This window comes from Streptomyces sp. NPDC058773 (genome assembly GCF_042746015.1).
In the GTDB taxonomy this organism is placed as follows: Bacteria; Actinomycetota; Actinomycetes; order Streptomycetales; family Streptomycetaceae; genus Streptomyces.
The window spans coordinates 55,869-110,325 of record NZ_JBHYPE010000026.1 but is presented as its reverse complement, the minus strand read 5'-3'; the positions used below and the strand labels follow the sequence as shown (position 1 = coordinate 110,325).

Annotated in this window: 55 protein-coding genes and 1 pseudogene (1 of these 56 running past the window's edge); 31 read left to right on the top strand and 25 right to left on the bottom strand. The window is 71.0% G+C overall.

Going from position 1 to position 54,457, the window contains the following annotated elements; all coding sequences use genetic code 11:
- The first annotated feature begins 138 nt into the window (after positions 1–138).
- The 6 genes and pseudogenes from mmpB to ACFW5B_RS22515 all read left to right on the top strand — a co-directional run.
- Positions 139–267: a morphogenic membrane protein MmpB gene (gene mmpB / locus ACFW5B_RS22540; RefSeq protein WP_386442331.1), complete on the top strand. Its 129-nt coding sequence runs from the start codon at positions 139–141 to the stop codon at positions 265–267.
- A 164-nt stretch (positions 268–431) separates the two neighbouring features.
- Positions 432–1,916, top strand: a complete 1,485-nt coding sequence (locus tag ACFW5B_RS22535; protein ID WP_386442328.1) for a peptidoglycan D,D-transpeptidase FtsI family protein — start codon at positions 432–434, stop codon at positions 1,914–1,916.
- A 44-nt stretch (positions 1,917–1,960) separates the two neighbouring features.
- On the top strand, positions 1,961–2,572 hold the full coding sequence (locus tag ACFW5B_RS22530; RefSeq protein ID WP_386442325.1) for a nucleoside triphosphate pyrophosphatase: 612 nt from the start codon (positions 1,961–1,963) through the stop codon (positions 2,570–2,572).
- Positions 2,573–2,650: 78 nt separating this feature from the next.
- A complete protein-coding gene (locus tag ACFW5B_RS22525) occupies positions 2,651–3,481 on the top strand; it encodes an MOSC domain-containing protein (RefSeq protein WP_386442322.1) in 831 nt (276 codons plus the stop codon).
- Between the two features lie 51 nt (positions 3,482–3,532).
- Positions 3,533–4,096: a DJ-1/PfpI family protein gene (locus ACFW5B_RS22520; protein ID WP_386442319.1), complete on the top strand. Its 564-nt coding sequence runs from the start codon at positions 3,533–3,535 to the stop codon at positions 4,094–4,096.
- A gap of 155 nt (positions 4,097–4,251) precedes the next feature.
- Positions 4,252–4,641, top strand: a pseudogene (locus ACFW5B_RS22515) (transposase); the annotation flags it as partial.
- 318 nt (positions 4,642–4,959) lie between these two features.
- Here ACFW5B_RS22515 and ACFW5B_RS22510 read toward each other — a convergent pair.
- Positions 4,960–5,409, bottom strand: a complete 450-nt coding sequence (locus ACFW5B_RS22510; protein ID WP_386442316.1) for a hypothetical protein — start codon at positions 5,407–5,409, stop codon at positions 4,960–4,962.
- 499 nt (positions 5,410–5,908) lie between these two features.
- Here ACFW5B_RS22510 and ACFW5B_RS22505 point away from each other — a divergent pair, with 499 nt between their 5' ends.
- Complete coding sequence (locus ACFW5B_RS22505; RefSeq protein WP_386442313.1) at positions 5,909–7,678, top strand: acetyl/propionyl/methylcrotonyl-CoA carboxylase subunit alpha; 1,770 nt, start codon at positions 5,909–5,911, stop codon at positions 7,676–7,678.
- 77 nt (positions 7,679–7,755) lie between these two features.
- On the opposite strand, the gene ACFW5B_RS22500 is transcribed toward ACFW5B_RS22505, so the two are convergent.
- Positions 7,756–8,940, bottom strand: coding sequence for an alpha/beta hydrolase (locus ACFW5B_RS22500; RefSeq protein ID WP_386442310.1), 1,185 nt, complete (start codon positions 8,938–8,940; stop codon positions 7,756–7,758).
- Positions 8,941–9,368: 428 nt separating this feature from the next.
- On the opposite strand from ACFW5B_RS22500, the gene ACFW5B_RS22495 reads away from it, so the two are divergent.
- A complete protein-coding gene (locus ACFW5B_RS22495; protein WP_386442348.1) occupies positions 9,369–9,923 on the top strand; it encodes a TetR/AcrR family transcriptional regulator in 555 nt (184 codons plus the stop codon).
- Between the two features lie 49 nt (positions 9,924–9,972).
- Here the strand turns inward: ACFW5B_RS22495 and ACFW5B_RS22490 are convergent, their stop codons facing one another.
- Positions 9,973–10,917, bottom strand: a complete 945-nt coding sequence (locus ACFW5B_RS22490) for a DeoR/GlpR family DNA-binding transcription regulator (RefSeq protein ID WP_386442345.1) — start codon at positions 10,915–10,917, stop codon at positions 9,973–9,975.
- A 326-nt stretch (positions 10,918–11,243) separates the two neighbouring features.
- On the bottom strand, positions 11,244–12,689 hold the full coding sequence (locus ACFW5B_RS22485; protein ID WP_386442307.1) for an NAD(P)H-quinone dehydrogenase: 1,446 nt from the start codon (positions 12,687–12,689) through the stop codon (positions 11,244–11,246).
- A 163-nt stretch (positions 12,690–12,852) separates the two neighbouring features.
- Here ACFW5B_RS22485 and ACFW5B_RS22480 point away from each other — a divergent pair, with 163 nt between their 5' ends.
- From ACFW5B_RS22480 to ACFW5B_RS22470, 3 genes are all read left to right on the top strand, one after another.
- Complete coding sequence (locus ACFW5B_RS22480) at positions 12,853–13,290, top strand: gamma-glutamylcyclotransferase (protein ID WP_362604353.1); 438 nt, start codon at positions 12,853–12,855, stop codon at positions 13,288–13,290.
- A 147-nt stretch (positions 13,291–13,437) separates the two neighbouring features.
- The gene (locus ACFW5B_RS22475; RefSeq protein WP_386442303.1) at positions 13,438–14,259 is read left to right on the top strand and encodes a purine-nucleoside phosphorylase; all 822 of its coding nucleotides are present in this window, start codon (positions 13,438–13,440) and stop codon (positions 14,257–14,259) included.
- Between the two features lie 281 nt (positions 14,260–14,540).
- Entirely contained in the window at positions 14,541–16,217 is a 1,677-nt protein-coding gene (locus ACFW5B_RS22470; protein WP_386442300.1) for a phospho-sugar mutase, read from the top strand.
- Between the two features lie 58 nt (positions 16,218–16,275).
- Here ACFW5B_RS22470 and ACFW5B_RS22465 read toward each other — a convergent pair whose 3' ends face one another.
- Positions 16,276–16,899, bottom strand: a complete 624-nt coding sequence (locus tag ACFW5B_RS22465; protein ID WP_386442297.1) for a PH domain-containing protein — start codon at positions 16,897–16,899, stop codon at positions 16,276–16,278.
- Positions 16,900–17,113: 214 nt separating this feature from the next.
- Between ACFW5B_RS22465 and deoC the strand changes: the two genes are divergently transcribed.
- From deoC to ACFW5B_RS22440, 5 genes are all read left to right on the top strand, one after another.
- Positions 17,114–18,109: a deoxyribose-phosphate aldolase gene (gene deoC / locus ACFW5B_RS22460; RefSeq protein ID WP_386442343.1), complete on the top strand. Its 996-nt coding sequence runs from the start codon at positions 17,114–17,116 to the stop codon at positions 18,107–18,109.
- 7 nt (positions 18,110–18,116) lie between these two features.
- Complete coding sequence (locus tag ACFW5B_RS22455) at positions 18,117–19,547, top strand: aldehyde dehydrogenase family protein (RefSeq protein ID WP_386442294.1); 1,431 nt, start codon at positions 18,117–18,119, stop codon at positions 19,545–19,547.
- Positions 19,540–20,433 carry an aldehyde dehydrogenase family protein gene (locus ACFW5B_RS22450; protein WP_386442290.1) on the top strand — a complete coding sequence of 298 codons (894 nt, stop codon included), beginning with the start codon at positions 19,540–19,542 and terminating at the stop codon, positions 20,431–20,433. Before ACFW5B_RS22455 ends, ACFW5B_RS22450 begins: the two co-directional genes overlap by 8 nt.
- A gap of 163 nt (positions 20,434–20,596) precedes the next feature.
- Positions 20,597–21,268 carry a hypothetical protein gene (locus ACFW5B_RS22445; RefSeq protein WP_386442287.1) on the top strand — a complete coding sequence of 224 codons (672 nt, stop codon included), beginning with the start codon at positions 20,597–20,599 and terminating at the stop codon, positions 21,266–21,268.
- Positions 21,269–21,401: 133 nt separating this feature from the next.
- Positions 21,402–21,623 (top strand): hypothetical protein, encoded by a 222-nt coding sequence (locus ACFW5B_RS22440; protein WP_386442285.1) that lies wholly within the window; start codon positions 21,402–21,404, stop codon positions 21,621–21,623.
- Between the two features lie 77 nt (positions 21,624–21,700).
- On the opposite strand, the gene ACFW5B_RS22435 is transcribed toward ACFW5B_RS22440, so the two are convergent.
- Entirely contained in the window at positions 21,701–22,102 is a 402-nt protein-coding gene (locus ACFW5B_RS22435) for a hypothetical protein (protein WP_386442282.1), read from the bottom strand.
- 168 nt (positions 22,103–22,270) lie between these two features.
- Between ACFW5B_RS22435 and ACFW5B_RS22430 the strand changes: the two genes are divergently transcribed.
- The gene (locus tag ACFW5B_RS22430) at positions 22,271–22,918 is read left to right on the top strand and encodes a uridine kinase (protein WP_386442279.1); all 648 of its coding nucleotides are present in this window, start codon (positions 22,271–22,273) and stop codon (positions 22,916–22,918) included.
- A gap of 300 nt (positions 22,919–23,218) precedes the next feature.
- On the opposite strand, the gene ACFW5B_RS22425 is transcribed toward ACFW5B_RS22430, so the two are convergent.
- Positions 23,219–24,016, bottom strand: a complete 798-nt coding sequence (locus tag ACFW5B_RS22425) for a SigE family RNA polymerase sigma factor (protein ID WP_386442276.1) — start codon at positions 24,014–24,016, stop codon at positions 23,219–23,221.
- A gap of 226 nt (positions 24,017–24,242) precedes the next feature.
- Here ACFW5B_RS22425 and afsQ1 point away from each other — a divergent pair, with 226 nt between their 5' ends.
- The 5 genes from afsQ1 to ACFW5B_RS22400 all read left to right on the top strand — a co-directional run bounded on the left by afsQ1 (position 24,243) and on the right by ACFW5B_RS22400 (position 28,194).
- A complete protein-coding gene (gene afsQ1 / locus ACFW5B_RS22420; protein ID WP_026169550.1) occupies positions 24,243–24,920 on the top strand; it encodes a two-component system response regulator AfsQ1 in 678 nt (225 codons plus the stop codon).
- Entirely contained in the window at positions 24,917–26,701 is a 1,785-nt protein-coding gene (locus ACFW5B_RS22415) for an ATP-binding protein (RefSeq protein ID WP_386442273.1), read from the top strand. The genes afsQ1 and ACFW5B_RS22415 overlap by 4 nt, the downstream gene beginning before the upstream one ends.
- Positions 26,698–27,324 (top strand): hypothetical protein, encoded by a 627-nt coding sequence (locus ACFW5B_RS22410; protein WP_386442270.1) that lies wholly within the window; start codon positions 26,698–26,700, stop codon positions 27,322–27,324. The genes ACFW5B_RS22415 and ACFW5B_RS22410 overlap by 4 nt, the downstream gene beginning before the upstream one ends.
- A 66-nt stretch (positions 27,325–27,390) precedes the next feature.
- Positions 27,391–27,945 carry a VanZ family protein gene (locus ACFW5B_RS22405; RefSeq protein WP_386442267.1) on the top strand — a complete coding sequence of 185 codons (555 nt, stop codon included), beginning with the start codon at positions 27,391–27,393 and terminating at the stop codon, positions 27,943–27,945.
- A 45-nt stretch (positions 27,946–27,990) separates the two neighbouring features.
- Positions 27,991–28,194, top strand: coding sequence for a PspC domain-containing protein (locus tag ACFW5B_RS22400; RefSeq protein ID WP_386442264.1), 204 nt, complete (start codon positions 27,991–27,993; stop codon positions 28,192–28,194).
- A gap of 134 nt (positions 28,195–28,328) precedes the next feature.
- Here the strand turns inward: ACFW5B_RS22400 and ACFW5B_RS22395 are convergent, their stop codons facing one another.
- Together ACFW5B_RS22395 and ACFW5B_RS22390 are read right to left on the bottom strand one after the other, a co-directional pair.
- Positions 28,329–28,607, bottom strand: a complete 279-nt coding sequence (locus tag ACFW5B_RS22395; protein ID WP_386442261.1) for a hypothetical protein — start codon at positions 28,605–28,607, stop codon at positions 28,329–28,331.
- A gap of 142 nt (positions 28,608–28,749) precedes the next feature.
- Positions 28,750–29,910, bottom strand: coding sequence for an adenosine deaminase (locus ACFW5B_RS22390; protein ID WP_386442258.1), 1,161 nt, complete (start codon positions 29,908–29,910; stop codon positions 28,750–28,752).
- A 103-nt stretch (positions 29,911–30,013) separates the two neighbouring features.
- Here ACFW5B_RS22390 and ACFW5B_RS22385 point away from each other — a divergent pair, with 103 nt between their 5' ends.
- Positions 30,014–30,829: an alpha/beta hydrolase gene (locus ACFW5B_RS22385; protein WP_386442255.1), complete on the top strand. Its 816-nt coding sequence runs from the start codon at positions 30,014–30,016 to the stop codon at positions 30,827–30,829.
- A 194-nt stretch (positions 30,830–31,023) separates the two neighbouring features.
- Here the strand turns inward: ACFW5B_RS22385 and ACFW5B_RS22380 are convergent, their stop codons facing one another.
- Complete coding sequence (locus ACFW5B_RS22380) at positions 31,024–32,007, bottom strand: LysR substrate-binding domain-containing protein (RefSeq protein ID WP_386442252.1); 984 nt, start codon at positions 32,005–32,007, stop codon at positions 31,024–31,026.
- Positions 32,008–32,102: 95 nt separating this feature from the next.
- Between ACFW5B_RS22380 and ACFW5B_RS22375 the strand changes: the two genes are divergently transcribed.
- Positions 32,103–33,419 carry an MFS transporter gene (locus ACFW5B_RS22375; protein WP_386442249.1) on the top strand — a complete coding sequence of 439 codons (1,317 nt, stop codon included), beginning with the start codon at positions 32,103–32,105 and terminating at the stop codon, positions 33,417–33,419.
- Between the two features lie 134 nt (positions 33,420–33,553).
- Here the strand turns inward: ACFW5B_RS22375 and ACFW5B_RS22370 are convergent, their stop codons facing one another.
- Positions 33,554–34,345, bottom strand: a complete 792-nt coding sequence (locus ACFW5B_RS22370; protein ID WP_386442246.1) for an SDR family NAD(P)-dependent oxidoreductase — start codon at positions 34,343–34,345, stop codon at positions 33,554–33,556.
- A gap of 187 nt (positions 34,346–34,532) precedes the next feature.
- On the opposite strand from ACFW5B_RS22370, the gene ACFW5B_RS22365 reads away from it, so the two are divergent.
- Positions 34,533–35,099 (top strand): TetR/AcrR family transcriptional regulator, encoded by a 567-nt coding sequence (locus tag ACFW5B_RS22365; protein WP_386442243.1) that lies wholly within the window; start codon positions 34,533–34,535, stop codon positions 35,097–35,099.
- Positions 35,100–35,398: 299 nt separating this feature from the next.
- Here ACFW5B_RS22365 and ACFW5B_RS22360 read toward each other — a convergent pair whose 3' ends face one another.
- The 3 genes from ACFW5B_RS22360 to ACFW5B_RS22350 all read right to left on the bottom strand — a co-directional run bounded on the left by ACFW5B_RS22360 (position 35,399) and on the right by ACFW5B_RS22350 (position 37,592).
- On the bottom strand, positions 35,399–36,676 hold the full coding sequence (locus ACFW5B_RS22360; RefSeq protein ID WP_386442240.1) for a thymidine phosphorylase: 1,278 nt from the start codon (positions 36,674–36,676) through the stop codon (positions 35,399–35,401).
- Positions 36,677–36,894: 218 nt separating this feature from the next.
- Entirely contained in the window at positions 36,895–37,275 is a 381-nt protein-coding gene (locus tag ACFW5B_RS22355; RefSeq protein WP_386442237.1) for a hypothetical protein, read from the bottom strand.
- Complete coding sequence (locus ACFW5B_RS22350; protein ID WP_386442234.1) at positions 37,272–37,592, bottom strand: hypothetical protein; 321 nt, start codon at positions 37,590–37,592, stop codon at positions 37,272–37,274. The genes ACFW5B_RS22355 and ACFW5B_RS22350 overlap by 4 nt, the downstream gene beginning before the upstream one ends.
- 264 nt (positions 37,593–37,856) lie before the next feature.
- Here ACFW5B_RS22350 and ACFW5B_RS22345 point away from each other — a divergent pair, with 264 nt between their 5' ends.
- Together ACFW5B_RS22345 and ACFW5B_RS22340 are read left to right on the top strand one after the other, a co-directional pair.
- Entirely contained in the window at positions 37,857–39,137 is a 1,281-nt protein-coding gene (locus ACFW5B_RS22345) for a hypothetical protein (RefSeq protein WP_386442231.1), read from the top strand.
- On the top strand, positions 39,134–39,688 hold the full coding sequence (locus ACFW5B_RS22340) for a GNAT family N-acetyltransferase (protein WP_386442228.1): 555 nt from the start codon (positions 39,134–39,136) through the stop codon (positions 39,686–39,688). Before ACFW5B_RS22345 ends, ACFW5B_RS22340 begins: the two co-directional genes overlap by 4 nt.
- A gap of 57 nt (positions 39,689–39,745) precedes the next feature.
- Here the strand turns inward: ACFW5B_RS22340 and cutA are convergent, their stop codons facing one another.
- Positions 39,746–39,967 (bottom strand): divalent cation tolerance protein CutA, encoded by a 222-nt coding sequence (gene cutA / locus ACFW5B_RS22335; protein ID WP_386442225.1) that lies wholly within the window; start codon positions 39,965–39,967, stop codon positions 39,746–39,748.
- Positions 39,968–40,289: 322 nt separating this feature from the next.
- Between cutA and ACFW5B_RS22330 the strand changes: the two genes are divergently transcribed.
- The 3 genes from ACFW5B_RS22330 to ACFW5B_RS22320 all read left to right on the top strand — a co-directional run bounded on the left by ACFW5B_RS22330 (position 40,290) and on the right by ACFW5B_RS22320 (position 42,024).
- On the top strand, positions 40,290–40,379 hold the full coding sequence (locus ACFW5B_RS22330; protein WP_217366279.1) for a tryptorubin family RiPP precursor: 90 nt from the start codon (positions 40,290–40,292) through the stop codon (positions 40,377–40,379).
- A 77-nt stretch (positions 40,380–40,456) separates the two neighbouring features.
- The gene (locus tag ACFW5B_RS22325; RefSeq protein WP_386442220.1) at positions 40,457–41,515 is read left to right on the top strand and encodes a cytochrome P450; all 1,059 of its coding nucleotides are present in this window, start codon (positions 40,457–40,459) and stop codon (positions 41,513–41,515) included.
- Between the two features lie 65 nt (positions 41,516–41,580).
- The gene (locus tag ACFW5B_RS22320; RefSeq protein ID WP_386442217.1) at positions 41,581–42,024 is read left to right on the top strand and encodes a GNAT family N-acetyltransferase; all 444 of its coding nucleotides are present in this window, start codon (positions 41,581–41,583) and stop codon (positions 42,022–42,024) included.
- Between the two features lie 60 nt (positions 42,025–42,084).
- Here the strand turns inward: ACFW5B_RS22320 and ACFW5B_RS22315 are convergent, their stop codons facing one another.
- From ACFW5B_RS22315 to ACFW5B_RS22270, 10 genes are all read right to left on the bottom strand, one after another.
- The gene (locus ACFW5B_RS22315) at positions 42,085–42,504 is read right to left on the bottom strand and encodes a cytidine deaminase (protein ID WP_386442214.1); all 420 of its coding nucleotides are present in this window, start codon (positions 42,502–42,504) and stop codon (positions 42,085–42,087) included.
- Positions 42,501–43,781, bottom strand: coding sequence for an ABC transporter permease (locus ACFW5B_RS22310; protein WP_386442211.1), 1,281 nt, complete (start codon positions 43,779–43,781; stop codon positions 42,501–42,503). The genes ACFW5B_RS22315 and ACFW5B_RS22310 overlap by 4 nt, the downstream gene beginning before the upstream one ends.
- Complete coding sequence (locus ACFW5B_RS22305; RefSeq protein ID WP_386442340.1) at positions 43,778–44,920, bottom strand: ABC transporter permease; 1,143 nt, start codon at positions 44,918–44,920, stop codon at positions 43,778–43,780. The genes ACFW5B_RS22310 and ACFW5B_RS22305 overlap by 4 nt, the downstream gene beginning before the upstream one ends.
- Before the next feature lie 23 nt (positions 44,921–44,943).
- On the bottom strand, positions 44,944–46,500 hold the full coding sequence (locus ACFW5B_RS22300; protein WP_386442208.1) for an ABC transporter ATP-binding protein: 1,557 nt from the start codon (positions 46,498–46,500) through the stop codon (positions 44,944–44,946).
- 220 nt (positions 46,501–46,720) lie between these two features.
- Positions 46,721–47,752: a BMP family protein gene (locus ACFW5B_RS22295; RefSeq protein ID WP_386442205.1), complete on the bottom strand. Its 1,032-nt coding sequence runs from the start codon at positions 47,750–47,752 to the stop codon at positions 46,721–46,723.
- A 249-nt stretch (positions 47,753–48,001) separates the two neighbouring features.
- Positions 48,002–49,261: an amidohydrolase gene (locus ACFW5B_RS22290; protein ID WP_386442337.1), complete on the bottom strand. Its 1,260-nt coding sequence runs from the start codon at positions 49,259–49,261 to the stop codon at positions 48,002–48,004.
- A 151-nt stretch (positions 49,262–49,412) separates the two neighbouring features.
- Entirely contained in the window at positions 49,413–50,615 is a 1,203-nt protein-coding gene (locus ACFW5B_RS22285) for a hypothetical protein (RefSeq protein WP_386442202.1), read from the bottom strand.
- A gap of 28 nt (positions 50,616–50,643) precedes the next feature.
- Positions 50,644–51,570, bottom strand: a complete 927-nt coding sequence (locus tag ACFW5B_RS22280; protein WP_386442199.1) for an N-acetylneuraminate synthase family protein — start codon at positions 51,568–51,570, stop codon at positions 50,644–50,646.
- A 53-nt stretch (positions 51,571–51,623) separates the two neighbouring features.
- Entirely contained in the window at positions 51,624–52,841 is a 1,218-nt protein-coding gene (locus ACFW5B_RS22275) for a cytidylyltransferase domain-containing protein (protein ID WP_386442196.1), read from the bottom strand.
- A 32-nt stretch (positions 52,842–52,873) separates the two neighbouring features.
- Positions 52,874–54,214 carry a DUF6716 putative glycosyltransferase gene (locus tag ACFW5B_RS22270; protein WP_386442193.1) on the bottom strand — a complete coding sequence of 447 codons (1,341 nt, stop codon included), beginning with the start codon at positions 54,212–54,214 and terminating at the stop codon, positions 52,874–52,876.
- Between the two features lie 187 nt (positions 54,215–54,401).
- Between ACFW5B_RS22270 and ACFW5B_RS22265 the strand changes: the two genes are divergently transcribed.
- Positions 54,402–54,457: the start of a glycosyltransferase family 2 protein gene (locus ACFW5B_RS22265; RefSeq protein ID WP_386442190.1), read on the top strand. The gene runs 922 nt beyond the window's last position; only the first 56 of its 978 coding nucleotides appear in the window; it begins with the start codon at positions 54,402–54,404; its stop codon lies off the right edge, out of view.

The following is a 54,457-nucleotide window of genomic DNA, read 5'->3' as shown; positions in this document are numbered from 1 at the left end:
GGGCCTATTTCGCGTTGGCCCCGGGGGGGCCGGCGGCGCGGCGGGGTGTGTTGTGGGCCCTCTTATTGTGCCTTTTCGGGGTGGCGCCTGAGTACGCGTACTCAGGCGCCACGGGCGTGCCGGGCACAGGATCGATACATGCTGTGGTCAGATCCGCCCGATGAGCCTCCTGAGGAGCTGCGCGAAGTTCAGGACAAGCTCCGTCGGCTGGGCGTCGTGCTGGCCGTGGCCGCGGTCGTGCTGATGGTCCTGCTCGCGGGGCGATAGCCGTCCCCGCAGGCACGAAGATCATCGTTCCCGCATAAGGGGAGGCGACTCTCACAGTTCTCTTCCGCAACCACCTCCCCCGAAATTGCTTCTTCCTCCCTTGAGAGCGCAATTCGGGCGCCCGGCTGCCGTCCGGGCGGCAGCCGGACGGGAGTGGGAGAGCGATGAACAGGCCGCTGAGACATATAGCCGTGTTCTGCGGGGTGCTGGTGCTGGCCCTGCTGGCGCGCGCGACCTGGGTCCAGTTCGTCCAGGGCGAGAAGCTCGCCAACGACCCGAACAACCGCCGCGTCAAGATCGAGGCGTTCTCCTACCCGCGCGGCAACATCATCGTCGGCGGCAAGCCGGTCACCGGCTCGGTGGCGACCTCCGGCGACTTCAAGTACAAGCGGACGTACAAGGACGGCCCGATGTACGCGCCGGTCACCGGCTTCGCCTCCCAGGCCCAGGGGACGTCCTTCCTGGAGGGCATCTACAACAAGGTGCTCAGCGGCAAGGACGACCGGCTCGCCCTCAAGAACGCCAAAGACATCCTGACCGGCGAGAAGCCGCGCGGCGGCGATGTGATCACCACCATCGACCCCAAGGCGCAGAAGGCCGCGTACAAGGGCCTGACCGACCTGAACGCCAAGGGCGCGGTGGTCGCGCTCGACCCGCGCGACGGCCGGGTCCTGGCGCTCGCCTCCACCCCCTCCTACGACCCGTCGGTCTTCACCGGTATCTCCAACGCCGAGGGCAAGAAGTTCAAGGAGCTGGACGCCGACAAGTCCAAGCCGCTGAGCAACCGGGCGCTGCGCGAGACCTACGCCCCCGGCTCCACCTTCAAGATCCTCACCGCGGCGGCGGCCCTGGAGCACGGCGTGGTCTCCGACATCAACGCGCCGTCGGGCGCGCCCGCCCCCTACCAGCTGCCGCAGAGCACCACGAAGGTCGGGAACGACGTCGCGGGCGCGCCCTGTGACAAGGCCTCGCTGAAGACCGGTATGCAGTGGTCGTGCAACAACGTCTTCCTCGACGCCGCGCTGAAGGTCGGCAAGGACAAGATGCGCGAGACCGCCCAGAAGTTCGGCTTCAACGAGAATGTCTACGACGAGGACCTCGGGGACCTGCTGGCCACCAAGAGCCTCTACCCGGACAAGCTCGACAAGCCGCAGACCGCGCTGACGGGTATGGGCCAGGGCAGCCTGACCAGCACGCCGATGCAGATGGCGATGGTGGCCGCCGGCCTCGCCAATGACGGCAAGGTGATGATGCCGCACCTCGTCGACGAGGTGCGCGGCTCCGACCTGTCGACCATCGAGAAGGCCGAGCCGAAGATGATGTCCCAGGCCGTCTCCGCCGACACCGCGAAGAAGGTGCAGGAGATGATGGAGTACACCGTCAACGAGGGCACCGCCGACAAGGCCGCGATCGACGGGGTGACCGTCGGCGGCAAGACCGGTACCGCCCAGCACGGCGCGAACGTCAACGACGAGCGCCCCTACGCCTGGTTCGTCTCCTACGCCAAGCAGAGTGACGGCAGCTCCCCGGTCGCGGTCGCCGTCTTCGTCGACCCCAAGGACATGTCCATTCCCCGGGAGGAGATCGCCGGCGGCAAGCTGGGCGGGCCGATCGCGAAGTCGGTCATGGAGGCGGTGCTGAAGAAGTAAGCCGGGCGGCGCCCCGGTCACCGGGGCTCCGTACGATGGCGGGCATGACCCAAGAGTCCCGCCCCCGCCGTCTCGTCCTCGCCTCCCAGTCCCCGGCCCGGCTGGGCCTGCTGCGCCAGGCCGGACTGGCCCCCGAGGTCATCGTCAGCGGCGTCGACGAGGAGTCGCTCACCGCCGCGACGCCCGGTGAGCTGGCCCGGGTGCTCGCCGAGGCGAAGGCCGAGGTGGTCGCCGCCCGCCCGGAGGCCGCCGGTGCCCTGGTCGTCGGCTGTGACTCGGTCCTGGAGCTGGACGGGCAGGCGCTCGGCAAGCCCGCCGACGCCGAGGACGCCACCGCCCGCTGGAAGTCCATGCGCGGCCGCTCCGGCATCCTGCAGACCGGCCACTGCGTCATCGACACCGCGACCGGCCGCCGGGTGGCCGACACCGCCGCGACCACGGTCCGCTTCGGCGAGCCGACCGACGCCGAGATCGCCGCCTACGTCGAGAGCGGCGAACCGCTCTTCGTCGCGGGCGCCTTCACTCTCGACGGCCGCTCCGCCCCCTTCATCGAAGGCATCGACGGCGACCCCGGCAATGTCATCGGCCTCTCCCTGCCGCTGCTGCGCCGGCTGCTCGCCGACCTGGACGTCGCGATCACCGACCTGTGGACCTGAGCGGCGCCCGCGCGCCAGGGTGTGACCACTCGCGGTAAAGCCCGGAACGGGCGGGCGTGCGGCGCTTAGGCTGCCCGCATGGCATTAGTCGTCGAGCTGATCAGCTACCCCATCAAGGGCTGTGCCGGCGTCCCGGCGGACGCGACGGAAGTCACCCCGGCCGGCCTCGCCCATGACCGCAGCTTCCTGGTCGTCGGTCCCGGCGGCGTCTTCCGCAGCCAGCGCGCCGACCCCCGGCTGGCACTGATCCGGCCGGAGGTCGGCGCCGACGGAACCCACCTCACCCTGCACGCGCCGGGCCGGGACCCACTCCACCTGGACATCGACTTCGGCACGGGCTCGGACGCCCGCTCCGACGTCGAGATGTTCGGGACGCCGTACCGCGCGGTCGACCAGGGCGACCGCGTGGCCGGGTGGCTGTCCGAGGTGCTGGGCGCGGAGAGCCGGCTGGTGCGGGTGCCGCCGGAGCACGACCGGGTGACCGACGGACTCACCCCCGGCACCTCCGGCTTCGCCGACAGCAGCGCCCTGCACATCCTCTCCCGGGCCAGCTTCGACGACCTCAACCGCCGGATCACCGCGGCCGGCCGCCGCCCGGTCCCGCTGGACCGCTTCCGGCCCAACCTCGTGGTGGACGGCTGGGACGCCCCGCAGACCGAGGACCGGGTGCGGCGGGTCACGGTCGGCGGCGCCGAGCTGGGGTTCACCAAACTCGCCATCCGCTGCGCGGTCACCCTCGTCGACCAGCGCACGGGGGACAAGGCGGGCCCCGAACCGCTGCGCACGCTCGCCGCGTACCGGCGGGTGCCGGAGGGCGGGGTGGCGTTCGGCGCGAAGTTCTCGGTGGTGGTCCCCGGAAAGGTGTCGGTGGGCGACGCATTCGAGGTCACCGAGTGGGGAACCGATTGACCCGAAACGAGTCGATCGCCCCGGTCGACACCGTCATGAGGAGTCCGCACCATGCCGAAGATCCTGATCGTCGCCGGTGACGCCACCGAGGACCTGGAGTTCTTCTACCCCTACCAGCGGCTGCTGGAGGAGGGGTACGAACCCGTGATCGCGGCCCCCTCCCGCAAGAAGCTCCAGTTCGTCGTCCATGACTTCGTCGACAACTTCGACACCTACGTGGAGCGCGAGGGCCACTCCTGGCCGTCCGACCTCGCGCTCTCCGAGGTCGACCCGGCCGAGTTCGCGGCGCTGGTGCTCCCCGGCGGCCGGGCCCCCGAATACCTCCGCAACGACGCCGGCTTCCGACGCGTCGTCACCCACTTCTTCGACGCCGACAAACCCGTCGCCCACATCTGCCACGCGGCCCTCTCCCTGGCGCCCCTGGGCGTCCTCAAGGGCCGCCGCACCTCCGCCTACCCGGCCTGCGCACCGGACGTCGAACTGGGCGGCGGCACCTTCGTCGACGGCCCCGCGGTAGTGGACGGCAAGATCGTCTCAGCCCGCGCCTGGCCCGACCACCCGGACTGGATGCGCGCGTTCGTGGAGGTGCTGCGGGAGCACGCGCCGGTGAAGTAGCGGCGGGGGCGGGGGCATGTCGGCATCTGACGGTGGCCGTTCCGGTCACCGTCAGACCGGCAACTGCCGAAGCCCGCCTCGACCAAGGTCGGGATGCCATCGGGCCCGGAAACGAACCGCGTTGGGCCCATCAGGGGTGTTCAGGGGCCCACCGAGACCAGCACACGTCGCCCTGCGCCGCCTCGCGTGAGACCGTCAAACGCTCCGACCTGGCCGGACAGGCCGGCTACGGCTACTGCCGCGGCCACTCCCGCTTCTTCTGGGGACTGCGGCTCCACCTGGTCACCACCGCCGAAGGCATGCCCGTCACCTGGTGCCCGGCCAACCCCCAGCTCGGCGAACGGGAGGTGATGACCGCGCTGCCGGAACGCGACCACCACCTCATCGGAGCCGGTCAGGTGGTCCTGGCCGACAAGGGCTTCGCGGGCAAGGGGCTCGAAGCCTTCCTCACCGAGCGACTCGGCGTTCACCTGGTGCGGCCGGACCGCAAGGACGAGCCGGTCAGACACGGGAAGACCACCCGTGTCCGCCAGTGGATCGAGGCAGCGGCACGCCGATCAGGACCGTACGGTCGCCGTCCGCGCTCCGCCCGATGAGCCGCCGTTCCGGTACGGGTATCCCGGACGCTTCGTCATCCAGCTCCCCCAGCACCGTGCAGGGGCCGATCGCGCTCCCGCGCGCCCGGCCCGCCGCACCCGCAACCGATGCAGGCATGCGCACCATCCCCCGTCGTACGACCTCGCGCGACGAGCCTGCCCGGGCGTGTCGCGGGGCCCTCGGGGGCGTCGATCCGCCCCGGGGAAAGGGGAGTTCGGGCCTGGCGGGAGAGTGCCCGCCCCCGGCGAGGGACGGGGTGCGCGGGGTCAGGCGGAGGTGGGGGCCACCGGCGGTGCGCCGTTCGGGGGGTTTTCCGCGTTTCCGTGCGCGTCGCCCGTAAGGCCCTCGCCGTACGCCATCAGCGTCAGCACCAGCAGCCCGAGCACCACCATCATCGCGAGGAAGGCGACCCAGCCGACCAGGCCGACCGCGAAGGCGCCCAGGAGGCCGTGCACCACCGCGCAGCTGATGAGGGCGATCCGGGCGAAGCCGCCGGGGGCGCGGTCACGCAGGGCGCCGCGGAGCAGGACGCCGGCGCAGAACAGCAGAAAGAGGCCGAAGAGGATGCCGCCTATCCAGGAGCCGGCGGACATCGCACGCGGCTGCAGACCGGCCAGCGACATCTGCTGCCGGTCGACGACGATGCTCAGAATCCAGTTGAGCAGCACGATCCCGAACGCCTCCAGGATCAGCACCACCGCCGCTGTCACGGCCACCGGCCGTCGCGCCACTCTCACCCCGTCCACCCACTTCCGCCGTTCGCCCCAGCCCGATGCGCCATGTGGGCGCCTGTTGCCGCCGTTACCCCGGTTACCACGAGTACAGAAGACAGCGGGCACGCTACTAATGGGTAATGGCTTGGGCAAGGGTTGTGCACGAGCGGGTGCGGGACGACTGTGGATCACGGGACCGGCGGCGCGCCGACGGACGGAGTCGACCGCAAAGATTCCTTCGCCCATTCGTAGGGACTCCACAAAGAATTGACGATCCGCTGGAGGCCCGAAGTTCGAGACCTAGGCCACACCGGGCCCCGATCCGGAGCCCGGAAATCCGGGCCTACCCTGGGATACCAGGGGAATCAGGTTCCTCACTGGCGCCCCGAGCACACTCCGTGTGGGCAAGCTCACCCCAGGGAACGGGTCGGCACGCGGTGTCGCCAGTCCCTAAAATCGCGGCATCCAATAGATGCGGCGAAGCGCCAAGGAAGGACCCATCGTGCGCAAGGTGCTCATCGCCAACCGTGGCGAAATCGCTGTTCGCGTTGCCCGTGCATGCCGGGACGCGGGGATCGGCAGCGTAGCGGTCTACGCCGACCCCGACCGGGACGCCCTGCACGTACGCGCGGCAGACGAGGCGTACGCCTTGGGCGGTGACACTCCTGCCACCAGTTACCTGGACATCGCCAAGGTCCTGGCGGCCGCCGCCGATTCGGGCGCGGACGCCATCCACCCCGGGTACGGCTTCCTGTCGGAGAACGCGGAGTTCGCGCAGGCCGTCCTGGACGCCGGGCTGACCTGGATCGGCCCGCCCCCGCAGGCCATCCGCGACCTCGGTGACAAGGTCGCCGCGCGGCACATCGCCCAGCGCGCCGGTGCGCCGCTGGTCGCCGGTACGCCCGACCCGGTCTCCGGTTCGGAGGAGGTCGTGGCCTTCGCCAAGGAGCACGGCCTGCCCATCGCGATCAAGGCCGCCTTCGGTGGCGGCGGCCGCGGTCTGAAGGTGGCCCGGACCCTCGAAGAGGTGCCGGAGCTGTATGACTCCGCGGTGCGTGAGGCGGTCGCCGCCTTCGGTCGCGGCGAGTGCTTCGTCGAGCGCTACCTGGACCGCCCGCGGCACGTGGAGACCCAGTGCCTGGCCGACAAGCACGGCAACGTGGTCGTGGTCTCGACCCGTGACTGCTCGCTGCAGCGCCGCCACCAGAAGCTGGTGGAGGAGGCCCCGGCGCCGTTCCTGACGGCCGAACAGAACGCCGAGCTGTACCGCGCGTCCAAGGCCATCCTCAAGGAGGCCGGCTACGAGGGCGCGGGCACCTGCGAGTTCCTCGTCGGCCAGGACGGCACGATCTCCTTCCTGGAGGTCAACACCCGTCTGCAGGTCGAGCACCCGGTCACCGAAGAGGTCACCGGCCTCGACCTGGTCCGTGAGATGTTCCGGATCGCCGACGGCGAGAAGCTCGGCTACGACGACCCGGAGGTCCGCGGCCACTCCTTCGAGTTCCGGATCAACGGTGAGGACCCGGGCCGCAACTTCCTCCCGGCGCCCGGCACGGTCACCAGGTTCGACGCGCCGTCGGGCCCCGGTGTCCGTCTGGACGCGGGTGTGGAGTCCGGCAGCGTCATCGGCCCGGCCTGGGACTCCCTGCTGGCCAAGCTGATCGTCACCGGCGCCACCCGTCAGCAGGCCCTGCAGCGTGCCGCCCGCGCCCTGAACGAGTTCCGGGTGGAGGGCATGGCCACCGCCATCCCGTTCCACCGCACGGTCGTCCAGGACCCGGCGTTCGCTCCCGAACTCACCGGCTCCGCCGACCCGTTCACGGTCCACACCCGCTGGATCGAGACCGAGTTCGTCAACGAGATCCCCCCGTTCGCCGCCCCCGGCGCGGACGAGGCGGAGGCCGACAGCCGCGAGACGGTGGTCGTCGAGGTCGGCGGCAAGCGCCTGGAGGTCTCGCTGCCGTCCTCGCTGGGCATGCCGCTGGCGCGGGCCGCGGTCGCCGGCGGTGCCAAGCCGAAGCGCAAGGCCGCCAAGAAGTCCGGCGGCGCCGCCTCCGGCGATGCGCTCGCCTCCCCGATGCAGGGCACCATCGTCAAGGTCGCCGTCGAGGAGGGCCAGCAGGTCACCGAGGGCGAGCTGGTCGTCGTCCTGGAGGCCATGAAGATGGAGCAGCCGCTCAACGCGCACCGCTCCGGCACCATCAAGGGCCTGACCGCCGAGGTCGGCGCGGCGCTCACCTCCGGCGCGGTGATCTGCGAGATCAAGGACTGACCCGAGGCCGTCCGACCAGACGGACGAGGGGCTCCCGGCTTCACCGCCGGGAGCCCCTCGCGTCGTTTCCACCGCCGCTACGAGTTCCCCACCACGTCCTCCGGGAAGCTCAGCGACCGGCCCATCCACTCCAGGGCGGCGGGCAGTTCGCGCCGCCAGGTGGCGAAGTTGTGGCTGCCGTGGTCGAGGACGACGGATTCCGCCTTCATCGGCGGTTTGACGGCGGCGAGGAAGGCCTTGGCCGCCGGGTAGTTCTTCTCGCCGGTGCGGCTGGTGCCCACCAGGACGTCGACCCGGGGCGCGGGCAGATGCCGCAGACGCCACATCAGATCGTGCTCCTGGCGGCGGCGCACGCCATCCCGCCCCTCCCCGAAGAGGTTCCCGGTCGTGGCGTCATTGCTGGCCCGGTAATCGGGCGAGAGGGCGGCCGCGGCGGTGTACGTACGGTCGTGCCGCATGGCGAGCTGAAGGGCGCAGCTGCCGCCCGAGGAGTAGCCCAGCAGGCCCCAGCCACCGGGGTCGTGGCCGACGCGGTAGTGCGACCGGAGCGCGTCCGGCACATCGCGGGCGAAGAACGTCTCGGCCTGCGGGCCGCCCGGCACATCGACGCACTGGGTGTCGCGGGGCGGGGCGATGGTGGGCCGCAGCATCACGATGACGGTCGGCTGCAGCTGTCCGGTCCGCATCATTCGCCCCGCGGTCTCCGGCAGCCGCAGATGCTGGCCGAGCAGGAAGATCCCGCCGGGGTAGCCGCTGAGCGCGACGATGACGGGGAACCGCTGCCGGGCGTACTGGGGCTGGAAGTACTGCGGCGGCAGATAGACGTACGCCGGGTTCACGGCCCGGGTCCGCTTCCCGACGATCCGTACGGTCTCCACCTTGCCGGCCTGCGCCGGCGCCCCCTTCGGCAGCCCGTGCACCTTGTCCAGGCCCTCCGGCCCCGAGGTCTGTACGAGCCCCTTCGACGGGTCACCGACGGGCCCGGCCGCCCCCTGGCCGCCCCATTTGCCGACCGCGGCCGGTGCGTCGTCGTACAGCCCGAGCAGCTCGTGCCAGGACGCGTAGAACTGGAAGTTGGTGTTCACCACGAGGCCGAGCGCCGCGACGATGGCCAGCTGGGTCACGGCGATCGAGCCGAGCCTCCCCAACAGCGCCCGCGGACCGCGCCCGGCGAACCGCGGCCACAGCCAGAGCGTGAGGCCCACACAGACCACGGCGACCGCGACCATGGCGTACAACAGCGATCGGCTGGTCAGTCCCATGACGTCTTCCCCAGATGTCCCGCGCCGCGCCCGCTCCCCCGGCGGTCCACGCGTCGTCCTCCCCGGCCCCCGGAAGCTCCCGGAAGACCTCATTGCGCCTGGTTTGATGGGCCGTGGAGGCGGGGCGTTGCGGGGCGGGCGAGGTGTTCGGCCGCGCGACGGCCGGGGGTTGCCGGGACTTCATCCGGGGTCTGCCGGGCGGCCATCGGGCGGACGTGCCGGACCGGTTTCGAGCTATTCGGAGGATCCATCCGGTAATGGCATGTCCACAGCCCCGGGCGGCCGCCGAGGACGCGATGGCATCCTGGACCCACCGGCCCACCCGGCCGGGGCGAGGGAGGACGGCGATGGCGACCGAGACGGCTGGGCAGCCGCAGACGACGGAGCCGGTGGTGACCGCACCGGCGCGGGGGCAGGACGTACGCCCGATGCGGGCCGATGCCCGGCGCAATTACGAGCGGCTGCTGACCGAGGCCCGTACGGCCTTCACCGAGCGCGGCACGGACACCTCGCTGGAGGACATCGCCCGGCGCGCCGGCGTCGGGATCGGCACCCTCTACCGGCACTTCCCCAACCGCACGGCCCTGATGGGCGCGGTCTTCCAGGGCGAGGTGGATGCCCTGCTGACCCAGGCCAGGGAGCTGGCGGACGCCCCGCAGCCGTGCGCCGCCCTGGTCGAGTGGCTGCGCGCGATCATCACCCACGCCACCACCTACCGCGGGCTGTCGCGGGCACTGATGACGGCATCGGCGGACGACAGCTCGGGGATGGCGCGGTGCAGCGTGCCGATGCGGGAGGCCGGCGAGGCGCTGCTGACCCGCGCCCGGCAGGCCGGGGCGGTGCGGCCGGACGTGAACATCGGCGATCTGATGCAGCTGACCAACGGCATCGCGCTGGCCGCCGAGGAATCCCCGGACGACCCGCAGCTCGCCGACCGGCTGCTGAGGCTCACGCTGCGCGGGCTGAAGGGGGAGAACCGCTGACGGACCGCCGGGACGGCGCGCCCCTGTGGCGCGCCCCCGACTGCGGCGTTCAGCGGCGCCGTGGTGCCAGGTCGGCGACCCGGCCGGCCTCGCTCAGGGAGGGGGCCGAGCGGAGCTGTGATCCACCGGCCCCGGTGCCCGGCGGATGACTGCGCCGCTGGCCCGGGAGCGGGACGTCCCGCCGGGGCCCTCGGCGGTCCCCCGGGCCGGGGTCCATCCCCGGCTGCCCTGGCCCGTGGCCCACGCCCGAGCCGTTCGCGACGGCGATCTGGACGCCCTGATCGGCCAGCGCCTGCAGCTCCGTGGCGGCGCGGTCGTCATGACCCGGCGGCTCGTCCGTGACCAGCCGTGTGATCACGTCCGTCGGCACGGTCTGGAACATCGTGTCGGAGCCGAGCTTGGTGTGGTCGGCGAGCACCACCACCTCCCCCGCCGCCTGCACCAGCGCCCGGTCGACGCTGGCGGAGAGCATGTTGGAGGTGGACAGCCCGCGCTCGGCGGTCAGACCGCTGCCCGACAGGAAGGCGCGGGACACCCGCAGCCCCTGGAGGGACTGCTCGGCACCGCTGCCGACCAGCGCGTAGTTGGAGCCGCGCAGGGTGCCGCCGGTCATCACGACCTCGACGCGGTTGGCATGGGCCAACGCCTGGGCGACCAGGAGGGAGTTGGTGACGACGGTCAGACCGGGGACGCGGGCGAGCCGGCGGGCCAGCTCCTGCGTGGTCGTTCCCGCGCCGACGACGATGGCCTCGCCCTCTTCGACGAAGCCGGCCGCGAGATCGGCGATGGCCGTCTTCTCCGCGGTCGCTAGATGGGACTTCTGTGGGAATCCTGATTCGCGGGTGAAGCCTCCCGGCAGGACCGCACCGCCGTGCCGGCGGTCGAGCAGTCCTTCTGCCTCCAGCGCCCGCACGTCCCGCCGTACGGTCACTTCGGAGGTCTGGACGACGCGGGCGAGCTCCCGGAGCGATACGGCTCCGTTGGCGCGCACCATTTCAAGGATCAATTGGCGACGTTCTGCAGCGAACACGAAACTGACAGTAACGCCAACGACCGTCTGTTTTCAGCAGGTTGCACCAATTAACGGAAGTTGTTCACACCGCGGAGCGTGACGTGGTATGCGGTGTGCATATGTCGTGCGGATGTCGAACTGCCGGGCGGGACGATCCGCTTGACCCCTGGTCAGTCGCCCTGACGGGGCCCGCGGCGGCGGGCCCCCGGAACGGGCCGGTCCCCGGCCGGTGCAGGCACGTTTCATCCCCAGTGCGCACGGGGGGCACAAACATGTGAATCGGCCGCCGCCGTCCCGCCCGGGACCGGTTATTCGTTCCCGGCCTTGCGCGTGTGCAGCTGGCGGGCGACCTCGGCGATCGAGCCGGACAGCGACGGGTAGACCGTGAAGGCGCTGGCGATCTGCTCGACGGTCAGATTGTTGTCGACCGCGATCGAGATGGGGTGGATCAGCTCACTGGCGCGCGGGGAGACGACCACACCGCCGACGACGATGCCGGTGCCGGGGCGGCAGAACAGCTTCACGAAGCCGTCGCGGATGCCCTGCATCTTGGCGCGCGGGTTGCGCAGCAGCGGGAGCTTGACGACCCGGGCGTCGATCTTGCCGCTGTCGACATCGGCCTGGGAGTAACCGACGGTGGCGATCTCCGGGTCGGTGAAGACGTTCGCGGAGACCGTCTTGAGGTTCAGCGGGGTGACCGCGTCACCGAGGAAGTGGTACATCGCGATCCGGCCCTGCATCGCGGCGACGGACGCCAGCGCGAAGACGCCGGTGCAGTCACCGGCCGCGTACACGCCCTGGGCGCTGGTGCGGGAGACCTTGTCGGTCCAGACGTGGCCGGACTCCTTGAGCTTGACGCCGGCCGCTTCCAGGCCCATGTCCTCGGTGTTGGGGATGGAGCCGACCGCCATCAGGCAGTGCGTACCGGAGATCGTGCGGCCGTCGGACAGCGTGACCTCGACGCGGTCGCCGACCCGCTTGGCGGACTGGGCCCGCGAGCGCGCCATGACGTTCATGCCGCGGCGGCGGAAGACGTCCTCCAGGACGGCGGCGGCGTCCGGGTCCTCGCCCGGCAGCACCCGGTCGCGGGAGGAGACGAGGGTGACGCGGGAGCCGAGCGCCTGGTAGGCACCGGCGAACTCGGCGCCGGTGACACCGGAACCGACCACGATCAGTTCTTCGGGCAGCTCGTCGAGGTCGTAGACCTGGGTCCAGTTCAGGATGCGCTCGCCGTCGGGGAGCGCGTCCGGGATCTCGCGGGGGTGCGCGCCGGTGGCGATCAGCACCGCGTCCGCGATCAGACCCTCCTTGGTGCCGTCGGCGGCGGTGACCGTGACCTTGCGGGAGCCGTCCGGCGCCTGGCCCGGCTCCAGCCGCCCGCGGCCGCGCATGACCCGGCCACCGGCGCGGGTCACGGACGCGGTGATGTCATGCGACTGGGCCAGCGCGAGGCGCTTGACGCGCCGGTTGACCTTGCCGAGGTCGACGCCGACGACCCGGGCCGGCCGGTCCACGTACGGCGTGTCGTCCTCGACGATGATGCCCAGCTCCTCGTACGAGGAGTCGAAGGTCGTCATCACCTCGGCGGTGGCGATCAGAGTCTTCGACGGCACGCAGTCGGTCAGCACCGACGCCCCGCCCAGACCGTCGCAGTCGACGACGGTCACCTCCGCGCCGAGAGAAGCCGCCACCAGGGCCGCTTCGTAGCCGCCGGGTCCACCACCGATGATCACGATCCGAGTCACGTACTCCATTGTCCCGCACGCCCGTACGTCGCTCTCGCCCGGGGGCGCACTCCGTCCCCGACGGGCACCAGGGGCACGCGCCACCAGGACCGGGGGCCACGCGCCACCGGGTCTCCCGTCCGGGGCTCCGGTACCACGAGCCCGGCGGGCAACCTCCCGTACCCTCGGAACCATGTCGCTCTACGCCGCGTACGCCGGCAACCTCGACGCGCGGCTGATGTCCCGCCGCGCACCGCACTCGCCGCTGCGCGGCACCGGCTGGCTCAACGGCTGGCGGCTCACCTTCGGCGGCGAGCAGATGGGCTGGGAAGGCGCGCTGGCGACGGTCGTCGAGTCCCCCCGCTCCCAGCTCTTCGTCGCGCTCTACGACATCGCGCCCATGGACGAGGAGTCCATGGACCGCTGGGAGGGCGTCGGCATGGACATCTACCGCCGGATGCGGGTGCGGGTACACACCCTCGACGGCGACGAGGCGGCATGGATCTATGTCCTCAACGGCTATGAGGGCGGTCTGCCGTCGGCCCGCTATCTGGGCGAGATCGCGGACGCCGCGGAGTCGGCGGGCGCGCCGCACGACTATGTGATGGAGCTGCGCAAGCGGCCCTGCTGACGTGCCGCACCGGCGGGCACGCCGCCGGTGCGGGTGCCGCGACGCGCCCGGGACACCTGCTTTTGGCAGATGCCACAACCATCCGGTCCGCATACGGTGAGCAGCGACATCTACGCGCGTAGGGCATGAGCGGTTACCCTCGTCCGCGTGAACGCATCTGTTACTCCGGACATCGCGCGCGACCCCCAGGGTGCCGCCGCCGACGCCGCCGCCCGTCTGCGCGAGCTGACCGGCGCCGAGACCCATGACGTCGCCCTGGTGATGGGCTCGGGCTGGGCGCCGGCCGCCGAGGCCCTGGGCGCGCCCGAGCACGAATTCCCGATCACCGAGCTGCCCGGCTTCCCGCCGCCGGCCGTCGCCGGGCACGGCGGCAAGATCCGCTCGTACCAGGTCGGTGCGAAGCGGGCGCTGGTCTTCCTGGGCCGCACCCACTACTACGAGGGCCGCGGGGTCGCCGCGGTCGCGCACGGCGTCCGCACCGCCGTCGCGGCCGGCTGCAAGACCGTGGTCCTCACCAACGGGTGCGGCGGTCTGCGCGACGGCATGCGCCCCGGCCAGCCGGTCCTCATCAGCGACCACCTCAACCTGACCGCGACCTCCCCGATCGCCGGCGCGAACTTCGTCGACCTGACGGACCTGTACTCGCCGCGGCTGCGCGCGCTGTGCAAGGAGGTCGACGCGAGCCTGGAGGAGGGCGTCTACGCCCAGCTCCCCGGCCCGCACTACGAGACCCCGGCCGAGATCCGGATGCTCCGGACCCTGGGCGCCGACCTGGTCGGCATGTCCACGGTCCTGGAGGCCATCGCGGCGCGCGAGGCCGGCGCCGAGGTGCTCGGGCTGTCGCTGGTGACGAACCTCGCCGCCGGCATGACGGGCGAGCCGCTCAACCACGAGGAGGTGCTCCAGGCCGGCCGCGACTCCGCGACCCGGATGGGCAGCCTGCTCGCCCAGGTGCTCGGCAAGCTCTGAGGCACCACGGCGCCGCACCTCGGCGACGACGGCCGACGGCCACGGCGGGTGCATCCCACCCGCCGGGCCACGCCGCCGTCACCGCCGTACCGGTCCGCCGCCCGCCCGCCGGTCCACCCCACCGCGCGGCGCATCCCTCCCCCGCGCGCTGCCATCCAGTGGCATTGGCCGGTTCTGCGGCTCCCCGTACCCGCATACCGGGTATGCGTGACGAGCCGAGAGGGCCCCTTCCCAGCTGTCCTCAGCGCGCCCCCACCCGTATCCACCGTCAGGAGCATCACGTGGCTACCGATCCCGCGGAGCTGATCAACCGGGCCCAGGCATGGCTGGCCGAGGACCCCGACCCGGAGACCCGGGACGAGCTGTCCAAGCTCATCGAAGCCGAGGAGACCGACGAGCTGGCCGACCGCTTCGCCGGCACCCTCCAGTTCGGCACCGCCGGGCTGCGCGGTGAGCTGGGCGCGGGCCCGATGCGGATGAACCGCTCCGTGGTCATCCGGGCCGCGGCCGGCCTCGCCGCGTACCTCAAGGCCCAGGGCGACGGCTCGGGCCTGGTGGTCATCGGTTACGACGCGCGCCACAAGAGCGCCGACTTCGCCCGGGACACGGCGGCCGTGATGGTCGGCGCGGGCCTGCGCGCCGCGGTGCTGCCGCGCCCGCTGCCCACCCCCGTCCTGGCCTTCGCGATAAGGCACCTGGGCGCGGTGGCCGGAGTCGAGGTCACCGCCAGCCACAACCCGCCCCGCGACAACGGCTACAAGGTCTACCTGGGCGACGGCTCCCAGATCGTGCCGCCCGCGGACGGTGAGATCGCCGCCGAGATCGCCGCGGTCCGCTCGCCGGCCGACGTCCCGCGCCCGGAGAACGGCTGGGAGACCCTCGACGACGCGGTGCTGACCGCCTATCTGGCGCGTACGGACGCCGTGCTGACGCCCGGCTCCCCCCGGGACACCGCGGTCGTCTACACGCCCATGCACGGCGTCGGCCGGGACACCCTGGTCGCCGCCTTCGGCCGGGCCGGGTTCCCCGCCCCGGTGGTCGTCGCCGAACAGGCCGAGCCGGACCCGGACTTCCCGACGGTCGCCTTCCCCAACCCGGAGGAGCCGGGCGCGATGGACCTCGCGTTCGCCACCGCCCGGAAGACCGCGGGCGTCGACATCGTGATCGCCAACGACCCCGACGCGGACCGCTGTGCCGTCGCCGTGCCCGCCCCGGGCACGCCGGAGGGCTGGCGGATGCTGCGCGGCGACGAGGTCGGCGCGCTGCTCGCCGCCCACCTGGTGCGCAAGCGGGCGGCCGGCACCTTCGCCACGACCATCGTCTCCTCCCAGCTGATGTCCCGTATCGCGGCCGCCGCCGCGCTGCCGTACGAGGAGACGCTGACCGGCTTCAAGTGGCTGGCCCGGGTGGACGGTCTGCGGTACGCCTTCGAGGAGGCGCTCGGCTACTGCGTCGACCCGGAGGGCGTCCGCGACAAGGACGGCATCACCGCCGCCCTGCTGATCACCGAACTGGCCGCGGAACTCAAGCAGTCCGGCCGCACCCTCACCGACCTGCTCGACGACCTCGCGCTGGAACACGGCCTGCACGCCACCGATCAGCTCTCGGTCCGGGTCGAGGACCTGTCGCTGATCGCCGACGCGATGGGCCGGCTGCGCGCACAGCCGCCGGCCGCGCTGGCGGGGCTGAGCGTGACCCGCGCCGACGATCTGAACCGGGGCACCGGGACGCTGCCGCCGACCGACGGGCTGCGCTACTACCTGTCCGGTTCGCCGGAGGCCGGCATCGAGGCGGCCCGGGTGGTGGTCCGCCCCAGCGGCACCGAGCCCAAGCTCAAGTGCTACCTGGAGGTCGTGGTCCCGGTGGCCTCGGCCGATGCCCTGCCCGAGGCCCGGACGAAGGCGGCGACGGCGCTGGCGTCGATCAAGCGGGACCTGGCGGAGGCAGCGGGGATCTGACGGGGCTTTCGGGGCGGCGGGGCCTTTCGGGGGGCCGCACGCCCCACTCCCGCGACGCCTACAACGCCAGCATCACAGCCAGCCCCACCGCCCCCACCGCGAGCGGCGCGATGATCGCGTACGACCAGCGCACCACCGGCTCACCCCGGGCGCTCTCGCGGTGGGCGGCGCGCTCCTTGATCTCGCGCAGCTCGTCGAGGGTCTGGTCGGCCATGGCGCGCGGCACCGGCCCGGCGTCGGCGTTCTGCCCGAAGCGGGGCCGCGGCGCGGCGCCCCGCGCCGCCTGCCGGCTGACCTTCTTGCGCTGCCGCAGCGAGACCGGGACGGCCCACATCTGGTACTTGCCGCCGCTGGTGAGCACCTCGGTGGAGAACGTCGCCCGCAGGTCCTCCACCGCGCCCCACGGCAGCGTGACCGTACGGAAAGGATTGCGCACCGTCAGCCGGTCCTCACCCGCCCTGACCAGCGGCCGCAGGGTGAAGGCGACCACCAGGGGCACCCCGAGGAGCAGCGCGAACAGCGCCGTGACCCTGGTCTGCGTGGTCCCGCGCAGCAGCGCGTCCCCGCCGAGCCAGAGTCCGAGCAGGAGGAGCAGTACGCCGCCGACGAGGGCCGCGGGCGAGCGGTAGCTGCGCTCCGCGTACTGCTGCTGGGGCGGGGTGGTCCGGTCCTGGCTCGTCATGGGGCCGATTCTGCCCGACCGTCCGGATGCCGGACATTGCGTTACGGCATCATTCGGGCGCGGACCGTGGGCGGGCCCGCGCCCCGTATTGCGGCCTCATCCGGCGCCGCCACCGGGCACGTTGCCGGATTCCGGCCCCGCGCGTCCGGCCGGATTCGGACCGTCGAAGGGGATGACATGGCGCTACGCGCGTAGATATGCTCCCCTCGTGACCATGCCCATCACTGTTCCCGCATACGGCAAGGAAGCCGCGGGGCGTCTGGCGTCAATGGCGGACGTGACCGCCGACGACGGTGCGCTGCGCCGCTTCCTCCACGGCCTCCCGGGCGTTGACGCGGTCGGCCTCGAGGCCCGCGCCGCCACCCTCGGCACCCGCTCGATCAAGACGACGGCGAAGGCGTACGCCATCGATCTCGGCATCTCGATGATCGACCTGACGACCCTCGAAGGCGCGGACACCCCGGGCAAGGTCCGGGCGCTGTGCGCCAAGGGCATCCACCCGGACCCCACCGACCGCACCAGCCCCCAGGTCGCGGCGATCTGCGTCTACCCGGACATGGTCGCGACGGCCAAGGAGGCGCTCGGCGACTCCGGTATCCACGTGGCCTCCGTCGCCACCGCCTTCCCCGCGGGCCGCGCCGCGCTGCCGGTCAAGCTGGCCGACACCCGGGACGCGGTCGCGGCCGGCGCCGACGAGATCGACATGGTGATCGACCGCGGCGCCTTCCTCTCCGGCCGCTACATGGACGTCTTCGAGGAGATCAAGGCCGTCAAGGAGGCGTGTGCCCGGCCCGACGGCAGCGCCGCCCACCTCAAGGTCATCTTCGAGACCGGTGAACTCCAGACGTACGACAACGTCCGCCGGGTCTCCTGGCTCGCGATGCTCGCGGGCGCCGACTTCATCAAGACCTCGACCGGCAAGGTCGCGGTGAACGCCACCCCACCGGTCACCCTGCTGATGCTGGAGGCGGTGCGCGACCTCCACGCCGCCACCGGCGTCCAGGTCGGCGTGAAGCCGGCCGGCGGCATCCGTACCACCAAGGACGCGATCAAGTACCTGGTGATGGTCAACGAGACGCTCGGCGAGCCCTGGCTGACCGCCGACTGGTTCCGCTTCGGCGCCTCCAGCCTCCTGAACGACCTGCTGATGCAGCGCCAGAAGCTCAGCACCGGCCGCTACTCCGGCCCCGACTACGTCACGGTGGACTGAGGCACCCATGACCTTCGATTACGCACCCGCCCCCGAGTCCCGCGCGGTCGTCGACATCGCGCCGTCCTACGGGCTGTTCGTCGACGGCGAGTTCGCCCCGGCCTCCGACGGCAAGGTCTTCAAGACCGTCTCGCCGTCCTCGGAGGAGGTCCTCTCCGAGGTCGCGCAGGCCACCGGCGACGACGTCGACCGCGCGGTGAAGGCCGCCCGCAAGGCCTTCGAGAAGTGGTCCGCGCTGCCCGGCGCCGAGCGCGCCAAGTACCTCTTCCGGATCGCCCGGATCATCCAGGAGCGCTCGCGCGAGCTGGCCGTCCTGGAGACGCTGGACAACGGCAAGCCGATCCGGGAGTCGCGGGACGCCGATCTGCCGCTGGTCGCCGCGCACTTCTTCTACTACGCGGGCTGGGCCGACAAGCTCGACCACGCGGGCTACGGCCCGAACCCGCGCCCCCTCGGCGTCGCGGGCCAGGTCATCCCGTGGAACTTCCCGCTCCTGATGCTGGCGTGGAAGATCGCCCCGGCGCTGGCCACCGGCAACACCGTCGTGCTGAAGCCCGCCGAGACCACTCCGCTGTCCGCCCTCTTCTTCGCGGACATCTGCCGCCAGGCGGGCCTGCCCCGGGGCGTCGTCAACATCCTCACCGGTGACGGCTCCACCGGCGCCGCGCTGGTCGCCCACCCCGACGTCAACAAGGTCGCCTTCACCGGCTCCACCGAGGTCGGCAAGGCCATCGCCCGTACGGTCGCCGGCACCGACAAGAAGCTGACCCTGGAGCTGGGCGGCAAGGCCGCGAACATCGTCTTCGACGACGCGCCGGTCGACCAGGCCGTCGAGGGCATCGTCAACGGCATCTTCTTCAACCAGGGCCACGTCTGCTGCGCGGGCTCCCGCCTGCTGGTCCAGGAGTCGGTCCAGGACGAGCTGCTGGACGCCCTCAAGCGCCGGATGCAGACCCTGCGGGTGGGTGATCCGCTCGACAAGAACACCGACATCGGCGCGATCAACTCCGCCGAGCAGCTGGCCCGGATCACCGAGCTGGCCGACGCCGGCCAGGCCGAGGGCGCCGAGCGCTGGTCCCCGTCCTGCGAACTGCCCTCCACCGGCTACTGGTTCGCGCCGACGCTGTTCACCGGCGTCACCCAGGCGCACCGGATCGCCCGCGAGGAAATTTTCGGCCCGGTGCTCTCCGTCCTGACCTTCCGCACCCCCGCGGAGGCCGTGGAGAAGGCCAACAACACCCCCTACGGCCTCTCCGCCGGCATCTGGACGGAGAAGGGCTCGCGGATGCTGTGGATGGCGAGCAAGCTCCGCGCGGGCGTCATCTGGTCCAACACGTTCAACAAGTTCGACCCGGCCTCGCCCTTCGGCGGCTACAAGGAGTCGGGCCACGGCCGCGAGGGCGGCCGGCACGGTCTGGAGGCGTACCTCAATGTCTGAGCAGAATGGCCGGCTCGCCGTCTTCAAGACCTACAAGCTGTACGTCGGGGGCAAGTTCCCCCGGTCCGAGAGCGGGCGGGTGTACGAGGTGACCGCAGGGACATCGGCCGCAGGCACGGCGGGCAAGGGCGCATGGCTCGCCAACGCGCCCCTGGCCTCCCGTAAGGACGCCCGGGACGCGGTGGTCGCCGCCCGTAAGGCCTTCGCCGGCTGGTCCGGCGCCACGGCCTACAACCGCGGCCAGATCCTCTACCGCATCGCCGAGATGCTGGAGGGCCGCCGCGACCAGTTCACCGCGGAGGTCGCCGCGGCCGAGGGGCTGTCGAAGGCGAAGGCCGCGGCCCAGGTGGACGCCGCGATCGACCGCTGGGTCTGGTACGCGGGCTGGTCCGACAAGGTCGCCCAGATCGCCGGCGGCGCCAACCCGGTGGCCGGCCCGTACTTCAATCTCTCCGCCCCCGAGCCGACCGGCGTGGTCGCGGTCCTGGCCCCCCAGGACTCGGCCTTCCTCGGCCTGGTCTCGGTGATCGCCCCGGCGATCGTCACCGGCAACACGGTCGTCGTGGCGGCCGCCGAGGACGCCCCCCTGCCCGCCCTCTCGCTGGCCGAGGTGCTCGCCACCTCCGATCTCCCGGGCGGCGTCGTCAACATCCTCTCCGGCCGCACCGCGGAACTCGGCGCCCCGCTCGCCGCCCACCAGGACGTCAACGCCCTCGACCTCGCGGGCGCGGACGAGGAGTTGGCAAAGGAACTGGAGACCGCCGCGGCCGACAACCTCAAGCGGGTGCTCCGCCCGGCCCCGCCGAATTGGACCGCCGACCCCGGCACCGACCGCCTGCTGGCCTTCCTGGAGACCAAGACGGTCTGGCACCCCATGGGCGTCTAGGCCTGCTCTGACGGGATGGTGAATCCCCGTCAGACGAGCCCACTGCAGGGCCCCGCCAACGGGCGGGGCCCTGCGCGTGTCCACGGCCCCTTCACTAGGATGGATGTGACTGCACACCATCAATCACTTCGGGATTCGCACCCCACGAGAGGAACCGCGCCGGATGAGGGCGGACTACCGCGGCTGTTTCCAGCCCTTCCTCCGGCCGGGAGAACGGCTGATCGTCGCCTCGGACTACTACGAGAACTCGGCACTGCCCTCCGTCCCCGCCCAGTTGCGCACGCCCCGTACGCCGCCCCCGCCATCCGCGCTGGAACAGCGGGTGCGCGGCGTGCTGGGCAACGTCCTGGGCAAGGTGAGCCGCCCGCTGGAGGCCATGGGCGGCAGCCGGGTGACCAACAACCCGTTGATCCGGGCCACCGACCGCGCCGGCGACCGGGTCGAGAACGCCGCGATCGGCCTGGACCACCTCGCCGACCGGGCGATGGAGCGGGCGATCTGGGGGACCGTCATGGACGGCGGCTGGCACAGCATCGCCGGGCGCCTCCTGGTCGATCTGACGAACGCGGGCGGCGAGCCGCAGCGCCAGGCGCTGACCGACCAGCGGCTGATCCTGCTGGTGAACCACAACACCAGCTGGCGGAACCCCACCCCGCAGTGGGAATTCGGAGCGGAGGTGCCCCGTACGCACATCGTGCGGATGACGGCACATTCGAAGACCATCAGCCGCGGGCGGTTCGATGTCGCCTTCGCCGACGGCTCGTGGATCGCGCTCGGCAGTGTGCGGCGCGAGAACATGGAAGGCTTCGTGGCCACTTGGAGCCGGGGCTTCTGAGCGCATACCCAAAACGGATCACGTCACCCCTGCCGCCCGTTGCTCCACCCCGGCGAAGTGCTGTGGGAGGCCAGGGAGTACACCCGCGGGCGGCGCACCGCGTCACCAGGCGCTCACCGACCGCAGGCTGTTCGTGCTGACCGATGAGGCCGCCGGGTGGCGGGAGCGCGCACCGCAACTGGAGGTCGCGGCCCAGCTGCAGCTGTCGAACATCGCCGAACTGCGGCCCAGGCCACGGACGACGTTCCCCCGCGGCCGCTTCGACCTGGTCTTCGTCGACGGCTCATGGCTGGCGCTGAGCTGTTCGTTCCAGGAGGACATGGAGGCGATGGCCGGGGCCTTCCGGGGGCGTTGACCCGGAGCGGATCGCGGCCGTGGCGGGAGGGCGCGGCCCTACGGGCGGCTGCTGAACCGCCCGGCCGCGCCCGCCCCTCAGCCCGGCAGCACCCGCGTCAGCTGTCCCACCAGCGGCAGGTCCTTGAGCGCCGCGCCCTCCGAGAGGGCGCCGGTCAGCAGGGTGGTGCCCACCGGCTTGAAGTCGGCGATCTGGGTACTCACCGCGTTGCTGAGCGGGTCGACGGAGGTACTGGCCAACGGGTCCAGCTTCAGGTTCTTGACCGGGCCGAGGCCGCCGGCCGCGGAGTGCAGCAGGCCGCCGGTCAGCCCCGAGGCGGCGGCGCCGGTGTCGGTGGCGAGGTCCGAGGCGGCCGGCGCCGCGCTCGCCGTCGCCGCACCGCCCGCCGCGAGCGCGGCACCGGCCGCGGAGATCACCAGTCCGGCCCGGAGCAAGGTGCGCGGAATGCGGCTGGCCTTGGGACGCGCGTGGGAGGGCATGTGCCACCTGCCTGTGGTTCGAAGGGGTCGAAGTGCCGGCCGAGCCAACGGAGGTCGGGACCGTTGACGTAATCGGTTGACTGCGTAGCGTAGTTGAGGGGGCGGGGGCCGATCCACCTCGCGCGCCAGGGGTACCCCACACGGGGTAATACGCGACAATGGCTGCCCGTGAGCTCCCACACCGCCACCCGGCCGCCGGCCGCCCGCGTCGTTCTGCTGACCGGCCCCTCCGGCTCCGGCAAGACGTCCCTGGCCGCGCGCACCGGCCTTCCCGTCCTCAACCTCGACGACTTCTACAAGGAGGGGACGGACCCGACGCTCCCACAACTCCCCGACGGCGGCGGCGCCGACTGGGACGCCCCGCTGTCCTGGGACGCCGGCGCCGCCCTCGCGGCCATCGACACGTTGTGCCGTACAGGGCGTGCCGACGTCCCCGTGTACGACATCGCGAGCAGCGCCCGGACCGGCGCGTCGGGGCTCGACCTCGGCGGCGCCCCGCTGTTCATCGCGGAGGGGATCTTCGCGGCCGAGGTCATCGCGGACTGCCGGGCGGCGGGGCTGCTGGCCGAGGCGCTGTGTCTGCGCGGCCGCCCCTCCACCACCTTCCGCCGGCGGCTCGCGCGGGATCTGCGCGAGGGCCGCAAGTCCGTCCCGTATCTCGTCCGCCGCGGCCTGCGGCTGCTGCGCGCCGAGCGGTCGGTGGTCGCCCGGCACACCGCCCTGGGCGCGCACGCCTGCGCCAAGCCGGAGGCACTGGCCCGTATAGCGGCCGCGGGGGCACCGGACTCGGTGGGCGCGGCGGCGGTACGGACCTGACGGGGCGGGCTGCCGCGGGACACGGCCGCGGCAGCCCGCGCGGGCAACACTCCCGCGGCAGTACGTCCCCGCATACGAAGGAGCGGGCTCGGACAGACCCCCCGGCCGTCCGAACCCGCTTTTCTTCCCCCGTGATCCCCCTGCTTCCCCCTTATTTTTCCCCTGCTTCCCCCCGTATCCCCTGCACTCCCCCGATACGCCCGGCCGCTGCGGATCACTCCGCTGCGACCGGTTCCCCCGTATCCCCCCTCGGGCGTTCCCCCCTGGGCCCCCCTCGGACCCCTCGGGCTCCCCCGGTCCTCAGGCCACCAGCTCGCCGAAGGACTCCTCCTCGTCACGGCCGAAGCTGAGGACCTCGTCCTCGCGCAGCCGGCGCAGTGCGCGCCAGATGCTCGACTTCACCGTGCCGACACTGATGTTGAGAATCTCCGCGATCTCCGGGTCCGTACGGCCCTCGTAGTAGCGCAGCACCAGCATCGTGCGCTGCGTCTCGGGCAGCCGGACCAGCGCCTGCCACAGCACGGCGCGCAGCTCGGTGCCGCGCATCGCGTCGACCTCGCCGGCCGTCTCCGGCAGCTCCTCGGTCGGGTACTCGTTGAGCTTGCGCCGGCGCCAGGCGCTGATGTGCAGATTGGTCATGGTGCGGCGCAGATAGCCGCCGAGCGCCGCCTTGTCACTGATCCGGTCCCACGCCCGGTAGGTCGAGAACAGCGCGCTCTGCAGCAGGTCCTCGGCCTCGTAGCGGTCGCCGGTCAGGTGGTAGGCGGTGGCGTACAGGGAGGCGCGGCGCTCCTGGACGTAGGCGGTGAAGGCCGCTTCGGCCTCGGCCGCCTCCGACGCGGAGCGCCGTTCCCCCGTGGCCTCCCCGTACTCCGCTCCCCCGTTGGTGCCCCCGTTTTCTCCCCCGTGGGCGGCCTTGCCCCCGTGCCCCGGGCCGAGTTCCACCGTCGTCGCGTCGATGGCCACCTTGAAGGGCAGCCGCTGACGCCCAATGGTGCGCGTGCACCCCCGTGCGACACCGGACTTCTCGCCGGACCGGACGACATCGTGGAGTCGCGTGATTACTGCGCTGGAAGTGGTGCCGTGCAGTGTGTTCATCTCGCGCCCCCCGTCGTAGAGCCAGCTCGTTCGGTGTGTCCCGGGTTGTTGATCTCTCCCGGTGCCCAAAAGACTGCCAAGCCAGTTTCATCGCGTTGTCCTTCGACTGTCACAGGCCTGTCACAGGGCTCTGTGCGGCGCGTCGCGCGGCCTCACACGCGTGGGCCTTGTGTACGAGAGCGCCACGGGTCGATGTCCCGGCGTCCCATGGGCCAGAATGGCTGACGTGCCTTTCCTGTTGCTGATCGAGGACGACGACGCCATCCGCACGGCCCTCGAACTCTCGCTGTCCCGCCAGGGTCACCGTGTGGTGACCGCGGCGACGGGCGAGGACGGCCTGAAGCTGCTGCGTGAGCAGCGCCCGGACCTGATCGTGCTGGATGTGATGCTGCCGGGCATCGACGGTTTCGAGGTGTGCCGGCGGATCAGGCGTACGGACCAGCTGCCCATCATCCTGCTCACCGCGCGTAACGACGACATCGACGTCGTGGTGGGCCTGGAGTCCGGCGCGGACGACTATGTCGTCAAACCGGTCCAGGGGCGGGTGCTGGACGCCCGCATCCGGGCCGTGCTGCGCCGCGGTGAGCGGGAGTCCAGTGACTCGGCGACGTTCGGCTCGCTGGTGATCGACCGGTCGGCGATGACCGTCACCAAGAACGGCGAGGATCTGCAACTGACACCTACTGAGCTGCGGTTGCTGCTGGAGCTGAGCCGCCGGCCCGGCCAGGCGCTGTCCCGGCAGCAGTTGTTGCGGCTGGTGTGGGAGCACGACTACCTCGGCGACTCGCGCCTGGTGGACGCGTGTGTGCAGCGGCTGCGGGCGAAGGTGGAGGACGTGCCGTCCTCGCCGACCCTGATCCGTACGGTCCGTGGTGTCGGCTACCGGCTGGACTCGCCGCAGTGACGGAACGTTCCGCGGGCGGCGAGGCGACGGAGGAGAGCACGGGCGGCGAGCCCGGGGACACCGGCGGGCCCGGGACGGGCCGGCGGATACTGCGGGGACTGCGCCGGGCGTCGGGGCTGCTGCGCTGGACGAGTCTGCGGCTGCGGCTGGTCGTGGTCTTCGCGCTGGTGGCACTGACCGCCGCGGTCTCGGCGTCGGGCATCGCGTACTGGCTCAACCGCAACACCGTTCTGGAGCGCACCCAGAACGCCGTCCTCAATGACTTCCGCAAGGCGCTGGAGGACAGTACGCGGTCGCTGCCGCTGCATCCGCGGTGTGCCGAACTCCAGGACGCGGCACGGCAGATGGCGGCCGGACCGCAGGACTACACGGTGCTGCTGATCGGGGTCGACCGCGAAGGCAAGGACTGCGCGGCCACCACGAACAAGAACCTGCTGACGCTGGACAGCGTGCCGCAGTCACTGCGTACCGCGGTCGACGAGGTGCGCCCGGTCGACGAGTCCAACCGCTACCGGCACCATCTGTACTGGCAGCGCAAGGAGGTCGGGGACGCCCCGTATCTCGTCGCCGGGGCGAAGGTGATCGGCGGCGGGCCCACCGGCTACATGATGAAGTCGCTGGCCGCCGAGCGGCAGGACCTCAACTCGCTGGCCTGGTCGCTGGGGATCGCGACCGCGCTCGCGCTGGTCGGCTCGGCGCTGCTGGCGCAGGCCGCGGCGACGACCGTGCTGCGCCCCGTACAGCGGCTGGGGTATGCCGCGCGGCAGCTGGGCGAGGGACGGCTGGACACCCGGCTGCGGGTGACCGGCACCGACGAACTGGCCGATCTGTCCCGGACGTTCAACCGCACGGCCGAGCGGCTGGAGCAGCGGGTCGAGGAGCTGAGCGGGCGCGAGGCGGCGTCCCGGCGGTTCGTCGCCGACATGTCGCACGAGCTGCGGACGCCGCTGACGGCGATCACCGCGGTGTCGGAGGTGCTGGAGGAGGAGTCCGAGTCCCTCGACCCGATGATCGCGCCGGCGGTGCAGCTGGTGGTCAGCGAGACCCGGCGGCTGAACGACCTCGTGGAGAACCTGATGGAGGTCACCCGCTTCGACGCGGGGACCGCCCGGCTGGTGCTGGACGATGTCGATGTCGCGGACCAGGTGACCGCCTGTATCGACGCACGGGCCTGGCTGGACGCGGTCGAGCTGGACGCGGACCGCGGCGTCGTTGCCCGTCTGGACCCGCGGCGGCTCGATGTGATCCTGGCGAATCTGATCGGCAACGCGCTCAAGCACGGCGGCTCGCCGGTGCGGGTCTCGGTGCGCACCGAGGAGGCGGCGGGTGAGGCTGCCGGTGGCCGGACCGGCGCCACGGCCGTCACCGGTGGTCCGGCCGCGTCCGATGCCGCCGGCGAAGCGGAGGCCGGTGCGAAGCCCGAGGCGCCGGAGCGGTCCGAGGAGGCGGCGGGCGCGGCGCGGCCCGAGGGCGGCACGCTGGTGATCCGCGTACGGGACCACGGCCCCGGCATCCCGGAAGAAGTCCTTCCGCATGTCTTCGACCGCTTCTACAAGGCCAGCGCGTCCCGGCCGCGGTCGGAGGGCAGCGGTCTGGGCCTGTCGATCGCCCTGGAGAACGCACATATCCACGGCGGGGAGATCACCGCGGCCAACCTCCCCGAGGGCGGCGCGGTCTTCACCCTGCGGCTGCCGATGGACGCCGCGCCGCTGACGGGCGACGACCGGCAGGAGCGCGGCCCGGCCCGCGCGGCCGACAAGGGCACGGAGGACGAGCGATGACGCCGATCAGGCGGACGGGGCGGCGCACCGCCGCCGTGGCGGCGCTCGCGCTCGCCGCCGCGGGCTGCGGTATCCGGGGCACGTCGGTGCCGGTCGACGCGGGCGGCGCGCCCTCGCGGGTGAGCTGCAAGGCCCCGGCGAGCGATCCGGCGCCGAACCCGCCCGGCGGGGCCCAGGCCACCGTCTATCTGGTGTGCGGTTCGGCGCTGGCCCAGGTGGAGCGGACGGTGGAGCTGCCCAAGGGGTCGGCGGCCGACGACCCGCGGCTGCCGACCGCCCGTGCGCTGCTCAAGGAGTTGCAGCGACCGCCGTCGTCCGACGAGGAACGGGCCGGCTTCAGCAGCGCGCTGCCCCGGGACCTGAAGGTCACCGCGCCGCGCACCGGCGATCCGTCGGACGCCTTGCGGCTGAGCATCCGCCCGGACGATCTGCCGTCGTTCGCACTGGCGCAGCTGGTGTGCACCTACGGCGCGAGCCCGGCGCTGGGCCGGACCCATGCGGCGGTGCTGGGCGGGCCGGGCGACGACACCGCGCACCGCTACGACTGCTCGGCCGATGTGCTGGCCAATCCGGATATAGCGGAGAACGCCGGGTGGGGAGACCCGTTGCCGGAAGACGGCTGACCCGGGCGGCCAACACGGGCGCAACGGGGCGGAACCGCAGCCCCCGCCTGTCGCGTCCTGGCCTGTGTGCAGCGTCATGGCCCCGGCACCACCGCCGTTCCCCGTATGCGCGTCACCGGACTCCTGCTCCTTGTGGCGCATCTGCTGACCGTCGGCTGGCTGACGCTGCGCCCGCGCACCGTGACCTGGGTGTCCGCCACGAATCTCGAACCGCTGGCGACGATCCGGGCCGAGCTGGCGCACGGCATGTCGTGGGAGGCCGCACAGCATCTGGGCGGCTCGGTGCTGCTGCTGGCGCCGCTCGGGGTGCTGCTGCCGCTCTCGGCGGGCCGCCTGAACGTTTCGCCACTGGTGTCCCTGACCCGTACCGCCTTCGCCGGGGCGATGATCGCGCTGGCCATCGAGCTGCTGCAGTCAGGGGTACCCGGCCGGGTCCCGGACATCGACTCGGTGCTGCTCGGCACCCTCGGCGTGGCCCTGTCGCACCTGGCGGTCGTCCCCGCGGCCCGTCGCCGGCTGCGTCGCCACTACGGACATCTCAGGGACGTGACCCCGAGGTTCCCCAGGGTTGAACTGGCCCCGCAGGCTGATGCCCTCTCCGGCAGCCGGACCTACCTTTGAGACATCGGGGCAAACGCCCCGCCGAGTCGCAAAGGAGCCGCCATCATGGCCGCCGCACTGGTCCGCCCCCGCAACAACCGAATGATCGCCGGAGTGTGCGCGGGCCTGGCCCGTCGCTTCGGTACGACGCCGACGACGATGCGTGTCATCTTCGTGCTGTCCTGCCTGCTGCCCGGCCCGCAGTTCCTGATCTACCTGGCCCTGTGGATATTCCTCCCCTCCGAGGAGCGCGCCGCCACGGCCTGGTGACCGGTCCGCCGCGGTCCGCCGGCCGCCGGGCCGCATTCCCCTCCGCACATGACGATGCCCCGGCCGTACGCACGAGGGCGTTCGGCCGGGGCACGGCGCAGGACGCGTCCCAGGGGACGAGCCGTGTGGCGGGATCAGCCACCCAGCGGGAGGGTCTTGGCGACGGCGTTGGTCGGCAGGCCGCCGAGCAGCTTGTTGCCCTGGGAGTTGAGCTTGGTCTTCACGTCGTTGCCGGCCGGCTTGGCCTTGTTGGTGAGCCCGGAGACGGTCTTGCCGGCGTCCTTGACCGGCAGGCTCTTCAGCACCCCGGTGGCGTCCACCGACGGGGCCGCAGTGGCGACACCCGCGGCGGTGACGGCGAAAGCGGCACCGAGCGCGACGGTACCGAGAGTCTTGATGGTTCCCTGCTTCATCGAATTACGTCCTCGTGATGGGGGCTTGACCGGCAAATCAACCTACTGAGGCGGCAACCGGCGCCGCAAACAGCCACGACGAAAGAAAAAACGGCCGGTGGACATTCCACCGGCCGTTGCGCTATAGGCTCGCTTTCACTGCTTACGCAGGGCCAGAAGAGCTGTTCGCAGGGGGTGTTGTGGCCGCCGGACGGAACAGCCATTCGGCCCGCAGTTCCGCGTAACCGGGCTTGATCACGTCATTGATCATGGCCAGACGTTCATCGAAAGGAATGAACGCTGATTTCATCGCATTGACTGTAAACCACTGCATGTCATCGAGCGTGTATCGAAATGTCTTGACCAGGTGCTCGAATTCCTCGGACATGCTGGTGTGGCTCATCAGCCGGTTGTCGGTGTTGACCGTGAGCCGGAACTGCAGCCGGCGCAGCAGGCCGATGGGGTGCTCGGCGTAGGAGGAGGCGGCACCGGTCTGGAGGTTGGAGGTCGGGCACATCTCCAGCGGGATGCGCTTGTCCCGTACGTACGAGGCGAGCCGGCCGAGCTTGACCGAGCCGTCGTCGGCGACCTCGATGTCGTCGATGATCCGGACCCCGTGGCCGAGGCGGTCGGCGCCGCACCACTGGAGGGCCTGCCAGATCGACGGCAGGCCGAAGGCCTCACCGGCGTGGATGGTGAAGTGGTTGTTCTCCCGCTTGAGGTACTCGAACGCGTCGAGGTGGCGGGTGGGCGGGTAGCCGGCCTCGGCACCCGCGATGTCGAAGCCGACGACGCCGGTGTCCCGGTAGCGGTTGGCCAGTTCGGCGATCTCCAGGGCGCGGGCGGCGTGCCGCATGGCGGTCAGCAGCGCGCCGACGCGGATGCGCCGGCCCTGTTCGCGGGCCCGGCGCTCGCCCTCGCGGAAGCCCTCGTTGACCGCCTCGACGACCTCTTCGAGGGTCAGGCCCTGCTCCAGGTGCTGCTCGGGCGCGTACCTGACCTCGGCGTAGACCACGCCGTCGGCGGCCAGGTCCTCGGCACACTCGGCGGCCACCCGCACCAGGGCGTCGCGGGTCTGCATGACGGCGCAGGTGTGGGCGAAGGTCTCCAGGTAGCGCTCGAGCGAGCCGGAGTCGGCGGCCTCACGGAACCAGATCCCAAGCTTGTCCGGGTCGGTTTCGGGCAGGCCCTCGTAGCCCTTCTCCCGGGCCAGCTCGACGACGGTGGCGGGGCGCACGCCCCCGTCGAGGTGGTCGTGGAGCAGCACCTTGGGGGCGCGGCGGATCTGTTCACTGGTCGGCAGGGTGGTGGTCTCGCTCGTCATTTCCGCACTCTAGCCCCTACGCGCGTAGATCTCACCGAACGATACGCAACAGTGACCCGTCCACGGGGTGGCGGGCGGGCCGCCGTCTGCCATCGTTCTGGTCATGGCTCAGCAAGCGCTGCCGGTGCGTGAGGCCCGGCTGGGAAAACCGCTGGGAACGGCCGGCAAGGAGGGGGCGCGGGAAGCGCTCCGGCGAAGGGTCGGCGGGCGAGGCGGCGGCCGGGAGGTGAGCGGGGTCGCGCTTTTACTGCCCGGCGGCGGACCGACCGGTGTACGGCGCCCGTCGCCGGTGGCGGCACTGGCGGTGCGCCCGTTGGCGGTACGGCTGGCGAAGGCGGGACGGCCTGAGGGGCTGACGGCCCATGTCGTGCGCTACCGCTGCCGCGGCTGGAACGGGTCCGCGGCCCATCCGGCGCGCGACGCGGACTGGGCGCTGGAGGAGGTGGTCCGCCGCTACGGCGATGTCCCGGTCTGCCTCGTCGGTACGGGCATGGGCGCCCGCGCCGCCCTGCACGCCGCGGGTCATCCGGCCGTCAACTCCGTACTGGCGATCGCCCCTTGGCTGCCCGACCCGCACCGGGACAGCGAACAGCCCGACCCCGTGAAGCAGCTCATCGGCCGTCAGGTCCTGCTGGTCCACGGCACCAACGACGAGCGCACCGACCCCGATCTCTCCTACCGCTACGCCGAACGCGCCAAGAAGGTCAACCGCGACATCTGTCGCTTCGAGGTGCATTCCGACGGCCACTCCCTCCATCAGCACCGCTCCGAAGTCCTGGCTCTGGCAACGGACTTCATGCTCGGCTCCCTGTTCGCCCGGGGCTTCGCCAGACCCGTGAAGGATGCCCTGGCCGCACCCCCACCCCTCGGCCTGCGGATGCCTCTTGCGGCGGGCTTCGGGGCGTCACTGCGGCATTGAGGGGGCGAGGAGGACGGCTCGTGGGCCGGGGGCGGCTCGTGGGCCGGGGGCGGCTTGTGGGCCGGGGCCGGCTGTCGCCTGAGAGACGGTGGACCGGCCGGACGCTGAGGGGCGTCGCCCGGCGCATCACCGCGCGGCGCCCCTGCGGCACCACCGGCCATCGTGCCCCCGAAAGTCCCCGCCCCAAGCGCCCCTCACCTGGGCAGCAACCGCCCCCGTCTGCTGAGCAGGAACTTCTTGAAGGCGGCCACCGGTGGTGTGTCCGGATGGCCGTCCAGCCAGGCGACGCCGATCTCGCGGACCGCGCGGGGGGCCGTCACGGTCAGTTCGGCGACGCCGGGGCGGGGTACGGCCGGCGGTGGGAGCAGGGCCACGCCCAGCCCCGCCGCGACCAGCCCGCGCAGCGTCTCGGCCTCCTCCCCCTCGAACGCGACACGCGGCGCGAAGCCCGCCTCGGCGCACAGGGCGTCGGTGATCCGGCGCAGCCCGTAGCCGGGTTCCAGGGTCACGAAGAGTTCGCCGGCCGCCTCCGCCAGCCGGACCCGCTTGCGGGCGGCCAGCGGGTGATCGTCCGGGACGACCAGCCGCAGCTTCTGCTCGTCGAGCCGGCGGGCGACCAGGTCCGGGTAGTCGGGCACCGGCGAGGTCAGACACAGATCCAGGTCGCCGGCCCGCAGCCGCTCGATCATCGCCTCGCCGTAGTTCTGGACGAGCTGGAAGCGGACGCGCGGGTGGTCGGCGCGGAAGCTGCGGATCAGGCCGGGCACGGTCTCCGACCCGAGGGTGTGCAGAAAGCCGAACGCCACCTTCCCGGCCGCGGGGTCGACATCGGCCCGTACGGACTCCGTCGCCCGCTCCAGATCCGTCAACGCCCGCTCGGTGGAGGCGAGGAAGGCGCGGCCGGCCGGGGTGAGGGAGAGGGTGCGGCCGTGCCGGGCGAAGAGGGCGACGCCGAGGTCCTCCTCCAGGCGGACCAGCGCCCGGCTGAGCGTCGGCTGCGGCATGCCGAGTTCCTGCGCCGCGCGGGTGACGTGTTCGTGCCGGGCGACGGCGGTGAACTGGGCGAGCCGCGGAGCGAGGAGCACCGCCCACGAGTCGGCACCGAGCTCGGCGACCTCACCGGTGTCAACCCCCGCCCGGTCCGAACCAGCGGTGTCTTTTCTGTTGCGACCTTGCAACAGAGGCCCTTGTGACCTGCGATCATGTACCACGGAATCGATTATGCCGTTTCCATGCATTGGACGCATGAAACGCACAGGTCTACTTTCGAAACATGCCTCCCGCTGATACCGGGGCGTCCGTCACCGACCGTGCGGCCGCCTCTCCCCAGTCGTCCCCTGACTCCTCCTCCACCGCCGCGCCCGGCCCCGAAGCGGGCAAGCTGCGGCCGGGCGGCCCCGGCTATCGCCGGATGAGCTTCGCCCTCTTCGCCGCGGGAGTGGCCACCTTCGCCCTCCTCTACTCCACGCAGGCGCTGCTGCCCGCTCTCTCCACCGACCTCGGGGTGAGCCCGGACCAGGCGAGCTGGACCGTGTCCGCGGCGACCTTCGGCCTGGCGCTCGGCGTGATCCCGCTGAGCGCGGTCTCCGAACGCTTCGGCCGGCGCACGCTGATGACGTGGTCCCTCGCGGTGGCCGCACTGATCGCGATGCTGGTGCCGTTCGCCCCGTCGCTCGGTGCGCTGATCGCGCTGCGCGGCATCCAGGGTGTCGCGCTGGCCGGGCTGCCGGCCTCGGCGATGGCGTTCCTGGCCGAGGAGGTACGCGCCAAGGCGCTGGTGGGAGCCATCGGACTGTTCGTGGCGGGCAACAGCATCGGCGGGATGTCCGGCCGCATCGTGACCGGCTGGGTCGCCCAGGCCTGGGGCTGGCGGGCGGCGCTCGCCGCGGTGGGTGTGCTGGCCGTGGTGTGCGCGGTGACCTTCCGGCTGCTGGTCCCCAAGGCCCGGCATTTCGCGTCCCGTTCGGTCGGACCACGGGCGCTGGCCCGTACGCTCGGCAACCACCTCGCCGACCCGCTGCTGCGCCGTCTCTACGCCATCGGCGGCCTGTTCATGACGGTCTTCGGCGCGGTCTACACGGTCATCGGCTACCGCCTGGTCTCCGAGCCGTTCAACCTCCCGCAGGGCATTGTCGGTTCGATCTTCGTGGTCTACCTGGTCGGTACGGTCTCCTCGGCCGCGGCCGGCAAGCTGGTCGCCCGGGTGGGCCGCCGCGGCGCCCTGTACCTGGCAGTCGGTACGACCTCGACGGGTCTGCTGCTGACGCTCTCCGATTCGGTGGGCGCGGTGCTGGCGGGCCTGATCCTGATCACCGCCGGTTTCTTCGCGGGCCATGCGGTCGCGTCGTCCTCGGTCAGCCGCACCGCCAAGACGGCGCGCGCCCAGGCATCGGCGCTGTACCAGTGCGCGTACTACGTCGGCAGCAGCCTGGGCGGTGCGCTGGGCGCCGCCGCCTTCCACGCCGTCGGCTGGGAGGGCACCGTCGCCCTCGGCCTCGCCGCGATGGTCGGCGCCGCCTCCATCACCCTCTACGCCACCCGCAAGGCCGTGGCCGAACGCCGCCTCCTCCACCTGGAGAAGGCCGCGTAGCCACCCTCAGTCCGAAGGGCCCGTCCTGCCACCTGTCCTGGCGGGGCGGGCCCTTCGCCCTTGGTCCTTCGCCCTCGGTCCTTCGCCCTCGGTCGACAGGGAAGCTGACCGGCGCTTCCTCCTCGGGCACACGGCTACCGCCTGGCCCGCTGGGCCGCCACGACCTCGTTGATGGTGCGCTCGGCGCCGGAGCCGCGCTGCATCTTCTCCGCGAAGCCGGGGAACTGCCCGGCGAGGGCGCCGAGCACCTTCAACTCCACCGGCGCGACATTGACTTCGCACAGATCGCGCTCAACGGCCCGGACCACCCCCGCCACCACCTGGCCCGGGGAGACCATGCGCACCCCGGCCGGCGGGGTGGCGCCCGTGACGGCGAACATGCCCGCATCGCGTACGGCACCGGGCTGCACCAGGGAGACCCCCACCCCCGTGCCGTGCAGGTCCTGGCGGAAGGAGAGCGCGAAACCGCGCAGCCCGAACTTGGCCGCACTGTAGAGCGAGGAGTACTTGGTGGCCGCCTTCCCGGAGATCGAGCCGACGAGGACGACATGGCCCCGGCCCTGCGCGACCATCCGGGGCGCGAGCGCGCGGGCCAGCATGACGGGGGCGCGCAGGTTCACGTTCAGCGCGCGGTCGATCTGCTCCGGCGTGTAGTCGAGGAGATCGCCGGTGGAGGGCAGGGCGGCGTTGGCGATCAGGATGTCCGTGTCGGGGGCGGCCCCGGCAAGGTGGTCGACCTGGTCCGGGTCGGCGAGATCAGCGGTGACCGCTCGCGCACCCAGCTCGTCGGCGAGCGCCTCCAGGGCATCGGCACGACGCCCGGAGAGGACCAGCTTGGCCCCCTTGGCCGCCAGGTCGCGAGCGATGGCCTGACCGAGGCCGCCCACGGCCCCGGTCAGGAGAACGGTTGATCCTGCGATGCGCATAGGAGACCCTCTCGAAAACTGTTCGTTCGAACGAACAGTAAAAGGGTGAGGCGGCTGCGTCAACAGCAGGGCCGCGCGCCCGCCGCGGCACCGCGCGATCGGCGGCATCCACGACGCGTACGGCCTCGGGCCTCCCTGACGACCGCCCCACCGCCGCCGCCACCACACCGGTGGCACAATGACGGTCATGTCCAAGCCCTCCGGAACCCGGCAGAGCATCATCGATGCCGTCCTGCGCATAATCGGTGAGGACGGCGTCGCCGGGGTCACCAACCGGCGGATCGCCAAGGAGGCCAAGGTCTCCCTCGGGTCGGTCACCTACCACTTCACGACCCAGCACGAGATGCTGCGGGAGAGCCTGCTGCACTTCGTCGCGGAGGAGACCCGGCGTTTCACCGAACTCGCCGATCAGTGCCAGACCGACGGGATGGACATCGATCAGGCCTCCGCCACGGTCGGCCAGGTCGCCGGGTGCACACAGACCGACAGCAGGTACATCGCACCCTTCGAGCTCTACGTCCAGGCCGGCCGCGACGAGCGGCTGCGCACCGCGGCCGCCCAGTGCTTCGCCGCGTACGACCAGCTGGCCGCCCGGATCCTCACCGGTCTCGGCGTACCCGACGCCGAGCGGCTGGCGGGCACCGCCGTCGCGCTGGTCTTCGGCCTGCAACTGCGCAGCCTGGCCACCGGTGCACCGGCCGAGGAACTCGTCGACGCCCTGCTGCTGCTGGCACGCGGGGCGCAGCACGCCTGACCCTCGCCCCGGGGCATGTGGCGCAGAGCCATTTGCGGCATGGCCTGGAGCCGCCGATCCGCGAACCGGCAACGGCACCGGCACCGGCACCGGCATCAACACCAGTACCGGCCGCGCACGATGCCTTCCCCTTGCTCATCTTGCTCATCTTGCTCATCCGAATGCCTCCGCCGGAAGCTGCGGCCCGTTGTCGATGGCGGCTGGTGACTGGCGGCGGCAGATGGCGGACGACGGACGGCAGACGGCGGACGGCGGGACGCCCTGCCCTGAAGGGCTCGGGGCAGGGCGTCCCGGTCACCTCAACCGATACGTCCCAGCACCACCGGGGTGGTGGCAAAGGCCGCGTCCTCGGGGCCGACGAGGACGCCGCCGTCGAGGGCCTCCAGGGCGTAGGGGAACTTCTCCGGGGTGTCGGTGTGCAGGGTCAGCAGGGGCTGGCCCGCGGTGACCATGTCGCCCGGCTTGGCGTGGAGTTCGACGCCCGCGCCCGCCTGGACCGGGTCCTCCTTACGGGCGCGGCCGGCGCCCAGGCGCCAGGCGGCCAGGCCCACCGCGTAGGCGTCGAGGGTGGCGAGGGTGCCGGAGGAAGCGGCGGTGACGACATGCTGTTCGCGGGCCATGGGGAGGGCCGCGTCGGGGTCGCCGCCCTGGGCCGCGATCATGCGGCGCCAGTGGTCCATGGCGGACCCGTCGGCCAGCGCCCTGGCCGGGTCGGCGTCCTTGAGCCCGGCCGCGTCGAGCATCTCGCGGGCCAGCGCCAGGGTCAGCTCGACGACGTCCTGCGGGCCGCCACCGGCCAATACCTCGACGGATTCACGGACTTCCAGGGCGTTGCCGGCGGTGAGACCGAGCGGGGTGGCCATGTCGGTGAGCAGCGCGACGGTCTTCACCCCGTGGTCGGTACCCAACTCGACCATCGTGGAGGCCAGTTCGCGGGCGTTGTCGAGGTCCTTCATGAAGGCGCCGGAGCCGACCTTGACGTCCAGGACGAGGGAGCCGGTGCCCTCGGCGATCTTCTTGGACATGATCGAGGAGGCGATGAGCGGGATGGACTCGACGGTGCCGGTGACATCGCGGAGCGCGTAGAGCTTCTTGTCGGCGGGGGCGAGACCGTCACCGGCGGCGCAGATGACCGAGCCGACGTCGCGCAGGACGTTCAGCATCTCGTCGTTGGAGAGCGTCGCGCGCCAGCCCGGGATGGCTTCGAGCTTGTCGAGGGTGCCGCCGGTGTGGCCCAGCCCGCGGCCGGAGAGCTGCGGGACGGCCGCGCCACAGGCGGCGACGAGCGGGGCGAGCGGCAGCGTGATCTTGTCGCCGACGCCGCCCGTGGAGTGCTTGTCGGCGGTGGGACGGGGCAGCGAGGAGAAGTCCATCCGCTCACCGGAGGCGATCATGGCAGCGGTCCAGCGGGCGATCTCCGTGCGGTTCATACCGTTGAGGAAGATCGCCATCGCCAGCGACGACATCTGCTCGTGAGCGACCTCACCGCGGGTGTAGGCATCGATGACCCAGTCGATCTGATCGGGGGTCAGCTCACCGCGGTCGCGCTTGGTGCGGATGACGGAGATGGCGTCCATGGACGGTTCCTTTCGAACGGGTAGGTACGTTCTACACGCATAGATGTGGGGGTGGCCAGGGCGGGCGGGGGCCGCCCCCAGGGATGGTGCCAGGGGCGGCCCCCAAGGGGCGGTGTTCCGCGTCCGGCCCCTACGTCCGGTCGCCGGTGTTGGCTACAGCGCCCAGCGGTAGGTGTGCTCGTCCGGCGCCGCGCCCGTACGAACAAGGCAGGGACGACTCATCCGAACGCCTCCGCCGGAAGCCGCAGCCTGCTGCCCTCGTCGTTGAAGTCCCGGTCACCGTGACCTTCATCGGCCTTGGGGGCGTCATCGTCCTGCGGCACCGGCAGGCGCGCGCCTCTGCTCTCGGCGACCCGGCGTACGTCGGCGAGGGAAGTGGCCAATTCCAGGGCCAGCAGGTGGATTTCGCCGGGTGTCCACGCACGGCCCGCAAGGATGCGGTGCGCCTCCTCGCCGAGTTCGGCGGCGGAGTCGAGCTGCGCCTCCTCCATCTCATCGGCGAGCCGGGATACGTAGCCGGTCCCGTCGCCCAGGAGGAAGCACGGCTTCCCGTCGGGGCTCGACCAGGGCAGGAGCCGGGGGGTGTCGGTTGGACTCATCGGGCTGGCGCCTCCAGGTCGTGCATCCAGCGCGGGCCGACGTCGGCTCCGCACGTCGCAAACAACGACACCCGTCGCCGCCCGTACTCCGACCGTCGCTTCTGCCGCTCCTCCGGGGTGAGGGCGTACGGCCGGATCAGGGCCGCGTCCTCGCCCCGCAACAGCCCCTCCCTGCCGCCGGGCACACCGACAAGCACGAGGGTCGGCGCGTCGTCGCACCTCACGGTGGGCAGACAGCCGAGGGACCGGTGACGCCCTCGTGCGGGCAGTAACAGCCTCAGCAGCGATTCGAAGATCCTGGCGATAGTCTTCGCCATGTCGTCACCCTCCCAGGGGTTGATGGCCACGCCCCCGGGCCGTTCGCGCGGTCGCGGGGGTCTTTTGCACGGCGTTGGCGTAATGGTTTTTGATCATTGGCCGTAATGGCGTGGTGCCCCACCAGTGCACCGCCTCCGGAACAAATGTGGGTGCCCGGCGACCGGACGTTTTGGCGGACGCTTTCGCGTTCAGTCGAACGCTTTCGCCTCGAGGCATGGGTCAAGTCGCTACGGTGAGAAGAGACTCCGGGCACACAAGGGGACATGCATGGCGGTAGAGACGTGAGCCGGCTTGGTCGACTGCGCAAGGAAACCGGGTACACACAAGAGACCTTCGCCACCGCGTTCGCCCAGGAGGCAGCCCGTCTGGGGATCAGCGCTTCGGTGAGCGTCCGCCAGCTTCGGCGCTGGGAAGCAGAGTCACCGCCACCGTTACCGCATCCGGGCCAACAGGCTGTGCTGGAAGCAATGTTCGGTCTTCCACTCGCCGATATGGGGTTCGATGTGCCCGCACACAGACGCGCAACTGTGCAGCGGATCGGTGACGATGGCGACGTGAAACGTCGAGCATTCGTCGCGGGTACAGGTGCGGTCGCGGCAGCGGCCATTCTCCCTGACCAGCACGGCCCGCGTATCGGTACGAGTGACGTAGCAGTGCTCCGCGGCCGCCTGGCCGAGCTGTACGCAGTCGACCACTGCTCCGGCGGGGTCCCTGCCAAGGTTCGCGCGAAGCAACTCGAAGGGCATCTCACACAGATACTGAAAGGCTCCGTGTATACAGCCAAGATTGGCCGTGATCTTCACGCGATGCTGTCTGAGTTACACAGCAACCAAGCTTGGTACGGCTACGACGGTGGCCCGGTCAGTCAGGCACGCGCAGCTTCCCTGGAAGCCCTGACGGCTGCCCAGCTCATCGGAGACGAGCTCTTGCAAATCTCGGCACTGGAGACGCTCGTACTGATCGACGTCAAGGCGGACCGGAGCTGGGAAGCTGCATCGGCAGTCGAGACCGCTTATGGCCTGGCCCGCAGGGCCGGGGCGGGGCCTGCCGTTCATCTCGTGATTGCGCTTCGCGAAGTAAACGTCAGCACACATGTCGGGGATCCGGCCGCCGCCCGCCGCGCGCTCAGCCGTGCGCTCTCCTACCAGAGTCGCAACGAATCGAGCACCGAAGTTCCCCATTGGGCGCGCTTCGCTGGATCCGTGGAAATCGACTACGCCACGGCGGATATGTATGCGAGGGCTGGGATGCCCCAGAGGGCAGTGCCGTTTTTGCGCGCTGCTGTGGCCGGTCTCGGAGGTGGATATGCCCGCAATGCGGCGTGGTACAGGTCCAAGCTGGCCAACACTCTCCTCAACGCGGGAGAGGTAGAGGGAGCGTGTGCCGAGATGGTGGGCGTTGTCGAATCGTGTGGAGAGATCGCCTCCACTCGCCTCACCCGTCGCATCCAGGATTTCCAGAAGGCCGTTGATGGTATCGGCACCACCGCAGCCCGCGACGCCTCGGAACAAATCCAAGAAACCCTACAAGGAGGCCGCACTTGAGCGAGTCGGAGACGATCACCGTTGAGCCCTTGGACGGCCCCGCCGCCGCTCGGGCCGAGTCCGCGTTCAGGATCGTCTACGCCGAGGTCTTTGCTGAGGAACCGTACGGGGAATCCCGGGAATCGGTCGAGGCGACCTTCCGCCGATTTCGGTCCCAGGTTTGCAAGTCCGCCTTCCGTGCTGCTTTGGCCTGCACTACCGACGGTGAACCGGTGGGCATCGCGTTCGGGTATCCGCTCAGTTCCAAGACAGGTTGGTGGGACCGGCTGATCACTCCCGTCTCGGACGACCTCAGACGGGAGGACGGACAACGCACTTTCGGTCTCATGGAGTTCGCGGTGCGTGCGCCCTGGCGTCGGCTCGGAGTCGGTCGTCGGCTGCACGAGGCACTGCTCGCGGGCGGGAACGAAGAGCGCGTGCTGCTCAATGCGCTGCCGGACGCAGAGGCAGCTCAAGCGGCTTATCGGTCCTGGGGATATCGCAAGGTGGGTGAGGCTCGCCCCTGGGAGGGCGCGCCTCTCCATGACGTGTTGGTCTGCCAGCTCCGTTAGACATTTCGCGCAATGCAGCGAATGAGGATTTCTCGGCGCAACCGACCCTGCGCAGACTCAGCTCTCATCGCGAACTACCCGCAGTGGCCGCGGTGCTGGAACTGGCCCGGGCCTGAGGACGAGTTGCCGTTCCTCGCCTGAGCCGAACTCGCCCTGATGCCGGAGCACCGACCCCGCCGGGCCGATGATCTGCGCCCCGGCTGCGAGCCGTGCCGAGACGACCGACTGGGCCGGCTTCACCGCCGCTTCACGGTTTTCCGGGTGGGAGAGCCACCGCACCGGAGCAGTGACCGGAAGCCTTCGGTCGCCCCAAAGAACATGTTCATGTCACGCAATACATGGCCAAACCACCCCATTCGGCGCCATCCGCTCCCTTCCGATGCCCGCATTGGGTGTTAATGGATGGATTAGCAGTGATTTGCCGAGATGTGAATATGGATGAATTCGAAACGTGAATGAGGCAATTCAGGTAGTGACGTGGATCACTTGACACATTCACCGGATAGGTCTTCACTTTCCATGGCAGTTGAAATGAATGCCGGGAATTCTGACCGGTCGCTATATCTTCTGCCGTCGAGCAGGTATCTCGTTCGCCACGCAGATGGAGGTACTCATGAAACTCGTTCGCATCGTCAAGAAGTTCCGCCCGGAAAAGAGCCTCAAGGCATACGCCTGGTACGGCTGGATTTAACTGGACAGTTTCCCTGCCGGGCTCGCGTCGGTCAGGAATTCTGGCCGGCGCGAGCTGCCTATCCACGGAGTTCAGACATGCCTATGCACCGCGTCGGCGGGAGCGGTCGGGTCATCGAGTTCGCGCCGAGAATCGACGAACTGTTACATCGTTATCGTGGTGCGTCGCTTTTTCGTCTGGAGCCCGACACGATCGGAGTATCCGGCGCCGAGCTGATGGACCGCTTACTCCGTAGCAGGCCGGCCAACGCGGAGGAGAGGCCCACCTTCAAACCCGTCCAGGGACGGCTCGTTACCCGTGCGGATGCGTCCACCTTTATGCAAGCCGTGGGCTCGGACGTGCGGAACGCGCTGCAGCGTCCCCTCGATGAGGCGGTCGACCTGACCGGCCGGTGGCCGCATGTGGCGCATGTTTACCTGCGGAATCTCGTTTTCGGGAACGAACGTCTGCGATTCCGGGTTCTGGTCGACCGCAGGCTGGAGTTGACACCGAAACTGACCTGGTCGGCCGTCGCCTCCGGTGCTGCTTTGCTGGGCAGGCCCGGGCAGGACGTGCCGCTGTCGAAACTTGCCGCTCTCGTGCTCGATTCCAAGACCTACGGTGACCGGCGCTATGCCATGTACCTGTACCGGCGGGTGGCAGCACCGGTGTGCTTCACCGTGTCCGCGCTGGTCACCAACGCCCTGTGGCTCGGGGCTCCGTTCAGCGATGACGTACCGAATCGGAACATCCTCCTTGAGGCACTCCGACTGCTTCCCCCCTCATGGAACATCTTGCGCATGGCTTCTCCGGAGTTCTCGGACGTGGACGCACGGATCGGCCCGAAAGACGATGTCCTGCTGCTCCCCCTGCTGAGCCACCGCGACCCCAAGCTCTGGGACGAGCCCGACGCGTTTCATCCCGCCCGCTGGGAAGAGCTGGACGGAGACAACCACCCCGGATATCTCCCCTTCGGCCACGTAAGCGAACGATGCTGGGGCCGGCATATGGTCCTGCCCCTGGCCGAACGGCTCCTGGACATCGTGCGCCGGGACGGACTGGTGGTGAGTCCGGGCCAGACCAGGGGGAAGGTCGAACTCGACGGATTGCTCGAAGTGTCCGAAGTGCAGATGACGCGACCGATGGCTCGACCGTGACGGCCTGACCATCCGTCCCCCTGAACGGAGTTGACGTGCGGGAGGGACTCGGGTCTTCTGCTGCGATGTCTGATCTTCGTATTCAGCGGCCGGATGGCGACGGCGCGCTCAAGGACTGGCAGTACGTCCACAACACGATTATTCCTACCCACCTCCTTTCGCTGGAGGAGGTGCGGGAGCGGGCGCAGCGTCACCACTTGGAGGTCGCGTATGCCGGTGACGAACTCATCGGGTGCAGCACGGTGCGTCCGCCTGCGGATGACGCGCTGACGGTGACCGTGATCGCCCGTGTGCTGGAAGCTCATCGTGGTCAGGGGTTCGGGGAGGAGCTTTATGCGCGCGGGCTCGGGCGGGCGCGGGAGTTGGGCGCCGAAGTGATCGAGACCGTGGTGCTGTCCTCCAACGAGGACGGGCTGCGGTTCGCGCGCAAGCACGGGTTTGTCGAGATCGAGCGCTATCTGCTGCCGGGGGACAGCATTCCCTGGATCGACCTGCGTCTTGCCCGGTGAGCGGGTGGTGCCGGGGGCGGTGGGTGGCGGGATGGAGTCACTGGCACCCACCGCTCCCCGTCACCTCCTCAAATGCCCCGGCCCGAACGCGTCCGGAAGCAGCTCCGACAGCGGGCGAACGCCTGCCGCCGTGTCGACCAGAAGCTCCGGTCCGCCGTGTTCCCAGAGCAGTTGGCGGCAGCGGCCGCACGGGACGAGCAGGTCGCCCGCCCCGTCCACGCAGGTGAAGGCGGTCAGGCGGGGGGCGGGGCCACTGGTGTCGGTCCGGCCCGCGAACAGCTCTGAGATCAGGCCGCATTCGGCGCACAGGGCGAGGCCGTAGGAGGCGTTCTCCACGTTGCAGCCGGTGATGGTGCGGCCGTCGTCCACGAGGGCGGCGGCGCCTACGGGGTAGCCGGAATACGGGGCGTAGGCCCGGGACATCGCGTCCCGGGCCTGCGCGCGCAGTGCGGTCCAGTCGACCGGCACCGGTGGTGTCATGTGCCTTGTCCTCGGCGGTAGGGCTTGCCGTTCGCCTTCGGCGGCCGGAGCCGCTGGGAGAAGAGGGCGAGTACCAGCAGGGTGGCGATGTACGGGCTCGCCTCGACCAGTTCGAGCGGAACGGTGTCGGCCAGGGCGTACCAGATGACCAGGACGGCGGCGGATATGCCGGCGACCACGGCCTGGGTGCGCTTGGCGGCACGCAGCCGGAACAGGGCGAGCACCGCGAGGAGCGCGGCCAGGCCCAGCAGCAGGGCGTGGACGGTCGGTCCGCCGCTGCGCAGCTGCATGGCGTCCATGAAGCCGAACAGGCCCGCTCCCATCGCGACGCCGCCCGGCCGCCAGTTGCCGAAGATCATCGTGGCGAGACCGATGTAGCCACGGCCGCCGGTCTGGCCGTCCTGGTAGAAGTGCACCCCGATGGAGAGGAAGGCACCGCCGAGGCCGGCCAGGGCGCCGGAGACCAGCACCGCCGCGTACTTGTACGAGTAGACGTTGACGCCCAGGGTCTCGGCCGAGATCGGGGCCTCGCCGCAGGATCGCAGTCGCAGTCCGAACGAGGAGCGCCAGAGTACGTAGAAGGTGCCGATGAACAGGGCGACGGTGAGCAGGGTCAGCCAGGAGACGTTGGTGACCGCGGCGCCGAGGATGCCGGCGACGTCGGAGACCAGGAACCAGTGGTGGCCCTCCAGGGCGTTCAGCGCGTCCGACAGGCCGGGGACGGTGAACGTCGGCATGTCGGGCATCGGCGGCGACTGCTTGTCGTTGCCGCCGGCCAGCATGGCCGCGCTGCCCTCCTGGCCGAACCACAGCGTGGCCAGGTACTGGGTGGCACCGAGCGCCAGGATGTTGACCGCGACACCGGAGACGATGTGGTCGACGCCGAAGGTGACAGTGGCGACGGCGTGGATGAGGCCGCCGAGCGCGCCGCCGAGGATGCCGGCCGCGGCCGCCGCCCAGGGGCCGTGCTGCCAGCCGACCCAGCCGGCCGCGAACGAGCCGAGCATCATCATGCCTTCGAGGCCGATGTTGACCACGCCGGCCCGCTCGGACCACAGTCCGCCCAGACCCGCCAGGCCGATCGGCACGGCGGCGCTCAGCGCGGCGCCGAACTGGCCGGTGGAGGTGAGGTCACCCGCGCCGGTGACGGCCCGGAGGACGGAGACGGCGACCAGCCCGACGGCGATGATCAGCAGGATCCACGGGTAGGTCAGCTTGCGCCGGCCACCCTTCCCGGGGACCGCGAGCTTCGTCGCGGTCTTGAGGTCCGTACTCACGCCGACACCTCCGGGTTGTCGCTCTTGTCAGACTTGTCGGTGTTGTTCGTACGGGACAGGGCGGCCAGCTCCTCGCCGACCTTGCGCTGCTGAAGGCTCAGCCCGTAGCGGCGCACGATCTCGTAGGCGATGACCACGCACAGGACGATGACGCCCTGGATGACGCCGACGATTTCCTGGGCGTAGCCCTCGAACTCCAGCCGGGAGCCGGTGCGGTCGAGGAACGCCCACAGCAGGGCGCCGAAGGCCATGCCGATGGGGTGGTTGCGGCCGAGCAGCGCGATGGCGATACCGGTGAAGCCGATACCGGCCGGGAAGTCCGTGCCGTACTGGAAGGACTCGCCGAGCAGGGTGGGCATACCGACCAGACCGGCCGCGGCGCCCGACAGCAGCATGCTGCAAAGGATCATGCGCTTGACGCTGACGCCGCTGGCCTCGGCGGCCGGCTCGGAGGCGCCCACGGCGCGCAGGTCGAAGCCGAAGCGGGTGCGGTTGATCCCGAACCAGTACAGCGCACCGGCCAGGATCGCGATCACCACGAAGCCGAGGACCGGCTTGGGGTGGGTCGGGAAGGAGAAGAAGTGGCTGGACTCCGGCAGGAACTTCGTGTGCAGGAGGTTGCCGTCCTTGATGGCGAGGCGGCCGTCCTGGAGGAAGTAGCCGATGATCGACGCGGCGATGGCGTTCAGCATGATCGTGGTGATCACCTCGCTGACGCCGCGGGTGGTCTTCAGCAGACCCGCGATGCCCGACCAGACGGCGCCGACCAGCATCGCGATGACGATCAGCAGGATGATCTGGAGCGCGCCGGGGAGGGCGATGGCGCCGCCGACCGCCGCGGCCGCGAAGGCCGCGAGGCGGTACTGGCCGTCGACGCCGATGTTGAAGAGGTTCATGCGGAAGCCGATGGCGACCGCCAGCGCCGAAAGGTAGTACGGCACCGCCTTGTTGATGATCCAGACCTGGCTGTCGCTGTAGTGGCCGTAATCGGCCATGATCCCGTAGGCCCGGAAGGGGTTCTCACCGGAGGCGAGGAACACCAGGGACGAGATCACTATCGCGGCGACGATGGCCAGCACGGGCGCGGCGATCGCCAGGATCACCTTGTCACGGGTGGCGCTCTTGGCGATGGCGTCCACGGTGGGGTTCTTGGTGGAGGTGCTCACTGCTCGTCGCCCTCCTGCTCACCGGCGTCCTGCGACGCGCCGTCGTCCGGCGTGCCGTCTTCCGACGCACCCTCTTCCGCAGCGCTGAGGTGGCCTCTGGCGGCACCGGTCATGGCGGAGCCCAACTCCTCCGGGGTGATGACGGCGGGGTCCGCGTCCGCGACCAGCCGGCCCCGGTACATCACCCGCAGGGTGTCGGACAGCCCGATCAGCTCGTCCAGGTCGGCAGAGATCAGCAGCACCGCCAGGCCGTCGCGGCGCGCCTCGCGGATCTGCTCCCAGATCTGCGCCTGCGCGCCGACGTCGACCCCGCGGGTGGGGTGGGCGGCGATCAGCAGCTTGGGGTGGTGGCTCATCTCGCGGCCGACGATCAGCTTCTGCTGGTTGCCGCCGGAGAGCGAGGACGCGGTGACCTCGATGCCGGGGGTGCGCACGTCGTACGCCTCGACGATGCGCTCGGTGTCCTTGCGGGCGCCGGGGATGTCGAGGAGCTTGCCCTTGCTGTTGGGGCGCTCGGTGACATGGCCGAGGATGCGGTTCTCCCACAGCGGGGCTTCCAGCAGCAGGCCGTGGCGGTGGCGGTCCTCGGGGATGTAGCCGATGCCGCCCTCGCGCCGGGCGCGGGTGGAGGCGCCGGACAGGTCCGTGCCGTCCAGGGTGACCGTGCCGTGGTCGGGGCGGCGGGTGCCCATGACGGCCTCGACCAGCTCGGCCTGGCCGTTGCCCTCGACACCCGCGACGCCCAGCACCTCGCCCTTGTGGATGGTGAAGGAGATGCCGTCCAGGACGGTGCGGACCACGCCGTCGGAGTCGGTCGCGGACAGGTGCAGGTCGCTGACGCGGAGCATCTCCTCGTCCGTGACCGTCGATTCGCGGGTCTCGGGGGAGGGCAGTTCGCTGCCGACCATCAGCTCGGCCAGCTGCTTGGGGGTGGTCTCGGACGGTTCGACCGAGGCCACGGTGGTGCCACGGCGGATGACGGTGATGTCGTCGGCGACCGAGAGCACCTCGCCCAGCTTGTGCGAGATGAAGATGACCGTCAGGCCCTCGGACTTGAGCTCACGCAGGTTGTCGAAGAGCGCGTCGACCTCCTGCGGGACGAGGACGGCGGTCGGCTCGTCGAGGATCAGGGTGCGGGCGCCGCGGTAGAGGACCTTGAGGATCTCCACCCGCTGGCGGTCGGCGACGCCGAGGTCCTCGACGAGGACGTCGGGCCGGATGTTCAGCCCGTACGCGTCCGAGAGTTCTTTGATTTTCGCGCGGGCGCCGGCGCCGATGCCGTGCAGCTTCTCCGCGCCGAGAACGGTGTTCTCCAGGACGGTGAGGTTGTCGGCGAGCATGAAGTGCTGGTGCACCATGCCGATGCCGCGGGCGATGGCGTCCGCCGGGGTGTGCAGGGTGACCTGCTCGCCGCCCAGCGCGATGGTGCCCTCGTCCGGCTTCTGCATGCCGTAGAGGATCTTCATCAGGGTGGACTTGCCGGCACCGTTCTCGCCGCACAGGGCGTGAACGGTGCCGCGGCGCACGGTGAGATGGATGTCGTGGTTGGCCACGACGCCGGGGAACCTTTTGGTGATTCCGCGGAGTTCTACAGCGGGGGCGTCCGGGACGGCGGGGCCGCTGCTCGTGGATGCTGCGTTGATGGCGCACTCCCCTCGGGGATGAAGGAGCGGAAAGGACGGAAAGTCAGGGACCGGAAGGTCACAAGGGGGACGGGGGGCTCACCCCCGGGGGTCCGGCGCTGCGGCGCCCCGGGGCGGCGGTGGTCCCGGGCTACGGCGTCTCCTTGACCTTCACCTTGCCCTCGATGATCTTCTTCCGGGCCGCGTCGATCTGCGGCTGGATGTCCTTGATGAACCCGCCCGAGGTGGCCAGCGAGACACCGCTGTGCTTGAGGTCGTAGGAGTGGATGCCGGTCAGCGGCTTCCCCTTCTCGGCGCTCTTGATCAGGTCGAAGACCGCCACATCGACGTTCTTCACGACCGAGGTGAGGATGCGGTTCTTGTAGCGGGCCAGGCCCGGCTGCTGGTACTGGTCCGAGTCCACGCCGATCGCCCAGGCGCCCTTGACCTTGCTGACCGCCTCGATGGTCCCGGCGCCCGACTGCCCGGCCGCCGTGTAGATCACGTCGGTGCCGTTGTCGAGCATGCCGTCGGCCTTGGCCTTGGCGGCGGCCGGGTCGTTGAACCCCTTGTCGTTGTTGGGGTACAGGTACTGCGAGGTGACCTTGGCCTTGGGGTCGGTGTCGCGGACCCCCTGCTCGAAGCCGGCCTGGAACTTCTGGATCAGCGCGTTGTTCACGCCGCCGATGAAGCCCACCTTGTGGTTCTTGCTCTTCAGCGCGGCCGCGACGCCCGCGAGATACGAGCCCTCGTGCTCGGCGAAGACCATCGCGTCGACGTTCTTGCCCTGCGGCACGGCATCCACGACACCGAAGGTGGTGTGCGGGAAGTCCTTGGCCACGTTCTGCACGGACTGGCTGTAGGCGAAGCCTACGCCGATGACCGGGTTGTAGCCGGCCTCGGCGAAGGAGGTGAGCCGCTGCTCGCGGTCCGCCTCGGTCTCGCCGTTCTTGGCAGTGAGCATCTTGACGTTGACGCCCAGCTTCTTGTGCGCGTTCTCCGCACCGCGGGCGGCCGCTTCGTTGAACGAGTGGTCGTCCCGGCCGCCGATGTCGAAGGCCAACCCGACCCCCGCGTGTTTGGCGCGGTTGGCCTCGGCAAAGCTCTGACCGCACGCAGTGGCGGTGAGCGCGAGGCCCGCGGTGGCGGTGGCCGCGGCGGCAATCCTGATGACCCGACGCACGGGGCCTTCCCTTCGCTCTAAGCGCCCCCATTGGCGCTGGCTTGTCGGGAGATTAACGCGCGTAGACCTGGCGCAAAACCCTCCACTGCGTGGACGTTATCGATTCGAGGCGTAGGGCACCCGCGTGCAACACGGGAGGGCGATATGCACGGCCCGTCCCGGCAAGCTGCCGGAACGGGCCGATAGGGGGGTTTACGGGCGAAAGCCGTGAATGCGGACCGCCACCGGGCGACCTCGTGGCCGGTGCGGTCAGTCCGGCAGGTCCCCGTCGAGCAGGGCCGCGCCGGTGAACAGCTCCACCCCCACCTTGATCGCCTGCTCGTCCACATCGAAGTCGCCGCGGTGCAGGTCCCGGTGCACCGGGTCGGCGGGCGGGTGGACACCGAGGCGGGCCATGGCACCGGGGACGTGTTCGAGGTACCAGGAGAAGTCCTCACCGCCGAGGGACTGCTCGGTGTCCTCGATGGCACCCTCCCCGCGCCGGGCGGCCATCGCGGAGTGCAGCAGCTGGACCGTGACCGGCTCGTTGACCACCGGCGGCACCCCGCGGACGTAGGTGATCTGCGACTTCGCCCCGTGCAGCGTGGCGACCTCGTCGATCGCCGCGTGCACCAGGTCCGGGGCGCGCCGCCAGGCGTCGAGATCGAGACAGCGGACGGTGCCGGAGAGTTCGGCGTGCTGCGGGATGACGTTGCAGGCATGGCCGGAGGCGAGCCGGCCCCAGGTGACGGCGAGGCCGGCGCGGGCGTCGACCCGGCGGGAGAGCAGTGCCGGGACGTCCAGGGCGACCCGGGCCGCGGCGGTGACCAGGTCGGTGGTCAGGTGCGGGCGGGCGGTGTGGCCGCCGGGGCCGTCCAGCTCGACCTCCAGCCGGTCGCAGGCCGAGGTGATCGCTCCCGTGCGGAGCCCGATCCGGCCGGCGTCGACGCGCGGGTCGCAGTGGACGGCGAGGATGCGGCCGACGCCCTCCAGTGCGCCGGACTCGATCGCGTCGGGGGCGCCGCCGGGCAGCACCTCCTCGGCGGGCTGGAAGAGCAGCCGGACGGGGCGCGGCAGGGCGCCGGCGTGGGCCAGCTCGGCCAGGACCAGACCGGCGCCGAGGACGACGGTGGTGTGGACGTCGTGGCCGCAGGCGTGGGCGCGGCCGGCGACCGTCGAGGCGTAGTCGACGGTCTTGGTGTCCGGGATGGGCAGGGCGTCGATGTCCGCGCGCAGCGCCAGCAGGGGGCGGTCGGGGGCGGCGGCGACGGCGGTCCCGTCGGCTGTGGCGTCCCGGGTGCCGATGTCACAGACCAGGCCGGTGCCGGTGGCCAGTACCCGGGGCCGCAGACCGGCCCGCTCCAGCCGTTCCTTGATCGCCGCGGTGGTCCGGAACTCCTGGTTGCCCAGTTCCGGATGGCGGTGCAAGTCGCGCCGGAAGGCGCTGAGTTCGGCGCGCAGCGCCTCGGGAAGGGCGCCGGGGAGCTGGTCCCCGGCGGGGGTACGGGCGGCGCTGACCTCTCGGGACATCACGTGGTTCACCCGTGGAAGGTTACGGGCCGGAAGGGGGCAACTGTCCTTCGATCAACAAAAGTTCAGCCCGTTAGGGGAAGAAAATCTAGGCCGCTCGGCGCATGGACGGTTTATGCGACGGGTATGCAGTAGGGCTTCCCGCGCGGCTTCATCCGGCGGCCATCTGCTCGGTGAACGACAGTCGCTGCACGTCGCGGGCGGTCCCGGTGACCCCGTCGAGGAAACCCTGCGCCCGCGGCGAGGCGTTGGCCGTCAGCCACTCCGGATCGATGTCGCAGACCGCGACCTTGACCTCCGTACCCAGCAGCGCCAGCGGCAGGGTGTGCACCACGGTGGAGGGGAAGCTGACGATCAGCCGGCCGATGGGCCCGCGGCGGGCGATCAGTTCGAGCGGCAGATCGGGGCGTACGACCTCCAGGCCGGTCTCGGCCGTGAGGCGGCGCAGCTTTTCGGTGCTCTCCTTGCGGTGCGCGAAGTAGCGGGTGGCGCCGTGCGTACGGGCCAGGGTGCGCACCGCCGCCAGATAGCGGTCGGCGTCCACGACTCCGGTCTCCACCAGCGAGGTGCCGACGATGTCGGCGGCGCGGGTGAGCCGGGGCGGGCCGAAGCGGGCGCGGGTCCAGGCGAACTCGTTGGTGGTGACCTCGACGCCCGGGGGCGCCTCGACCGGCATCGAGCTGAACAGGCCGACGGTGCGCCGGCCGCCCTCGGGCGCCGGGGTGAGCCGGCGCCGCGCGGTGGCGGAGAACGGCGCGAAGACCAGGTCCCGCGCGCCGCGTGCGGCGCCGTTGCGGTGCCAGCGCACCAGCCGTTCGCCACGGGCGAGTTGGGAGATGAACTCCATGGTGGCGGTGCCGTCGTCGACCACGACCAGATCGCGCGCCTTGGTGAGGCTGAGCAGCAGCTGGACGTAGCGGGAGAACGGGTCGCCGATGACGACGCGGCGGGCGCGGCGCAGCCGCGGGGTGAGGCCGCCGATGGTGCGCATCGGCGCGGTCGGACCGCCGCGGGCCTCCTCCCAGCGCACCGTATGGCCTTCGTCGCGGGCGAGTTCGGCCATCCGCCGCAGCTGGCCGCGGGTCATCGGGTCGTGCGGCGAGAGCACGACGACGGTGAGCTCGGTGGCCTGCGCCGTGTGCGCCCACTCCAGGACGTTGAGCAGCTGCACCGGGCTCTCGACGAACGCGAGGGTGTCGCCGTCCGGGCGCGGCTCACCGGAGCGTGCGGTCCGCTTGCGCTGCCGCGGCACCCCCCGGAGACCACGGGCGGGAGAACCCGTGGTCTCCGGGGGCGGAACCTCGGCGCCGGGCGTGCCGGCCACGGCGCGGGTCCCTTCAGGTGAGCTCACCATGGCTCCCGTCGGTTCGTCGGCCGGTCGGTCAGACGGAGGCCGGCTCGGCGGCCTCGGCCTCGGCGACCACACCGGTGACCCGGCGCAGCTTCTTCATCGGGCCGAGCTCGCTCTCGTAGACCTTCTTGACGCCGTCACCGAGGGACTCCTCGATGGTGCGGATGTCGCGGACCAGGCGGGACAGGCCGCCGGGCTCGACGGAGGCGGCCTGGTCGGAGCCCCACATGGCGCGGTCGAGGGTGATGTGGCGCTCGATGAAGGTGGCGCCGAGGGCGACCGCGGCGAGGGTGGTCTGCAGACCGGTCTCGTGGCCGCTGTAGCCGATCGGGACGTTCGGGTACTCGTCCTGAAGGGTGTTGATCATGCGGAGGTTGAGCTCCTCGGCCTTGGCCGGGTAGGTGCTGGTGGCGTGGCACAGCAGGATGTTGTCGCTGCCCAGGACCTCGACGGCGTGCCGGATCTGCTTCGGGGTGGACATGCCGGTGGAGAGGATGACCGTGCGGCCGGTGGCGCGCATGGCGCGCAGCAGCTCGTCGTCGGTGAGCGAGGCGGAGGCGACCTTGTAGCAGGGCACGTCGAACTTCTCCAGGAAGGCGACGGACTCGACGTCCCACGGGGAGGCGAACCACGCGATGCCGCGCTTCTTGCAGTACTCGTCGATGGCGCGGTAGCCGTCCTCGTCGAACTCCACGCGGTGGCGGTAGTCGATGTAGGTCATCCGGCCCCAGGGGGTGTCGCGCTCGATCTCCCACTGGTCGCGCGGGGTGCAGACCTCGGGGGTCCGCTTCTGGAACTTCACCGCGTCACAGCCGGCGTCGGCGGCGGCGTCGATCAGCGCGAACGCGTTCTCCAGGTCGCCGTTGTGGTTGATGCCGATCTCGCCGGTGACGTAGACGGGGCGGCCGGGGCCGGCCTCGCGGGAGCCGAGGGTGCGGAGGCGGGAGTTGCTGCTCATGGGGAGTTCCTTCGCGTTGATAAGGGGGTGTGTGGGGGTGGGGTCTGGGTGGGTTACAGGGACGGGCCCAGGAGCCAGCCGGCGATCTCGCGGATCGCGCCACTGCCGCCGGGGGTCGCGGTGACCGCGCGAGCGGCGCCGCGCACCACGTCGTGGGCGCCTGCGACCGCCACGGGCCAGCCGACGAGGTCGAAGCACGGGAGGTCGTTGACGTCGTTGCCGACGTAGAGCACGCGCTCGGGCGCGATGCCGGCTTCCTCGCACCACTGCTTGAGGGCGAGGTCCTTGCGGTCGATGCCGTGCAGGACGGGCACCTGCAGCTTGCGGGCCCGTGCGGCGACGACCGGGTTGGTCTCCGAGGACAGGATCAGCAGCTTCAGCTCCGCCTTGCGCAGCGCGGCGATGCCGAGGCCGTCGCCGCGGTGGACCGCGACGATCTCCCGTCCGTCGGCGTCGATCAGCACCCGGTCGTCGGTCTGGGTGCCGTCGAAGTCGAGGACGACGGCGTCGATGTCGTCGCGGGCCGGCAGGGCGCCGGGGCGCGGGGCGTCCAGCAGCGGCGCCAGCGCGCGGGCGCGGGCCAGGTCGTGCGGGTCGTCGACCTCCAGCACCCGGGCCGGGTCGGTGCGGACGAGTTCGGTACGGCCGAAGAAGCGGTGGCCGCTGGTGCGGAAGCCGGCCGCGTCCATGGCGTAGGCGGCGCCGGTCTCCAGCAGGTCCTGGGGGCGGTCCTGGCGGCGCGGCCGGAAGGACTTGTCGTGGTTGACGCCGAAGCCGCCGTCGGCGGCGCCCTCGACCTCCGCCTCGCCGTCGCGCCAGACGAAGCCGTGGAAGGGGGCGACGGTCAGCGCGCTGTCGGCGCCGCCCTCGACGACCGCGGCGGCCACGCCGTCGATGTCCTCGCGGTCGAGGAACGGGCTGGTGCACTGGACCAGCAGCACCGTGTCGACCGGGGCGCCCTGCTCGGCCTCGTAGGCGTCCATGGCGTGCAGCACGGCGGCCTCGCTGGTGGCGGTGTCGCCCGCGATGTCGCCGGGGCGCCGTATGACGACCGCGCCGGCGCCGCGGGCCGCGGCGGCGATCCCGGCGTCGTCGGTGGACACCACGACATCGGTGATCAGGCGGGCGGCCCGGCATTCCCGGACCGCGCGGGCCACCAGGGGCACTCCCCCGACGGCGGCGAGGTTCTTGGCGGGCACGCCCTTCGATCCGCCGCGGGCGGGGATGACGGCCACCACGGTCGGCGGGCTGCTCTGCGGGTTCGGCGGCATGTCGGGCTCCTTCCGGGAGCTGGCCGGGGTGGTCACAGCTGCCCCCAGCGGCGGATGGCGGGGGCGACGCGCTGGACGCCGTGGCGGTAGGCGCCGCGGGCGGCCTCACGGACCGTCTCGCGGGCGACCCGGCGCAGTCCGCCGGTCTCCTCCGGGGCGTCCGCGTGGCCGGCCAGCGGCTCGCCGTGCGGGTCCAGGCCGTGCCGGGCGAGGATGCCCGGGAGGTAGCCGGGGGCGGTGCGGGCTGTGTAGTAGGGGGTGAGCGGCGGCAGCCGGTCGGCGTCGCGCAGCGCGGTGACGCGGGCACGGGCCGTGTCGAAGGCCTGCTCGTAGTCGCCGTCGGCGGCGACACCCTGGCGGGCGAGCCACCGCGGGTCCGGTTCCGGGCGGTGTCCGGCGTCCAGTTCGTCCCAGGAAGCCAGGCAGCCGGAGCCGAGGAAGTGGTGGTTGCCGTGGACCTCGCGGATGCCGAGGTCGGTGAGGACGGCGGTGGGGATGCCGCGGTGCAGGGACTCCAGGGCGGCGGTCGAGCTGACCGTCACCATCAGGTCGGTGCGGTCCAGGACCTCGCCCATGTTGCCGTACACCAGGCGGCAGTTGGCGGGCAGTCCGCCGGGGATCTTGGCGGCGAGCTTCTGGTAGGGCAGTTCCTCGATGTGGGTGGTGTGCTCGCCCGGCTTGCTGCGGAGCTTGATCAGCACCTCCCGGTCCGGGTGCTTGCGGGCGTGCTGCACGGCCCGGCGCAGCAGGTAGCTGCGGTCGGCGCGGCTCTCCGGGACGGAGGGCTGGGCGGCGAACACCACGGTGTAGGGGGTGTGCGCGCCGGTGTAGCGGTCGCCGCCGAGGAACGGCAGGGCGCACTCCACGACGCTGCCGTCGTCGGCGCCGACCCCGCGGTAGACCTCGCGGAACCGGTCCGCGTCGTGCCGGGAGTTGGCGAGGACGACATCCGCGCCGTGCCGCAGCAGCAGCCCGTCGGCGAGCTTCTCGTAGACGACGCCGACATAGCCGGTGACGACGACGGGGCGGGAGTCCGCACCGCGCCAGGCGCGGGCCAGGCCGTGCAGCATGGCCTGCACCGCACCGCCGACACAGGCGAGCACGACGACGTCGTAGCGCGTACCGTCGGCGGAGCGGACGCTGTCCTTCATCCGCTCCAGGAAGTCCACGCCCCTGATTTCGCGCAGCGAGTCCGCACGGGCGCCGACCTCGTCGAGCTGGCGGACCGTGGGAGTGGCGCGGCCGCGGAGGAGGTAACCGTCGAGCCGGATGTCCGATTGGATTCGGTACGCTGTCAAAGCGCCCCATTTCCACCGGGTATCCGAGTCGGCAAGTACGGCGACCCGCGGCGAAGAGTAGGTACGTGATGGCACGTCCAAGACGCTAGGAAGGGATTCCGTTGGACGGGCCAACTGGGCCGCAACAAAGGGTTAACAGCGGGTCGACTAATGGCGAACCGGCCCGATAAGCGGCCTGGTTAACCATCCCGCCATTCTTCGTTCACCTTGAGGTCCGCACCCGGTAAAGACGAATGACGGCTGCACCCCTAACGTCACGAGGGTGGTTAAGCTCTCCGTCATCGTGCCGTTCTACAACGTGCAGACATATGCGCCCGA

Excerpts from the sequence above, each read along its gene's own strand:
- mmpB (WP_386442331.1), top strand. The coding sequence starts at position 139 with ATGCTGTGGTCAGATCCGCCCGATGAGCCTCCTGAGGAGCTGCGCGAA.
- ACFW5B_RS22535 (WP_386442328.1), top strand. The coding sequence starts at position 432 with ATGAACAGGCCGCTGAGACATATAGCCGTGTTCTGCGGGGTGCTGGTG.
- ACFW5B_RS22530 (WP_386442325.1), top strand. The coding sequence starts at position 1,961 with ATGACCCAAGAGTCCCGCCCCCGCCGTCTCGTCCTCGCCTCCCAGTCC.
- ACFW5B_RS22525 (WP_386442322.1), top strand. The coding sequence starts at position 2,651 with ATGGCATTAGTCGTCGAGCTGATCAGCTACCCCATCAAGGGCTGTGCC.
- ACFW5B_RS22520 (WP_386442319.1), top strand. The coding sequence starts at position 3,533 with ATGCCGAAGATCCTGATCGTCGCCGGTGACGCCACCGAGGACCTGGAG.
- ACFW5B_RS22500 (WP_386442310.1), bottom strand. The coding sequence starts at position 8,940 with ATGGGACTGACCAGCCGATCGCTGTTGTACGCCATGGTCGCGGTCGCC.
- ACFW5B_RS22495 (WP_386442348.1), top strand. The coding sequence starts at position 9,369 with ATGCGGGCCGATGCCCGGCGCAATTACGAGCGGCTGCTGACCGAGGCC.
- ACFW5B_RS22490 (WP_386442345.1), bottom strand. The coding sequence starts at position 10,917 with ATGGTGCGCGCCAACGGAGCCGTATCGCTCCGGGAGCTCGCCCGCGTC.
- ACFW5B_RS22485 (WP_386442307.1), bottom strand. The coding sequence starts at position 12,689 with ATGGAGTACGTGACTCGGATCGTGATCATCGGTGGTGGACCCGGCGGC.
- ACFW5B_RS22480 (WP_362604353.1), top strand. The coding sequence starts at position 12,853 with ATGTCGCTCTACGCCGCGTACGCCGGCAACCTCGACGCGCGGCTGATG.
- ACFW5B_RS22465 (WP_386442297.1), bottom strand. The coding sequence starts at position 16,899 with ATGACGAGCCAGGACCGGACCACCCCGCCCCAGCAGCAGTACGCGGAG.
- deoC (WP_386442343.1), top strand. The coding sequence starts at position 17,114 with ATGCCCATCACTGTTCCCGCATACGGCAAGGAAGCCGCGGGGCGTCTG.
- ACFW5B_RS22455 (WP_386442294.1), top strand. The coding sequence starts at position 18,117 with ATGACCTTCGATTACGCACCCGCCCCCGAGTCCCGCGCGGTCGTCGAC.
- ACFW5B_RS22450 (WP_386442290.1), top strand. The coding sequence starts at position 19,540 with ATGTCTGAGCAGAATGGCCGGCTCGCCGTCTTCAAGACCTACAAGCTG.
- ACFW5B_RS22445 (WP_386442287.1), top strand. The coding sequence starts at position 20,597 with ATGAGGGCGGACTACCGCGGCTGTTTCCAGCCCTTCCTCCGGCCGGGA.
- ACFW5B_RS22435 (WP_386442282.1), bottom strand. The coding sequence starts at position 22,102 with ATGCCCTCCCACGCGCGTCCCAAGGCCAGCCGCATTCCGCGCACCTTG.
- ACFW5B_RS22425 (WP_386442276.1), bottom strand. The coding sequence starts at position 24,016 with ATGAACACACTGCACGGCACCACTTCCAGCGCAGTAATCACGCGACTC.
- ACFW5B_RS22410 (WP_386442270.1), top strand. The coding sequence starts at position 26,698 with ATGACGCCGATCAGGCGGACGGGGCGGCGCACCGCCGCCGTGGCGGCG.
- ACFW5B_RS22400 (WP_386442264.1), top strand. The coding sequence starts at position 27,991 with ATGGCCGCCGCACTGGTCCGCCCCCGCAACAACCGAATGATCGCCGGA.
- ACFW5B_RS22395 (WP_386442261.1), bottom strand. The coding sequence starts at position 28,607 with ATGAAGCAGGGAACCATCAAGACTCTCGGTACCGTCGCGCTCGGTGCC.
- ACFW5B_RS22390 (WP_386442258.1), bottom strand. The coding sequence starts at position 29,910 with ATGACGAGCGAGACCACCACCCTGCCGACCAGTGAACAGATCCGCCGC.
- ACFW5B_RS22385 (WP_386442255.1), top strand. The coding sequence starts at position 30,014 with ATGGCTCAGCAAGCGCTGCCGGTGCGTGAGGCCCGGCTGGGAAAACCG.
- ACFW5B_RS22375 (WP_386442249.1), top strand. The coding sequence starts at position 32,103 with ATGCCTCCCGCTGATACCGGGGCGTCCGTCACCGACCGTGCGGCCGCC.
- ACFW5B_RS22370 (WP_386442246.1), bottom strand. The coding sequence starts at position 34,345 with ATGCGCATCGCAGGATCAACCGTTCTCCTGACCGGGGCCGTGGGCGGC.
- ACFW5B_RS22365 (WP_386442243.1), top strand. The coding sequence starts at position 34,533 with ATGTCCAAGCCCTCCGGAACCCGGCAGAGCATCATCGATGCCGTCCTG.
- ACFW5B_RS22360 (WP_386442240.1), bottom strand. The coding sequence starts at position 36,676 with ATGGACGCCATCTCCGTCATCCGCACCAAGCGCGACCGCGGTGAGCTG.
- ACFW5B_RS22355 (WP_386442237.1), bottom strand. The coding sequence starts at position 37,275 with ATGAGTCCAACCGACACCCCCCGGCTCCTGCCCTGGTCGAGCCCCGAC.
- ACFW5B_RS22350 (WP_386442234.1), bottom strand. The coding sequence starts at position 37,592 with ATGGCGAAGACTATCGCCAGGATCTTCGAATCGCTGCTGAGGCTGTTA.
- ACFW5B_RS22345 (WP_386442231.1), top strand. The coding sequence starts at position 37,857 with ATGCATGGCGGTAGAGACGTGAGCCGGCTTGGTCGACTGCGCAAGGAA.
- ACFW5B_RS22330 (WP_217366279.1), top strand. The coding sequence starts at position 40,290 with ATGGAGGTACTCATGAAACTCGTTCGCATCGTCAAGAAGTTCCGCCCG.
- ACFW5B_RS22325 (WP_386442220.1), top strand. The coding sequence starts at position 40,457 with ATGCCTATGCACCGCGTCGGCGGGAGCGGTCGGGTCATCGAGTTCGCG.
- ACFW5B_RS22320 (WP_386442217.1), top strand. The coding sequence starts at position 41,581 with ATGTCTGATCTTCGTATTCAGCGGCCGGATGGCGACGGCGCGCTCAAG.
- ACFW5B_RS22315 (WP_386442214.1), bottom strand. The coding sequence starts at position 42,504 with ATGACACCACCGGTGCCGGTCGACTGGACCGCACTGCGCGCGCAGGCC.
- ACFW5B_RS22290 (WP_386442337.1), bottom strand. The coding sequence starts at position 49,261 with ATGTCCCGAGAGGTCAGCGCCGCCCGTACCCCCGCCGGGGACCAGCTC.
- ACFW5B_RS22285 (WP_386442202.1), bottom strand. The coding sequence starts at position 50,615 with ATGGTGAGCTCACCTGAAGGGACCCGCGCCGTGGCCGGCACGCCCGGC.
- ACFW5B_RS22280 (WP_386442199.1), bottom strand. The coding sequence starts at position 51,570 with ATGAGCAGCAACTCCCGCCTCCGCACCCTCGGCTCCCGCGAGGCCGGC.
- ACFW5B_RS22275 (WP_386442196.1), bottom strand. The coding sequence starts at position 52,841 with ATGCCGCCGAACCCGCAGAGCAGCCCGCCGACCGTGGTGGCCGTCATC.